The following is a 56476-nucleotide window of genomic DNA, read 5'->3' as shown; positions in this document are numbered from 1 at the left end:
CCGGCGCGAGGGCCTGCTGGATTCGCCTCGAAAAAATCGCTCCTTCGGATAATCGGTCCAACCTGTTTGAATAATCGCCGATTCAAAACCCCGGATTCGAGCCAGAAATAATCCGGGCCGATGAGCGACCTACCCCCCTGATACACCACGCCATGGCGGGCCCTCGTTGCGGATCCACTGCCCGGCTTGCCCTTGGGTCCCACAGCCACGCGGCTGACCCGACCCGCCAACCTTTGGATGCAGCGCTGCACCCATTTGGGGCGTGACTGGTTTATCCTCCCGCCCTTCCATCGGTCAGGGAGGGAATACCCTGGGCCGGGCCCGTCAGGCGCACTGCGCCTTGCGTCTTGGGAGAGAAGCCCGGAATCGCGATCCATTCATCCACGGCAGTGGCCGCCCTGAATGCCCTTCGCGCCGAGGAAACAACATCAATCAGGAGGTTTTCCATGGCAACCCAGGTTTCGCCCGACATTCCGGGCCGGCACGACAGCGACCATCTGCAGCGCAGCCTGTCCAATCGGCACATCCAGCTCATTGCCATCGGCGGGGCCATCGGCACCGGCCTCTTCATGGGCTCTGGCAAGACGATCAGCCTGGCAGGGCCGTCGATCGTGTTCGTCTACATGATGATCGGCTTCATTCTGTTTTTCGTGATGCGGGCCATGGGCGAGCTGCTGCTGTCCAACCTGCAGTACAAATCCTTCATCGATTTCGCGGCCGATCTGCTCGGCCCCTGGGCCGGGTTCTTCACCGGCTGGTCTTACTGGTTCTGCTGGATCATCACGGGCATCGCCGACGTGATCGCCATCTCGGCCTACTCGCAGTTCTGGTTTCCCCACCTGCCGCAGTGGGCGCCGGCACTGGCCTGCGTGGGGCTGCTGCTGTCGCTCAATCTGCTCACGGTGAAGCTCTTCGGCGAGATCGAATTCTGGTTCGCCATGATCAAGATCGTGGCCATCATGGCGCTGGTGGCGACGGGGTTTTATATGGTCTACGCCCATTTCGTCTCGCCCTCGGGCCGCACGGCGAGCGTGGCCAACCTGTGGAACGACGGCGGCATGTTCCCGCACGGTTGGATGGGGTTCTTCGCCGGCTTCCAGATCGCGGTGTTCGCCTTCGCGGGCATCGAGCTGGTGGGCACGACCGCCGCGGAGGCCAAGGACCCGGAGCGCACGCTGCCGCGCGCGATCAACTCCATCCCGCTGCGCATCATCGTGTTCTATGTGTTCTCGCTGGTGGCCATCATGGCCGTCACCCCGTGGCGCGATGTGGTGCCCGGCAAGAGCCCGTTCGTCGAGCTGTTCGTGCTGGCCGGGCTGCCCGCGGCGGCGAGTGTGATCAATTTCGTGGTCCTGACCTCGGCGGCCTCGTCGGCCAACAGCGGGGTGTTTTCCACCAGTCGCATGCTGTTCGGCCTGGCCGAGAAAGGCGTGGCGCCAGGGCGCTTCGCGAAGCTGTCGCGCCGTGGCGTGCCTTCGAGCGGACTGCTGTTTTCGTGCACCTGCCTGCTGGCCGGCGCTTTTCTCATGTGGGTGATTCCGGACCTGGTGGAGGCCTTCACGCTGGTGACCACCGTCTCGGCCATCCTCTACATGTTCGTCTGGTCGATGATCCTGCTGTCCTATATCGCCTACCGCCGCCAGCGGCCGAAGCTGCATGCGGCCTCGCTGTACAAGATGCCGGGCGGCGCCTGGATGTGCGGCGTGTGCCTGGCGTTCTTCGCCGGCATCGTGGTGCTGCTGTCGTTCGAGGCTGATACGCGCCAGGCCCTGCTGGCTACGCCCGCCTGGTTCGTACTGCTGGCGCTGGCGTATCAGTTCGTGCGGCGCCGGCCGCCGGGCGCGCGCGCTTCGCTGCCGGGCAATGCTCCGACCGGAGCACTGGGAGCCCGCGTGTCGCCTGAGCGGGGGTGATTTTCGGATCTTTCAGGCTCCGTCACGCCCCGCTTCTGGGCTGGGCCCCCGAGGGGCCCAGGCGGGGCCCGGTCCTGAACAGTCCATGGGAAGTTAATGGCCTGGAGATCGGGGCTTTTTCGCCGCATTGGAATTTTCGCCAGGGCCTACCCTGCATGGGCCGGGCGAAGGGCGTTTTCTTGTGTGGACTGCTTCGCCACCGACAGGAGTACTTTGGCGATGACACCCCTTATTTCCGGCCTTGCATCGGTCGCATCCCTGCTGTTCAACGCGTCGTCCTCCGGGGCGGCGAAACCCTCGTCTTCCGCGCGGGGCAGCGACGCTTCGCCCGCCGAGCCCTCCACGCAGATCACCTTGAGCAAAGAAGCCGAGGCGCTGTCCGGCGTCGCGGGCCAGAGCGCGGCCGCATCGGCCCGGGGCGTGGCGGCGCGGTTTTCCCTCGCGTCGTCGCAGGGCGGGTCGGTCTCCACGGAGAATTTTGGAGAGCTGCTCACCCAGTTCGGCGCGACCCAGGCGCAGAAAGAGCAGCTGACGGCGGGGTTCGATGCCAACCACGACGGCAAGATCTCCCAGGAAGAATTCATGAAGGGCCTGGGAGACACCTCCGGCGCCAAGACCGCCAACAGCGAACTGTCGCAGGCCATCCTGCAGTTGATGGATCAGGGGGGCAATGCCAACGGCGTGGTGGACGGCAAGGAGTTTGCCCGATTCTCGATGGCATTCATCGCGGCGGAGAAGCGGCCTGCGTGATCAATCGTCTTGGTGGTGGAATGGCGGGCTGCTGCGCTCGCTGGAGCCACTGAGGAGCGGACGAAAAAAAGCGGCCCTGGTAGGCCGCCTTTTTGAAAAATCGACACCGCGGTAGCACGGCGTCGATGGGTCTTATATCCGGCCCATCAGCAGCAGGACCAGCAGGATCACCACCACCAATCCGATACCGCCGCTGGGACCGTATCCCCACGAGCGGCTGTGGCCCCAGGTAGGCAGGGCGCCGACCAGGATCAAGATCAGCACGATAAGCAGAATCAGCGAGAGCGACATGTTGTTTCCTTCTGTGTGGTGGATGCGATGGGTGCATTGTTGAAGTCAGACCTGTTCTGGTTCGCAGGCGGCGGGCCTGCGGCGGCGTCAGGGAATTCCGACGCACTGCGTGGGAGGCGGTTTTTTTGCTTCGCATGGACAGGGACCGGCTTCGCGCCAGGGCCCGGTTGAAAGGGCGCGGGTCTTCACACTGTCACGAACACCGCAATTCCCCAAGGTCCTCCATGAGCTTGCAAAGCCCCCCGACCGGCATTTCCAATCCCAGCATTTCACTGAAGCGCAGTTTCGAATCGGTGGATTCGGCCCCGGCTCAAGCGCCTGCTGCCAAGCGGTCCCGCTCCGAGACCTTCAATAGCCCCGCGGGTTTGAAAGCGCGGGGTGGGGACAGCGGCCCGGTCGGCATGGCACCGCGCAAGGCCTTGCCAGCGCCCGCGGCGCGCCACCATGGCGCTGCCGCGAAGGCTTCGGGGCTGCCGCATCCGTCGGGCATGTTCTCCCATCGCGGTGGGCCGGGCCTGCTTTCCTCCGGCGCACTGCCCGGGCCCGCAGGGCATTCGCATGGCGCATCGCAGGCGTCTGCGCACCCGGCATCGGCAGAGCCCCTGGCATTGATGGATGTGCCTGACCGGGCGGACCGGGACGAGTTGCCCTCGGCAGCGGATGCTTCGTCGGATCTGCCTTACGGCCAGCAACTGGCCCTGACGAATTTCTCGCATTGGGAGAGCCCGGCTGAGCCGCCCGCATCCCAGGCCGACGCGCCCCCGCCGAAGCCGCCTGCTGGCGAGCCCCTGGCGCTGGCTGACGTTCCGCACCAGGAGGAGCCTGCACAGGCCCCAGCGACCTCGGGGGAGGAAGCGGCGGCCCCGCCGGACACATCGCAGGGGCACGAATTGGTGCTGACCCTGGCCCCGCACGAGGAGGGCCCGGCCGAGCCACCGAAAGCCAAGACCGACGTGCCTGAAAAGAAGGTGTCTTCTGGCGAAACGCCGCCGCAGGTGCATGTCTCGCACCAGCAAAGGCCCGCCGTGCCGTCCGAGGCGAAAGCCGAGGTGCCGGCGCAAAGCGCCACATTCGATCCACCGCTGGCACTGACCGACGCACCCGGTCAGGAATCGGCGGCGCAGCAAAAACCATCCGCCGCGCAAGACGAATTGCCTGCGAGGGCCAAGGCCGATGCGCACCCGTCTGCCGTTACGAACCCACCGCATTCTGAACCGGCTGCGGCCTCCAACGAAGCGCCATCGACCCTACCCACGCCGACGCCGCCAAAGACTGCAGGCGCGCAGCACGATTCCGTGCCCGGCGATCCGACTCCGCCAGAAGACCCTCCGGTCAAAGCGTCGGCCGACCCGGGCGCGCCCTTGGTCCATCAGCCCGCCGTGCCTGAGGCGCACGCGCATCCCGGCTCGGCGGCCCCCGGTGCGGCAGACCCGGCTGAACCCGCGCTGCCCGAAGAAGACCTTCCCGAAGCCATCGACATCACCGAAACCATCGACGTCGAAGTGCAGACGCCCGAGCCGATTTCCGGCCCCGATGCCGCCACCCAGGCGCTCATCGACAAGCAGTTGCAGCAGCAGGCCAACGAGAACGCGCTGACCGAAGTGCGGGAAAGGATCGCCGAGAACCGCGCGCGCAACGAAGTGGCTAACGCCCTGGCGGAGGCGCGGGTAGAGATGTGGAAGAAGGCGGCCAAGGCGTTCAAGGACGGCGCGGGCTGAAGCACCAGGCGCGCGCTGGTCTGGAGCCTGAACCGGTCAGCGGACCATCGCCCCGTTCCGGACGCTCTGCCCACCTCGGGGATTGCGGCTCCACCCAGAACGCCATGGCCGGATGGAGCCCTTGGCCCTTTCAGGCCGCGACCGCGGCACCCTCGGCAGGCTGCACCGAGGCGGATGCCGGCGCCTTCCACTCGGCCCGCAGGGCCTGCGTGGCCAGCACCATGTTACGCAGTGCGGCTTCGGTTTCGGGCCAGCCGCGGGTTTTCAGGCCGCAGTCGGGGTTGACCCAGAGGTTTTCCACCGGAACGACCTGCGCGGCCTTCTCCAAAAGCCGCCGCATTTCCTGCACGCCGGGCACTCGGGGCGAGTGGATGTCGTACACGCCGGGCCCAATCTCGTTGGGGTACTGAAACTCCCCGAACCCCCGCAGCAGCTCCATGTCGGAGCGGCTGGTCTCGATGGTGATCACGTCGGCATCCATGGCCGCGATCTCGGGCAGGATGTCGTTGAACTCGCTGTAGCACATGTGGGTGTGGATCTGCGTGGTCGAACGCACGCCCGAGGCGCTGATGCGAAACGCCCGGGTCGCCCATTGCAGGTAGGTCTTCCAGTCCGCGCGGCGCAGCGGCAGGCCTTCGCGGATGGCGGGCTCGTCGATCTGGATGATGCCGATGCCGGCGCCTTCCAGGTCGGTCACCTCGTCGCGGATCGCCCAGGCGATCTGCTCGGCCGTGCGGCTGCGCGGCTGGTCGTCGCGCACGAAGGACCACTGCAGGATGGTGATGGGCCCGGTCAGCATGCCCTTCATGGGGCGCGGGGTGAGGCTTTGCGCGAAGGCGGTCCAGTCCACCGTCATCGGCCGGGGGCGGGCGACGTCGCCGAAGAGGATGGGCGGCTTCACGCAGCGCGATCCGTAGCTTTGCACCCAGCCGTTGGCGGTGAAGGCGAATCCGTCGAGCTGTTCGCCGAAGTATTCGACCATGTCGTTGCGCTCAGCCTCGCCATGCACTAGCACGTCCAGGCCCAGGGCCTCCTGCGTGCGCACGGCCCGTTCGATCTCGGCCTGCATGGCGGCGCGGTAGGTGTCCGGGGCTTGCTGGCCGCGCTTGAAGGCGGCGCGGGCGGCGCGGATCTCGGCGGTCTGCGGGAACGAGCCGATGGTCGTGGTGGGCAGCAGCGGCAGTTGCAGCCGCTGGCGCTGCGCGGCCTGCCGGACAGGGAAGGGCGCGGTGCGCTGGTCAGCGCCGGCCGGGGCGCTGTCCAGGCGCCGCGCCACATCGGGGCGGTGCACGCGCTGGCTGGCGCGGCGGCTGTCGATGGCGGCGCGCGCGCTGGCCAGAGCCGCCGCATCGGGCTGTCCGTTGAGGGCGCTCTGCAGGGTCTGCAGCTCGCCGAGCTTTTCCAGGGCGAAGGCCAGCCAGGATTTCACCTCGGCATCGAGCCGGTCTTCCGACGCCAGACCGAAAGGCACGTGCAGCAGGGAGCACGAAGGCGCGATCCACAGCGGCCCCTGGTGCTTGGCGGCGATGGCGGCCAGGCGCTCCAGCGCGGCGTCCAGGTCGGCCCGCCAGATGTTGCGGCCGTCCACGATGCCGACCGACAGCAGCTTGTGGCTGGGCAGCCAGTCGGTCACGGCCACCAGGTCCTCCGGCGCCCGCACGGCGTCCACGTGCAGGCCGGCCACGGGCAGCTGGCACGCGAGCCGGGTGTTTTCCTGCAGGGGCGAGAAGTAGGTGGCCAGCAGCACCTGGGCGCCGGCGCGGTTGAGCTGCCAGTACGCCGGCTCGAATGCGTGGCGCCAGGCATCGGGCAGGTCCAGGCCCAGGATGGGCTCGTCGATCTGCACCCAGGCCACGCCCTGGCGCTTGAGCCGCGCGAGGATCTGTTCGTACACGTCCAGCAGCGGCTGCAGCAGCGAGAAGCGGTCGAAGCCCTCGGCCTTTTCCTTGCCCAGGTACAGGAAGCTCAGCGGCCCGAGCAGCACCGCCTTGACAGGGTGGCCCAGGGCCTGTGCCTCGGCCACCTCGTTGAACAGGCGCTCGCTGGCCAACCGGAAGGTGGTGGCCGGCGTGAATTCCGGCACGAGGTAGTGGTAGTTGGTGTCGAACCACTTCGTCATCTCCAGCGCGAACTGGCTGGCGTGCGGCGTGGCCGGCGCGTGGCCGCAGGCGCCCCCCTGGCCCGACTCGCCCTGGCAGGGGGCCGCGGTGGCGATGGACTCGCCACGGGCCATCTTGAAGTAGCGGGCCAGCTCGGGCTGGCTGGGCAGGAAGCCGTAGCGCGCGGGCTCGGCGCCCAGCAGCTGGATGTGGTTGGCCACATGGTCGTAGTAGGCGAAGTCGCCCACGGTGACGAAGGCCAGGCCCGCGTCGCGCTGGGCCTGCCAGTGGCGGGCGCGCAGATCGGCGCCCACCGCCTCCAGCGCCTCGGACGTCAGGTCGCCGCGCCAGTGCTTTTCGAGGGCGACCTTGAGTTCCCGGTGCGCGCCCATGCGGGGAAAGCCGAGGGTGTGGGTGGAGATGGGTGATTGGGCCATGGTCGAAATTCCTTTGAATGGGTGGTGCGCTGAGGCAGGCCGCCATGGTCCGGTGATTGCCTTTATTATTCAAACGAAAGTTTTGTGCCTTCATCTTGAGAATATCTAATGAACCAGTCGATTCTGGAAATCCGCCACCTGCGCACCCTGGCCGCCCTGCGCGACAGCGGCAGCCTGGTGCGCGCAGCGCAACTGCTCAATCTCACCCAGTCGGCCCTGTCGCACCAGATCAAGCTGCTGGAAGACCGCTACAACGCGCCCCTGTTCGAGCGCAAGTCCGTGCCGCCCCAGTTCAGCGCCACCGGCACGCGGCTGCTGGCGCTGGCCGACGCCTTGCTGCCCCAGGTGGAGGCGGCCGAGCGCGACGTGGCGCGGCTGTCCATGGCGTCCGCCGGGCAACTGCGCATCGCCGTGGAATGCCACACCTGCTTCGACTGGCTGATGCCCGCGATGGACGCCTTCCGCAGCCGCTGGCCCGAGGTGGAGATGGACATCGTGAGCGGCTTTCACGCCGACCCGGTGGGCTTGCTGCACCAGGACCGGGCCGACCTGGCCATCGTGTCGGAGGTGGACGGCGACGAGGCGGGCGTGGATTACCACCCGCTGTTCGGATTCGAGATCCGCGCGCTCCTGGCCAACGGGCATCCGCTGGCTGAAAAGCCGTGGCTGGCCGCGCAGGACTTCGCCGACCAGACCCTCATCACCTACCCGGTGCCTGACGAGATGCTGGACATCGTGCGCCAGGTGCTGGAGCCCGCAGGCATCCGCCCGCCCCGGCGCACCACGGAACTCACCGTCGCCATGCTGCAGCTCGTGGCCAGCGGTCGCGGCGTGGCGGCCTTGCCGCTCTGGGCGGTGCAAAGCTATCTGGACCGCGGCTACGTCACCGCCCGGCCCGTTGGCGAGCAGGGCCTGATGGGCGAGCTGCACGCGGCCTGCCTGCCGCAGTTGTCGGGCCGGCACTACCTGCAGGACTTCGTGGGCGTGATCCGCGAGACGAGCTTCGTTGCGCTCAAGGCCGTCACGCTGCTGTAGTCGGCGGCGGTGCCGGTGCGTACTTGTCGCCGACCTGTTCGCGCAGGGGATGCGTGTCGTAGACGATCTGCATGGCCCGGATGCGTGGGCTGCCGGGGTCAAAGGTGAAGACATCGACGCAGGTGAAGGTCACCTCGCGGCCGTCGCTCAAGGTCCAGTCGTAGCGGAAGTAGGCCGCGATGCGCACGGCGCCGCCGTCCTGCGGTGCCACCGAGGCGAAGAGGTCCAGCACGGTGATCACGCTGCCATTCGAAGCCTGCGCGAGCCGGTGGAAGAATTCGCGGGCGCCCAGGGTGCCGAGAAAAGGCGAATGCACGAGCCCGTCGTCTTCGAAGCAGGCGATCAGGCCCTCGGTATCGCTGGCGTGGAGGTGGCCCAGGTAGGCCTTGACGGTGTCGAGCGGGTGCGTTGTCATGCGGTGTCCTTGTTGGGTCGCTGGGGAGATCGCCGTAGCTTGGCGGCGCGGGCGCTGCCCGGCAAGCCACAATCGGTGCCAATACATAAAGGGTGCTTATGTATCTGCGCCATCTGCAATACCTTCGGTCGGTCGTCGAGCACGGCTCTTTTGCCCGGGCCGCGCAGGCCTGTGGCGTTTCCCAGCCTGCCATCAGCCAGGGAATGAAGGCGTTGCAGGCGCACTTTCCCGCCCCTTTGCTGGTCCGTGCGGGGCGCCGCTATGTGCCGACCGAGCTGGCGCGATCGGTGGCGGCGCAATCGTCGTCGCTGGGGCAGCGCATGGGGGCGCTGGGGTTGGAGCCGCTGCCTGCGCCCGACCGGAATGTGCTGCGCGTCGGGCTGACGCCATCCGCTGCCCTGGTCTGGGGCCCCGTACTGTATGCGCGCTGGTGCCTTCCCCATCCCCGGCGCTGCCTCGACATGGCGACGGCGGACGAGGGCGCGCTGCTCGCCGGGCTGCTGCAGGGGCGGTTCGATGCGGTCATCGCGCCCAAGCCGCGCCAATTTGCGCACCCGGACCTGTCCGAGCGCCTGCTTTACGAGCTGCAGCCGCAGGTCTATGCCCGCCGCGGCCATCCCCTGGCACGGGCCCGAACGTTGGCACAGCTGCAGGGCGCCGCGTGGGCCTGCGTCGGGCCCAGCGTCAAAGGTCCCGTCGATGTGCTCACCGAGGCGCACCGCGTGCGCCGCATGCCTGTGCCCAAGGTCGCGGTGCGCTGTCCCGATTTCGCCAGCATGCTCCATCTGGTGGGGCAATCCGATCTGTTGGCCGTCGTGCCCCATCCGGCATTGCTCGGCGCCGCAACGCCTTTGGTCAAGGCGCTTCAACTCACCGAGGCCTTGCCGCTGTATGGCATGTGGCTGTTCGAACTGCGGTCCCGGCCATCGCGCATCGATCCGCAGTGGGCCGTACCCGATCCCTCCTTGCAGCAGTCTCGGACTTGAATGGGATGTTGCAAGAAATCAGAGGGTGTGAAGCTTTTGTTGCAGCGGCCCATAATGGCTTTTCTCCCATTCATGCTCACTGGTGCCACCATGCATTCCTCGCAGACCCCTCCATTGTTCGTGCGCGCATTGATCGCACTCCTGTCCCTGGCTTTCGCCGGCACCCTGGCGCAGGCCGCACCAGTGGCCGATGTGCACTCCCTGGCGCAGAAAGAGCAGCAGCCGCTGCTCGACACGCTGCGCGACCTGGTGCACATCGAATCGGGCAGCAAGGACATCGAGGGCCTGAACCAGATCGCCGCGTTGATCGCCGGGCAACTCAAGGCACAGGGCGGCACCGTCGAGATCCTGCAGCCCACCGACATCTACCGCCTGGACGACACGCCCGAGAAGGTGGGCCCGGCGGTGCATGCCGAGTTCAGGGGCACCGGCACGAAGAAGATCCTCTTCATCGCGCACATGGATACGGTGTATCTCAAGGGCATGCTGAAGGATCAGCCCTTTCGCATCGATGGCGGCAAGGCCTACGGCCTGGGCATCGCGGACGACAAGCAGGGCGTGGCCACCATCCTGCACACCGTGGGCCTGCTGCAAAAGCTCGGCTTCAAGGAGTACGGCACGCTCACCGTGCTGATCAACGGCGACGAGGAAATCAGCTCGCCGGGCGCGCGAAGCACCATCACCCGCGTCGCGGCCGACCAGGATGCGGTGTTTTCCTTCGAGGGCGGCGGCACGGACGGCAGCCTGCGCCTGGCCACCAGCGGCATCGGCGCGGCCTACCTGACGGTGCAGGGCCGGGCCTCGCACGCCGGTGCCTCGCCCGAAAAGGGCGTGAATGCGCTCTACGAGCTGTCGCACCAACTGCTGCAGCTCAAGGACCTGTCCAAGCCCGAGCAGGGCCTGAAACTGAACTGGACGGTGGCCCAGGCCGGCACCAACCGCAACGTGATTCCTGCCGAGGCCACGGCCCAGGCCGATGCCCGCGCCCTGCGCGTTTCGGACTTCGACGGGCTGGAAAAAGAACTGCAGGCCAAGGTGCAGACCAGGTTGCTGCCCGAATCCAAGGTGTCGGTGAAGTTCGAAGTGCGCCGCCCGCCGCTGGAGGCCAACGACGCCTCGCGCCGCGTGGCCGGCCACGGCAAGGCCATCTACCAGGAACTGGGCCTGCCCCTGAACGTGCTGGACAAGGCCACCGGCGGCGGCACCGACGCGGCGTTCGCCGCGCTGAAGACCCGAGGCGCCGTGGTGGAGGGCATGGGCCTGTCGGGCTATGGGGCGCATTCCAACAACGCCGAGTACGTGCAGATCGACACCATCGTGCCCCGGCTGTACCTGGCCACGCGCATGGTCATGGACATTTCGCGAGGCGTGCTCAAGTAAGCCGATGGCGTAGCGGGCAAACAAGGTTCCGCTCCGCAATTCACTGTTTTTTGGTAGAAAACTATCCATATTGCATGGCTAAACGGCAGCAATATTGATATATTTCTGTGCATATGCAGCCGCAATGCACGCTCCAGATCCACGCCCAGGGCCGGTGGCACGACGCCGCCAGCGTCCTGCTGCTGGGTGATCCCGCCCAGGGCTGGCGCACACCCAGCTACACCGGGTATGCGGTGGAATGGGCTGTCGAGCACGGGGGCCGGCGCGATGCCTGGGCGCTGGCCAGCGGCTTCGCCACCGGGCTGGAGCCGCTGGAGCTGCGCCAGTGGCCCGGCTTTCTCGCGGACCTGCTGCCCCAGGGCCATGGCCGCGAAGAGCTGCTGCGCCAGCTGGGTCTGCCCGAGGCGTCGGAAGCCGTGGCTGACTGGCCGCTGCTGCTGGCCGGGGCCGGCAACCCCATCGGCCACCTGCGGGTGAAAGAGGCGGCCGACTGGCTGCAGGCGCGCACCGGACCGCGCCGCGGCTTCACCGATGCCGAGGTGGCCGAGCGGTCGTCCGACTTCATGGACTACCTGGGCCGCCACGGGCTTTTCGTGGCCGGATCGTCGGGCGTGCAGGGCGAATGGCCCAAGGTGCTGCTCACGCGCTCGGTCAGCGATGGCCTGCTGCACCTGGACCACTCGCTGCCCGATGGCGAGGCGGCGGCGCATTTCATCGTCAAGTTCGGCCGCGGCACGAACGAGCGGCTCGCGGCCATCCTGCGGCACGAGGCGCCCTACATGGACATCGCCCGGCACCTGGGACTGCGCGTCCACGCGCCGCTGGTGCTGCGCGACCGGGCGCTTTTCATTCCGCGCTTCGACCGCATCCCCGGCGACGCGGCGCGTGGCTCGGGGCAGGGCGGCGGCGTGGTGCGGCTGGCGCAGGAAAGCATCGCCACGCTCACCGGCCGGGCGGGCTTCGGCGCCGTGCCCTCCCACGAGGAAGTGTGCCGCCAACTGGCCCGCGTGTGCACCGATCCCGCTGCCGAAGTGGCGGAGTACCTGCGCCGCGACGTGGCCAACCTGGCGCTGGGCAACAAGGACAACCACGCGCGCAACACGGCCGTGCAGCGCGGTTTTGACGGGCGCATCGCCCTCACGCCGGTGTTCGACTTTGCGCCCATGTACCTGCACCCCGATGGCATCGCGCGGCGCATCCGCTGGGCGGTGGGGGACGACGGCGCGCCGGACTGGCGCCGGGTGCTGGACACCGTCGCCGCCGAATGCGGACTGCCGCGTGCCCCGCTGACCCAGGCCTTGCAGGACCTGGCCGGCCCCCTGGAAGCAGTGGCGCGCGACGGCGGCGGCTTCGGCCTGGAGCCGGAGGTGCACCGTTTTCTGCAGCCCGCCATCGCGGCCCAGGTGCAGGCACTGCAGGCCCTGTGACCTGAACACTTGAAAAGCGGGCACCTTTCGCATGGACAAACGTTACACCCCCCTTCCACTGGCAGAGCAACTGCTGCTGCGCCGCCAGGCCGTGCAGGACCTGCTGGACCACCCGCAATGGACCTTGCGCGAGTCCATCCGCCACCTGCGCAGCACCTTGCGGCTGACCTCGGCCGAGCTGGCGCGACTGGCGGGCATTTCGCACCGCGCGCTGCAGGATATCGAGCAGGGCCGCAGCCCGGGCACGGTGCAGACGATGAACCGCATCCTGGGCGTGCTCGGTCTGCGGCTGGGGGTGGTGCGGGCACCGGTGGAGCCCGTGGCGCCGGACGACGGCGGTGGCCCGTTTGCCTGACGGGTCACAGCGTGCGGCATTCTGTTTGCTATTAATTTAATAGCTATATGCCCTAGTGTTGATTGTGCTGGAGGCCATTTTGGCCTTAACCCCTTCACGGGGTCGCCCGGGCGACCGCCTGCGCCCGCGACGCCTTCACAATGGCCCGATGACCTCACAGAAAGAACACATGCTGGCCGGCCGGCTCTACCACGCCGGCGATCCCGAACTCCAGGCCGACCTGGCCGCCAACAAACGCTGGCTCGTGCGCTACAACGCCGCACTGGCCGCAGACCCCGCCGAGCGGCGCGCGCTGCTGGCCGAGCACCTGGGCTCGGTGGGCGAGGGGGCCGTGGTGCGTCCGCCGTTCCACTGCGACTACGGCTTCAACATCCACCTGGGCACGGGGGTGTTCCTCAACTTCAACTGCGTGATCCTGGATGTGGTCGAGGTGCGCATCGGTGACGGCACGCAGATCGGGCCGGGCGTGCAACTGCTCGCGGCGGACCACCCGCGGTCGCCGCAGGAGCGGGCCCAGGGCCTGGAGTTCGGCCGCCCGGTGACCATCGGCCGCAACGTGTGGATCGGCGCCGGCGCCCTGGTGATGCCCGGCGTGACGGTGGGCGACGACGCGATCATCGGCGCGGGCAGCGTCGTCACGCGCGATGTGCCTGCCGGCGCCACCGTGGTGGGCAACCCGGCCAGGGTGCTGCCGCCACGCCAGGGCTGAAACACCGGCGCGGGGAGACTCCCGCCTCGCATGCCCCTTCGCTTGCCAGATCTTTTTCATGCAACTAATAATGTTGCATGAAACAAGACAGCAAGCTATCCGGCGTTCTCCACGTGCTGCTGCACATGGCCGAGAACGACACCCCGTCCACCTCCGAATCGCTGGCCCAGGCCATGCACACGCATCCCGTCGTCGTGCGGCGGGTGATGGCGGGCCTGCGCGAGGCGGGCTTCGTCGCCTCGGCCAAGGGCCATGGCGGCGGGTGGGTGCTGTCGTGCCCGCTGGAGGAGGTGAGCCTGGCCGACATCCACCGCGCCGTGGGCGAGCCGCCGTTCCTGGCGGTCGGCCACCGCACCGAGCGCCCGGAATGCCTGGTGGAGCAGGCGGTGAACGCCGCGCTCGACGGCACTTATCGAGAGGCTGAGGCGCTGCTGCTGGCGCGCCTTGAGCAGATCACCCTGGCCGATCTGTCGCGCGATTTCCACCGCCGCTTCGCCCAGAGCGGCCTGTCGATGAAGGAGGTGTCCCATGCGGTTTGATGCCTTGGTCATCGGCGGCAGCTTTGCCGGCCTGTCCGCCGCCATGCAGATCGCTCGCGCCCGGCGCAGCGTGTGCGTGGTGGATGCGGGCGCGCCGCGCAACCGCTTCGCGGCGGCGTCGCACGGGTTCTTCGGCCAGGACGGCGAGCGGCCGCAGGACATGATCGCGCTGGCGCGCCGCCAGCTCCTGGCCTATCCGTCCGTCACGTTCAAGGCGGGAACGGCCACGCAGGCCCGGGCCATCGGCCCGGCAGGTGAGGGCGGTGACGGTGGATTCGCCGTGACGCTGGATTCGGGCGAGTCGCTGGCCGCCCGCAAGCTGCTGCTGGCCACCGGCGTGCGCGACGAACTGCCTGCCGTCGACGGCCTGCGCGAGCGCTGGGGTGCCACCGTGCTGCATTGCCCGTATTGCCACGGCTACGAGGTCGGTGGCCGACCGCTGGGCACGCTGTACGCCGCGCCCGCCTCGGTGCACCACGCGCTGCTCGTGGCCGACTGGGGCCCGATGACGCTGTTCCTGAATGGCCATGATGCGCCCGATGCCGAATCGCTGGCGCAACTGGCTGCCCGCGGCATCACCCTTGAGCCGGCGCGCATTGCGGGCCTGGAAGGGGACGCGCCCGCCTTGTCGGGCGTGCGCCTGGAAGATGGCCGCCGGGTGCCTATCGAGGCGTTGTTCGTACCGCCGCGCACGCACATGGCCAGCCCGCTGGCCGAGCAACTGGGCTGCGCCTTCGACGAGGGGCCGGCCGGCCTGGTGATCCGCACCGATGCCACGCAGCAGACCACGGTGCCCGGCGTGTTTGCCGCGGGAGACGCGGCCATGCCGGGCCACAACGCGACGCTGGCATCCGCCAACGGGCTGATGGCGGGCGTGTGGCTGCACAAGGCGCTGGTGTTCGGGACGTGATGCCCGGGCGCCGGAGGACGGCCTGAAAGCGTGGGAGGGTAGACGGGAAGAAGGGAAGGGTGGCGGCGCTGCGGCGGCCGCCTCGCCATGGGCTGCAAGGCCCCGCTGCCGCAGCGCGGGGCCGCCGCGCCGCTCAGAGAATGATCTTGAGCAGCACGAAAACGACGACGCCGGCGCCCACGCACATGAGCACGCGCTTGCCCTGCGGCATGGGGTTTTTCTTGAGCGAAAAATAGGTGCCGACGCCTGCGCCGATCGAGATGCCGAGAATGGATGCAACGGACATGGGATTCCCTCTGAAGAGTGATGAATGGGTAGGAAGGGGAGGGAAGGTGCGGCCTGCGGCGTCAACCGCATTGCGCAAGGAAAGGCGCGAGTCTAAAGAGCACGGCGCCGCAGACCTGTAACCTCCGGTAATGCGCTCGGACATGGTTGCCAGATTGCTATATGAATGATAGCTATCTGCCGGCGTGGAATATGCGCCAGGGCCCTGCCGAGGCCAGGCCCCGGCGCGCCGCGTTCAGTCCTCTTCCGACTCGCCCAGGAATCCGCCGCTCTGGTGGCCCCAGAGCCGGGCATACACACCGCCCTGTGCCAGCAGCTGCGCGTGCGTGCCTTCTTCGATGACCTGCCCCGCATCCAGCACGATGAGGCGGTCCATCGCGGCGATGGTGGACAGGCGGTGGGCGATGGCGATCACCGTCTTGCCCTGCATCAGCCCGTCCAGGCTCTGCTGGATGGCGGCCTCGACCTCGGAGTCCAGCGCGCTGGTGGCTTCGTCCAGCAGCAGGATGGGCGCATCCTTGAGCATCACCCGCGCGATGGCCACGCGCTGGCGCTGGCCGCCCGAGAGCTTCACGCCGCGCTCGCCCACGTGGGCGTCGTAGCCGCGACGGCCCTGCAAGTCGGTCAGCGTGTCGATGAAGTCCGCGGCCTGTGCCCGCAGGGCCGCCGCGTGCAGGTCCTGCTCGCTCGCGTCGGGCCGGCCGTAGAGGATGTTGTCGCGCATCGAGCGGTGCAGCAGGGAGGTGTCCTGCGTGACCATGCCGATCGCCTGGCGCAGGCTGTCCTGCGTCACGTGGGCGATGTCCTGGCCATCGATCAGCACGCGGCCCGTCTGCACGTCGTGAAAGCGCAGCAGCAGGTTCACCAGCGTCGATTTGCCGGCGCCCGAACGGCCGATCAGGCCGATCTTCTCGCCCGGCCGGATGGTGAGGTTCAAGCGGTCGATGACCGGCTTGCCGCCCTGGTAGGCGAAGGTCACGTCGTCGAACCGCACCTCGCCGCGCGGCACGGCCAGGGGGCGCGCATCGGGTGCGTCCACCACCGTGCGTGGCCGGGTGAGGGTATTGATGCCGTCCTGGATGGTGCCCACGCTCTCGAACAGCGTGGTCATCTCCCACATCACCCAGTGGGCGTGGCCCGACACGCGCAGCGCCATCGCGGTGACGGCCGCCACCGCGCCCGCGCCCACCTGGCCCAGCGACCACAGCCACAGGGCCGTGCCGCAGGCGCCCATCATCATGGCCACCACCAGAATGTGGTTCACGATCTCGAACCGGCTCACCAGGCGCATCTGCGCGTAGCCCGTGTGCTTGAACGCATCCATGGCCGCGCGGGCGAACTCGGCCTCGCGCCGGGTGTGGGAGAACAGCTTGACGGTGGCGATGTTGGTGTAGGCGTCGGTGATTCGCCCGGTCATCACCGACCGCGCATCGGCCTGCGCCTTGCCCACCTGGCCCAGGCGCGGCACGAAGTACCAGCACGCCAGGCCGTAGCAGACGATCCACAGCAGAAAGGGCACCAGCAGCCGCAGGTCGAAGCCGGCGGCCAGCAGCAGGATGGTGAACAGGTACACCCCCATGCCGATCACCACGTCGGTCGTGGTGAAGATCATGTCGCGCACGGCCAGGGCCGTCTGCATGATCTTGGTGGTGATGCGGCCCGCGAACTCGTCGGCATAGAAGGCCATGCTCTGGCCCAGCATCAGCCGGTGGAAGTTCCAGCGCAGGCGCAGCGGGAAATTGATGGCCAGCGTCTGGTGCTTGACGCTGGTCTGCACCGCCACCAGCACGATGCTGCCCAGCAGCATGCCGATCACCAGCGCCAGCGTGCCCCGGCGCTCGGCCCACAGCGCCGCGGGGCTGACCTGGGTGAGCCAGTCCACCACATGGCCCAGCACGGCGAACAGCAGGGCCTCGTACACCGCGATGGCGGCCGACAGGCCCGCCATCATCACCACGTAGCGGCGCAGCCCGCGTGTGCCGGACCACACGAAGGCCATGAAATCCTTGGGGGGCAGGGTGGGTTCGTTGCCGGGGTAGGGGGGCAGTCGCTTTTCGAAAAACTCAAACACAGGCTCAACTCCTTGGGCCGCCATCGTAAGGGGCCGCGGCCCGCCGTGTGCCCGCGGGGTCTTGGCGCGGCCGCTTCGTCATCCCGATCCTTCGCTCGTGTCCGACGTGGTGCGCTTCGGGCCGCTGAATAGAATCCCCCCGCAGGGCGGCCGGGGCGAACGGCAGGCGCGCCGCCCGTGTCCTGGGCGCTCTTTCTTTTGCCCTCTTTCCTGCCGTCGATCAATCTTTTGGAAAAAAGGCTTTCATGCTTGCACCGCAGCAGTGGATTTGGGGCGTGGTCGCCGTGGCGACCAGTGCGGTCATCCTTCGTCCCTGGCGCCTGCCCGAAGCGGTCTGGGCCGTGGCGGGTGCCCTGGCGCTGGTGGGTTTCGGGCTGCTGCCGGCCAGCCAGGCCTGGAAGGGCGTGCTGCGCGGCGAAGACGTGTACCTGTTCCTGGCGGGGATGATGCTGCTGTCCGAGATGGCGCGCCGCGAAGGCGTGTTCGACTGGCTGGCGGCGCTGGCGGCGCGCCGTGCCGGCGGCTCGGGCAGCCGGCTTTTCACCTGGGTCTATCTGGTGGGGACGCTGGTCACGGTGTTCCTGTCCAACGACGCCACCGCGGTGGTGCTGACCCCCGCGGTGTTCGCCGTGGCCCGCGCGGTGGGCGCTTCTCCGCTGCCCTACCTGTTCATCTGCGCCTTCGTCGCCAATGCGGCGAGCTTCGTGCTGCCCATCTCCAACCCGGCCAATCTGGTGCTCTGGGGCGGGCACATGCCGCCGCTGCCGCAGTGGCTGGCGCTGTTCGCGCTGCCTTCGCTGGCGTCCATCGCCGCGACCTTCCTGGCGCTGCGGTTCGCGCTGCGCCACCGCATCGACGCCACCATCCGCACCGAAGTGCCTCCCAGTCCCTTGAGCCGCGGCGGCGCCTTGGCGGCCGCCGGTCTGGCCGTGTCGGTGGTGGTGTTGGTGGCCTGCGCGTGGCTGCGGGTGCCGCTGGGCTGGCCCACGCTGGGGGCGGCCCTGGTGACCTTGGCGCTGCTGCGCATCGGGTGCGGCAGCGCTGTCTGGCCCACGGTGCGCTCGGTGTCCTGGAGCGTGCTGCCGCTGGTGGCGGGGCTGTTCGTGTTCGTGCAGGCCCTGGAGTACACCGGCGTGGTGGGGCTGCTGGCTGATGCCTTGCGCAAGGCGGCCACGGCCTGGCCGGGCGGCGCGGACGTGGGGGTGGGCGCCTTGCTGGGCATCGCCGCCAATCTCGTCAACAACCTGCCCGCCGGCCTGCTGGCGGGGGCGGCGCTGGATGCCGCGAACGCCTCGCCGTCGATGCGGGCCGCGGCGCTGATGGGCATCGACATCGGGCCCAACCTGTCGATCACGGGTTCGCTGGCCACGCTGCTGTGGCTGGCCGCATTGCGGCGCGAAGGCCAATCGGTGAGCGGCTGGCAGTTTCTGCGGCTGGGCGCCTGGGTGATGCCCCTGGGGCTGGGCGCGGCGCTGTTCACCCTGTGGATCACGCAGGTCGCGCTGCGCTGATCGATTGGCTGTGTCAACGCGGCCCTTCGGCCGATGCCCGAAGGCCTATCGGTACACCACCGTGATGCGCGGCACGGCCTTGACCCCGGGCTGGCGCGAGAGGAAATCCGACAGGAACGCGATCAGACTCTTTTCGCACAGCGCCATCACGGCCGGGTCCGACGCCATGGCCGCGCCTTGCTTGGCCGCGCGCTGCGACGCCTCCTGCGTGAGGCGGATGACCGCGCCCTTGTTGTCGGTCAGCAGGCCGCCCGACAGCACGCGGTGGCGCAGCTGGCTGATGGCCGGGGTCGCCACCAGCGTCGGCTTGGCCAGGTGGATCTCGATGCCGGCCGGGGTGCTGCGCAGCTCGTAGCTCTGGGGCCGCAGGTCGTAGCCGAACGAGTATTCGGCCGAGTACCAGATCGCCACCACGCCCGTGGAGGCCAGGCCCAGCACGGACTTTTCGACGATCTGGGTGGTGCCTTCCTCGCGCACCACGGTGGCCGCCATGAGCTTCATCTGCTCCGACAGCGATTGCTTGCCCACCGTGAGGTAGTCGGTGTAGCGCGTGTAGCCCAGCAGTTGCTCGGTCTTCTGGCTCACCTCCTGCTGCAACTGCGCGACCTGGGCGCGTGCGGCGCGCATGCGGCCCTGCGCCACCCACCAGGCCGTGGCGGCGATGGCGGCCAGCATGGCCAGCAGCAGGGTCAGGAGGGTGAGGCGGGCACGTGACATAAGCAAGGAAGAGGCGAAGAAGGTGCGAAGAAGGCCGGGCAGGGCAAGGCGCAGAGCATAGCCGGCTGGCGCGACAGTCCGGTCCGGCAGGGCGGGCCCATGCCGCGCATGGGTTTTCGGGGAAAACATCCGCAGGCATAATTGAGAACTAATCGCATTTTGAAATCAAGGCAAACGATGGCTGGCAGCACTGCAGCGTCCCGCCTGCATGTGGTCTCGCGCATCGCGGCCGGCATGCTGGGCGGCTACGCGTTCACCTGGGGGTTCATCGCGCTGTGCGTGGGCCTGGCATTCGCGGCAGGCATGCCGTTCCACGATGCCGAGGCCATGGGCTACATCGTGGGCTTCATCGTGTTTCTCGTGGCCTTCCTGTGGGCCTTTTCGGATTCCCGGCTCGGCCGCGTCTGGCTGGTGCTGGCGGGGGGCGGCGCCCTGATGGCCGGCACCGCGTCGCTGGTGCAGATGGCCCTGATCTGACCGGCCCCTGTGCCGGCGGTTTTTGTGTCCGTCCCGTTGCCGTGTCGGTCCTGTCTGTGCTGTCTTTAGCGGAAAGGCATTTGTCCCGTGTTCCAGAACTTTCGGCTCACCATGGCCTGGCTGCACACCTGGTTCGGCCTGGTGCTGGGCTTCGTGCTCATGGTCGTTTTCTTCTTCGGCTCGCTGTCGGTGTTCGACCGCGAGATCGACCGCTGGGCCATTCCTGAAACCCGGTTCGCCCCGCAGCCCATGCCGTCGTTCGACCGCGTGCTGCAGCCGGCCTTCCGAACCATGACGCGGCCCGATGCCGCCAACCTCGAGGCGGCGTGCAGCCGGGTGAACGGCCCGCTGGCCGACACCTTTCCCGTGGTGAACAGCTGGGGCGCCTACACCACCCACCGCGATCCGGTGCTCGGCATGTTCGCCAGCTTCGCCCTGCCCAACGCCAAGGACGCGGACGATCAGGTCTGGGGCACGCGCACCATCGACCCGCGCAACGGCCAGCCGCTGCCGGACGACCACCTCAAGATCGGCAGCCGGTTCTTCTACCCGCTGCACTACAGCCTGCACCTGGAATGGAAGAGCCTGGGCTATTGGATCGTGGGCTTCGCCGCGCTGATGATGCTGGTGGCGCTGGTCAGCGGCGTGGTCATGCACCGCAAGATCTTCCGCGAGATGTTCACCTTCCGGCCGCGCAAGCACACCCAGCGCAGCGCCCTCGATCTGCACAACCTGACCGGCGTGGTGGCGCTGCCGTTCCATTTCATCTTCGCGCTTTCGGGCCTGGTGATCTTCGGCGGCATCTACTTTCCCGTCACCGAAACCCAGCTGCATCCGCTGCACGAACTGCATGAGCAGCACGAAGCGCTGGAGACCGGCCTGCCGGCCAAGCGCGCGGGCACGCCCGGCACCCTCGCCTCGGTGGACGCCATGGTGGCCGAGGCCCAGCGCCGCTGGGCCGCCAAGGGCATGGCGGGCGAGGTCGGCTACCTGAACGTGCAGCACGTGGGCGATGCCAATGCCTACGTGAGCGTGTTCCGCGCCGGCACCGACCGTGTCACGCTCACGGGCGAGGGCATCCACTTCAAGGGCGCCACCGGCGAGGTGCTGCGCGAAGACCCGCCGCCCACGGCGGTCGCGGGCATCAACAACTTCCTCACCGGCCTGCACCTGCAGCATTTCCGGCACTGGCTGCTGCGCTGGCTGTACGTGCTGGGCGGCCTGTCGGGCTGCGTGTGCATCGCCACCGGCTTTATCTTCTTCGTGGAAAAGCGCAAGCGCCAGCACGCCAGGCAAGGCCTCTCCGGCGCGCGTTGGGTGGACGCCTTCGCGGTGACCACCGTGACCGGCATGCTCATCGCCACCTTCGCCATGCTGATCGGCAACCGGGTGCTGCCGACCGATCTGCCGGGCCGGGGCACCTGGGAGCAAGCCGTGTTCTGGGGCGCCTGGGTGCTGGCCTTCCTGCATGGCGTGTGGCGCACGGCTCCGGTGGCGCAGGCCCGCATGGCGCCGGCCTGGAGCGAGCAGTGCTGGGCCGCTGCTGCGCTGGCGGTGGCGGCGGTGCTGCTGAACTGGGCGACGACCGGGGACCACCTGCTGCGCACCATCGCCAACGGCTACTGGCCCGTGGCCGGCATGGACCTGGCCCTGCTCGCCAGCGCGGCCCTCGCCGTGGTGGCCGCGCGCAGGCTTCGCCGCCGCGCGCTGGGCGCCGCCGCGCCGCAGGCCCGCGCCGCGCAGGGCGTGCCGGAGGCCAACCGTGCTTGACGCGCTGCTGTTGCTGGCTGCGCTGGCCGCCAATGGGGCCGGTCTGGGCTGGCTGGCCCTGGCCATGGAGGTGCACTGGGCACAGGCGCTGGGCGATGGCGTGCCGCAGCCCCGGCGCACCGTGACGCGGCTGCGCTGGGCCGGTGCCGCCGCACTGGCGGGATCGCTGGCCTTGTGCCTGAGCGTGGACCACGGCTCGATGGCCTCGCTGGTCTGGGTGATGGCGCTGGCGGGCGCGGCGCTGTGCGTCGCCTTCACGCTGGCCTGGCGCCCGCGCGTGCTGGGTCTTCTGGTTCCGTGGGTGCGAACCCGCGGGGCAGACGCCGCCAGGGGCTGACCAGGGGGCGCAGGCTTCCTGCCTGTTTCACGCTCGCACGCGAGCGCCGTGCAAAAAAGAAAACCCGCCGAAGCGGGTTGGAAAAGACAGCCCAGGAGGGAGGAGGAGATCAATCAAAGCGGGCTGCCTGGGTGCCATGATTGGGGCGCCAACTTAGGCGTGGCTTAAATCCTCAGGGGCTTTTCTTTCTTTCTTTCTTTTGCCTGCCGGCATGCCACGCTATTCGGCGATTTCCCTGAACTGCACTATGTTCCCTTCCGGATCGTACCCGTCGCAGGCCCGGAAGCCGCGGGCTTCCCACTCGCGCTGCGCGGGGCTCAGCCCGCCACCCAGTGCCACCGCGGCGTCGCGGGTGGCGGCCAGGCTGTCAACGGCAAAGAACAGCTTGACGGGCACTTCGGTTCTGCGGGCCGGGGGGGTGGACGCCGAGGCTGCCCCCGCAGCGGACCGCGCCGCCGCGGGCATGCTGTGCACCACCAGCTGGACATCGTCCGACTCCAGCACGATGTGGCCGGGCTGCCGCTCGACCAGCCGCATGGACAGCAGCACCTCGTAGAAACGGGCGACCTTGGGCAAGTCCCTGGCGAAAATCACGGCGCCGGATTTGGGTCTGCTCATTCTTTCCTCTCTTGTTTGCAACGGGTTGAAGGCCAGACGGTGGCACCGACCAGCCTGGTTTTTTCGCAGAGGTCTTCACTGCTTCGGTTGGATTGAAGAGATGCATCGGACCCATGTCGATCATTGGCGCTATCCAAGGATCTATGTGTCATGACACCATCTTCTCTTTCCGGATTGCGTGGACGCTCTTCGCAATCTTCTCCAGCACAGGAATCTACCCCAACCTCATCGCATGCCCTCGGTGGCAGCACCTCCACCAGTGCCCACCATGAACTGGGCAATCTCGCGCGGCGCAGGCATCGACATGACTCCCCCGAAAGTCTTCGGCCCCAGACTGCCAGGGCAAGCCTTCCAGAATCTCCCAGCAGCGATGAGGACGATGAATTGATGGACAGCAGTGCCTGGCTGGCCATGGCATTGAGTGAGCCGGTGCACAAAGTCGAGAAGAGCCCGGAGCAGAAAACGCTGGTTCCGGCCAGCACCATCGGCGGCTTTTACGCGTCATGTGCCAACGTCGTTGGGCTGGTGGATCACTCCAAATCCAAACTGCCTTCACAAGGTCCTGCGCAGTGGTTCGCAGAGGCTTACATTCGGGCCAAAGATGGAATGGTCCGTCGCTTTCCCGAAATTCGCGGACAGTTCGGGCATTTCGGCGAGCAGATCAAAGACGGCATCATTTATGACGCTCCTGCCCATCTGACGACAAAGCGATTTGCGGGGCTGGAAGTCTCTGGCAACGGCAAAACGCCCGCATTTGTCATGAATGGTGCTTCCATTCCAGCCATTAAATTCAGGAATTTCGACGTCTATCCGATGCCGGGAAACCGGTTCATGGTTCCCCAGCCAGGTTTCAAGGACTGCGCTGCAGCCTGTGAGCTGATGCTGCTGTTGGAGCATGGGAAGGTCGATCTGGCGGATGCGGACTCTTCCACGGTCTATGCTGCCAATGCGGCCAGGGACACGCCCGCCGTCATCCACTCGATCGCGGCAGCGACTGGTGTAGAGCCCTTTCAGGTGACGCACCAGCTGAAATACAAAAGCAGTTTATTTGGCCAAGACAAAAGCAGAAAAGTGGCTTGGCGGGATCTCGGGGAGAAAATCCAGCAGCATGGCCCCTGCATTCTCGCCAAGGGCGGCCATATGCTCATGCTGGATAACGTCCGTGAGAGCAAGGGGAAATTCTTCCTCAGCATCCGCGATCCCTTTCATGGCACCAGCCTCGAAATTCAGGAATCGGCGGAATTTTTCAGCAATGGCAAGAAAGCCCCGGACCATGGGCAAGTCGAAGCCATTTTCCTGCCTCGCACCGAATCGGGATCATCGTCATCGACGCGGTGATAGGGTCTCCTGCCTTCTGGAGCGTCAGCGATACCCCTGCTGATTTGCGAGCGCTGCGTGTACTCACTGCACCAGGAACACCACCACCACCACGATCACCCCCAGCGCCAGATTGACTCCCACCCAGGTGCGGATGGAAGCCAGCGCCTTGCCGCCGGCGGCCCAGTCGCTCGCCGCCACCGCGCGCTGCAGGCGCTTGAACAGCGCGAACCGCACGTGGCCGAACAGGGCCATCATCACGATGCCCAGCGTGGCCATGATCGTCCACGACAGCGGCATGGAAAATCGGCCGCCCGACTGCGCCGCGGCGCGGGCGACGTTGCCGATCATCCACAGCCCGCTGGACAGCACCAGCACGACGGCTACCAGCACCGCCCCCAGAAAACGCTGCAGCACGCCGTGCATCAGCGCCACGCGCTGGGCAGGCTCCAGCGCCTGGGCCGCCGGGCGCAGGAAGAAATGGGCGAAGGCCATGCCCCCCAGCCAAACGATGATCGCCAGGACATGGATCAATTGGAGTGCGTTGTACAGCATGGGGCAACTTTCTGAGGGGTTCGGGAGCCGGGACGGGCGCCCAGGCACGGCACCAGGGCGAGAGGATAGGGCGCCAACACCGGTGCGCGCACGGCAATGGCTATGGAAAACGGCCAAGCCATTGTTACAAAAAAGAACATCAAGGCTATTGACGTCAAAACCGACGTCGATTGTGGCTATCCTCGTGGGTTATCGTGGACGGATTCCCCGCGCCGCGCCCGGGATTTCCTCCATCTGCCCATGACGCTTCCGAAAGCACTGCAATTGCAACGCTGGCCCTGGCTGCCAGGGCTGCTCTGCGCGCTGGTCGGCACCGCCGCCAGCTGGGCGCTGTGGCAGCAGCAGAGCGATTCGGTGGCGCGCATCGCACGCGAGCGGTTCACCCAGGAGGCGCGTTCGTTCACCACGGCGCTGGAGAGCCGCATCGCCTCGCACACCGAACTGGTGGTGGGCCTGCGCAGCCTGTTCCTGGTCAACCCGCGCCTGGGGCGCGCCGATTTCGAGCACGCGGCGCGAGAGTTGCGCCTTGCCCAGCACTATCCCGGCGTGAAGAACGTGGCCTTCACCCGCTTTGTGCCGCATGCCGACAAGGAGGCCTACGAGGCCCGGGTGCGGGCCGATGACCTCGCGCGAACGGGCGCTCCGTCCACGTTCGCCATCCGCCCGCCCGGCGACCGGCCGGAATACCACGTGGCCGACTACATCTGGCCCATCGCGGGCAACGAGTACGTCGTGGGCCTGGATGTCGGCTCGCTGCCAGCCACCATGGCATCCATCCGCTACAGCCGCGACACCGGGCAGATCGTGGCCTCGGAGCCGTTCGATCTGCTGCAGGAGCGCGACAACCGCGCCGGCTTCGTGATCCGGCTGCCCGTGTTCGACGACAGCGCGGGCGGCGTTCGCCGCTACGTCGGCTCGGTGGCCGCCACGATCCGGTTCTACGACATGGTGAAGGCCCTGCAGTCCGAGGGCCAGTTGCGGGGCGTGGGCATGTCGGTGCGGGACATCGGCTCGGTGCGCGATGCCTCTGCGTCCTCCGAGCGGCCGCTGCTGGCGCTGGAGAGCGGCGTGCGGCCCGCCGTGGAGCGCTACGAACGCGAGCTGCGCGTGCACGACCGGCGCTGGCGGCTCACCTTCCAGCCCCTGCAGCCCTTCCTGTCGCGCTCGGAGGCGCAGCTGCCGGCGATCATGGGCGGTGGCGGGCTGCTGGTGACGGCCCTGCTGTCCGCGCTCATCACGCTGCTGGTGCGCCGTCGCACCCAGGCCGTGAGTTTTGCCACCGCTGCCGGCTCGGCCCTGCGCGAGAGCGAAGAGCGCTTTCGCGCGCTGTTCAACCAGGCCGCCGTAGGTGTGGCGCAGGTCGAGGCCACCAGCCGCCGCTTCGTGCGGGCCAACAGCAAGTTCTGCGACATCCTGGGCTACACCGAGGCCGAGCTGTCGGCCAAGACGGTGGGCGACATCACGCACCCCGACGATCTGGTCGCCAGCGAGTCGCTGATGCAGCAGATCGCCGCGGGGCTGATCGAGGAGTTCCGCTACGAAAAGCGCTACTTCCACAAGGACGGGCGCGTCATCTGGGCCGACCTCACGGTGTCGCCCATGCGCATGCCTGGCAACCCCGCCAACCATTCCATCGCCGTGGTGCAGGACATCACCGAGCGCAAGCAGATGGAAGAGAGCCAGCGCGACAGCGAGCTGCGCCTGCGCGGCATCCTGTACCGCCTGCCCGTGGGTGTGTGCCTGGTGCGCAAGGACGGCGGGGTGAGCTTTCGCAACGAGCGCTTCGTGCAGATCTGCGGCTACACCGCCGAGGACGCCCCCACGGTGGACGACTGGTGGCGCCTGGCGTTTCCCGATGCGGCGCAGCGCGAGCAGGCCATCGCCGACTGGCTGGCCGTGTGCGCCGAGCCGCCCGGCAAGGAGGCCGTCGCGCCGCGCGAGCACGCCATCACCTGCAAGGGTGGGCAACTGCGCACGGTGGACCTGGCCGGCGTGGCGCTGGGCGACGACCGCCTCATCACCGTGGTGGACATGAGCCAGCACAAGGCGGCCGAGGAAGAGATCCGCTACCTCGCCTACTACGACCCGCTCACCCAGCTGCCCAATCGCCGGCTGCTGCTCGACCGGCTGCAGCAGGCCCTGGCCGCCAGCACGCGCAGCCAGCGCTGCGGCGCGGTGCTGATGCTCGACCTGGACAACTTCAAGACCCTGAACGAAACCCAGGGCCACGAGCGCGGCGACATGCTGCTGCGCCAGGTGGCGCTGCGGCTGCGCGACTGCGTGCGGACCGAAGACACCGTGGCGCGCCATGGCGGCGACGAGTTCGTCGTGGTGCTGGAAGACCTGGGCGACAGCCCCGAAGACGCTGCCGCGCGCGCGGAAGAGATGGGCCAGAAGATCCTGGCGGCCCTGCGCCGCCCGTTCCTGCTGGAGGGCGAGGCCCACCACAGCACGCTCAGCATGGGCGTGACCATCTTCCAGGGTGTGCGCGAGACGGTGGACGAACTGCTGCAGCGCGCCGATCTGGCCATGTACCAGGCCAAGGCCGGCGGGCGCAACAGCCTGCAGTTCTACGACCCGCGGATGCAGGCGTCGGTGGCGGCCCGCGCGGCCCTCGAATCGGATCTGCGCGAGGGCATCGCGCTCCAGCAGTTCGAGCTGTTCTACCAGCCGCAGATGGACAACGGCCGCATCACCGGCGCCGAGGCGCTGCTGCGCTGGCGCCACCCGGTGCGCGGCTTCGTCTCGCCGGCCGATTTCATTCCCCTGACCGAAGAGACCGGACTCATCCTGCCGCTGGGCGAATGGGTGCTGCAGGCGGCGTGCGCGCAGCTGGCACGGTGGGCGCAGCGGCCGGCGCTTTCGCACCTGGGCCTGTCGGTCAACGTGAGCGCGCGCCAGTTCCACCAGAGCGGCTTCGTGGGCCAGGTGCTGGCGGCGCTGGCGAGCACCGGCGCCGATGGCCGCCGGCTCAAACTGGAAATGACCGAAAGCCTGCTGCTGCAGGACGTGGAGGACACCATCGACAAGATGGCCCAACTGCGCGCCTATGGCGTGGGTTTTTCGCTCGACGATTTCGGCACGGGCTATTCCTCGCTCGCCTACCTCAAGCGCCTGCCGCTGGACGAGCTGAAGATCGACCAGAGCTTCGTGCGCGACGTGCTCACCGACCCCAACGACGCCGCCATCGCGCGCACCATCGTCGCCTTGGGCACCAGCCTGGGCCTGCGCGTGATCGCCGAGGGCGTGGAGACCGAGGCGCAGCGCGCCTTCCTGGCGCGCAACCAGTGCTACGTGTGGCAGGGCTACCTGCTCAGCCCGCCGCTGCCTGTGGACGGATTCGAACGCCTGGTGATCGACCACGCCGCGGGCCAGAGCCCGCTGATCGTGTGAGGGGCACCGGCCGGCGCCCGCCACGCCGCAACGCATGCGGGCCCGCCGGCCCCTGCCGATCGCTCCGAGCCCTCCCATGTCCGAGCTGAAAACCCTGGCGCTGTACGCCGTCACCGCGCTGGCGGAGATCGTGGGCTGCTACCTGCCGTGGCTGTGGCTGCGCCAGGGCGCGAGCCCCTGGCTGCTGGTGCCGGCCGCCGCCTGCCTGGCGCTGTTCGCCGGGCTGCTCACCCTGCATCCGGCCGCGGCCGGGCGGGTGTATGCGGCCTATGGCGGCGTCTACGTGGCGGTGGCCATCGGCTGGCTCTGGGCGGTGGACGGCGTGCGTCCCACCGCGTGGGACCTGGCGGGCGTGGCGGTCACCCTGGCCGGCATGGCGATCATCGCCTTCGCGCCCCGTGCTGGTTGATGCTACTTTTTTGATAGCTATATGCCCTAGTGTTGATTGCGCTGGGGGCCTTTTTGGCTTGAAGCGGCGGCGGCTGTGGGAGCGGGCCGTTTCCCTGGCAGTCGCGCCACCCCGGCACGGTATCATCCGGGGCTTGGCCACGCTGGCCCGCCCGGCGGCGCGGCCGCGCCGTTTTGAGCGCTCCAACGCCCCCAGCCCGCCCACAGACCCGTGCGTCTTAACTCCATCAAACTCGCCGGCTTCAAGTCGTTCGCAGAACCCACCAACTTCATGCTGCCGGGCCAACTGGTGGGCGTGGTGGGCCCGAACGGCTGCGGCAAGTCCAACATCATGGATGCGGTGCGCTGGGTGCTGGGGGAGTCCAAGGCCAGCGAACTGCGCGGCGAGTCCATGCAGGACGTGATCTTCAGCGGCACCACCAGCCGCAAGCAGGCCAGCCGCGCCAGCGTGGAGCTGGTCTTCGACAACGCCGACCACCGCGCCGGCGGTCAGTGGAACCAGTACGGCGAGATCGCCGTCAAGCGCGTGCTCACCCGCGACGGCAACAGCAGCTACTTCATCAACAACCAGCCCGTGCGCCGGCGCGACGTGCAGGACGTGTTCCTGGGCACGGGCCTGGGGCCGCGCGCCTACGCCATCATCGGCCAGGGCACCATCAGCCGCATCATCGAGTCGCGCCCCGAAGAGCTGCGCCTGTTCCTGGAAGAGGCCGCGGGCGTCTCCAAATACAAGGAACGCCGCCGCGAGACCGAAAACCGCCTGTCGGACACGCGCGAAAACCTCACGCGGGTCGAAGACATCCTGCGCGAGCTGAACGCCAACCTGGAGCGCCTGGAAAAGCAGGCCGAGGTGGCCGCCCGCTACAACGCGCTGCAGGCCGACGTCACCCTCAAGCAGCACCAGCTGTGGTTTTTGAAGCGCGCCGATGCCGAGGCCGAGCAGGCCAAGGTGCGCGCCGACGGCCTGCAGGCCGTGAACGACCTCGAATCGCGCATGGCCGACCTGCGCTCGGTCGAATCCGACCTCGAAACCATCCGCCAGGCGCACTATGCCGCGGGCGACCACGTCAACCAGGCCCAGGGCAAGCTCTACGAGGCCACGGCCGAAGTGGGCCGCCTGGAGGCCGAGATCCGCTACGTGGTCGAGGGCCGCCAGCGCGTGGAGCTGCGCCTTGCCCAGCTTGCCGAGCAGATCGCGCAGTGGTCGGCCCGCAAGGAAGAGGCCGAACACGAGATGGAGAACCTCGCCGGTGCCGGCGTGGACGCCGACGAGCGTGCCGAACTGCTGGCCGCCCAGGTCGAGGAACAGGCCCTGCAACTGCCCGACCTCGAAGAGGCGCTGCGCCAGGGCCAGCAGCGCGCCAACGAGCAGCGCGGCGCCGTGGTGCAGGTGCAGCAGCAGATCGGCGTGCTGGCCGCCGAGCAGCGCAGCATCGACGAGCAAAGCCGCCAGCTCGATGCCCGCCATGAACGCCTGCGCACCGACCGCAACGCGCTGGCAGCGCCCGACGAGGCGCGGCTGGTCAACCTGCGCGGCCAGCTCGATGCCGCCCAGGAGGGCGCCGAAATGGCAGAGGCCCGGCTCGCCGAGCTGCAGGAATCCGTGCCGCAGCTGGACGAAGACCGCCGCACCCGCCAGCAGGCCGTGAACGTGGAAAGCGCCCGCCAGGCCGACCTTTCGGCGCGCATGGAGGCGCTGAAGGCGCTGCAGGAAAAGGTCAAGACCGATGGCAAGCTGCAGCCCTGGCTGGCGCGCCACGGCCTCGACGGCCTGCAGGGCCTGTGGAGCCGCATCCACATCGAGCCCGGATGGGAGAACGCGCTGGAGGCCGCCCTGCGCGAGCGCCTGGGCGCCCTCGAAGTCAGCCGGCTGGACAGCGTGCGCGGCTTTCTCGGCGCGGGCGGCAACGATGCGCCCCCGGCCCGCCTGGCCTTCTACACCGCGCCGCCCGCCGGCATCCCCGAGCCCACCGGCGCCGCCACCCGCCTGTCCGACCTGCTGCGCCTGGGCGATGCCGGCCTGCGCGCCGTGCTCACCGACTGGCTGCAGGGCTGCTACACCGCGCAGACGCTCGACGAGGCCCTGAACCGACGCCCCACGCTGCAGCCCGGCGAGGTGGTCTACGTGCCCACGGGCCATGCGGTCAGCGCGCACAGCGTGAGCTTTTATGCCCAGGACTCAGAGCAGTCCGGCCTGCTGGCCCGCGCGCAGGAGATCGAGCACCTCGAAAAGGAACTGCGCGCCCAGGCCCTCATCAGCGACGAGTCGCGCACGGCCCTGGTGCGCGCCGAATCGGCCTACGCGGACGCCTCGCAGCGCCTCGTGGCCGCGCGCCGCGAAGCCAGCGAGGCGCAAAGCCGCGCCCACGAACTGCAGGTGGAAACGCTGCGCCTGACCCAGCTGGCCGACCAGGCCCGCGCGCGCAGCGAGCAGATCGGCGCCGATCTGGCCGAGGTCGAGGCGCAGCTGGCCGACCTGCAGGAGCGCCGCGTGACGGCCGAGGCGCGCTTCGAAGAGCTGGACATGCAGCTGGCCGACAGCCAGGAGCGCCACGCGCAACTGGACGAGCGCGTGATCGCCGCCGAGCGCAAGCTCGCCGAATGCCGCGAGCAGCAGCGCAGCCTGGAGCGGCAGGCGCAGGAGGCCACGTTCTCCCGCCGCAGCCTGGAGGCGCGCCGGGCCGAACTCGCCCGCACGCTGGACACGGCGGGCAGCCAGACCCGCGCGCTGGCCGACGAGCAGCAGCGCGCCCGCGACGAGATGGCGCGGCTGTCCGACGCCGCGGCGCAGGGCGGTCTGCAGCAGGCGCTGGACCTCAAGATGGAGCGCGAGAAAGCCCTGGGCGCCCAGCGCAGCGAATACGACGACCTCACCGCCAAGCTGCGCGCGAGCGACGAGCGCCGCATGCAGCTGGAACGCGCGCTCGATCCGCTGCGCGCCCGCATCACCGAATTCCAGCTCAAGGAGCAGGCCGCGCGCCTGGGCCTGGAGCAATACACCACGCTGCTGGCCGACGCGCAGGCCGACCTGGAGGCGGTGGCGCAGTCCATCGAGGCCGGCGGCGTGCGCTCGGCCGGCCTGCAAAGCGAGATCGACCGCCTGCACCGCGAGATCGCGGCGCTGGGCGCGGTCAACCTCGCCGCGCTGGAGGAGCTGAATCTCGCGCGCGAGCGCAAGACCTTCCTCGACTCGCAGACCGCCGACCTGACCGAGGCCATGAACACGCTGGAGGACGCGATCCGCAAGATCGACGCCGAAACCCGCGAACTGCTCTCGGGCACCTTCGAGACGGTGAACGGCCATTTCGGGCGCATGTTCCCCGAACTGTTCGGCGGCGGCAATGCGCGCCTCATCATCACCGGCGACGAAATCCTCGACTCCGGCGTGCAGGTGATGGCGCAGCCGCCGGGCAAGAAGAACCAGACCATCCACCTGCTGTCCGGCGGCGAGAAGGCCCTGACCGCCATCGCGCTCGTCTTCGCCATCTTCCAGCTCAACCCCGCACCGTTCTGCCTGCTGGACGAGGTGGACGCGCCGCTGGACGATGCCAACACCGAACGCTATGCCAAGCTCGTGTCCAGCATGAGCAGCGGCACGCAGTTCCTTTTCATCAGCCACAACAAGATCGCCATGGAAATGGCCGAACAACTGATCGGCGTGACCATGCAGGAGCAGGGCGTCTCGCGTATCGTGGCCGTGGACATGGAGTCCGCGCTGTCCATGGCCGATGCCTGAACCCCCAGAAGCCGCACGTTTTTTCACCATGAGCAACTTCCAACTCGGCCTCATCATCGCGGGCGGTGTCGTTCTGGCGGCCATCGTCGCCTTCAACGCCTGGTCCGCCCACCGCAACGCCCCCAAGCGCGCGAAACCGCCCGAGCCTGACGGTGCGGCCGAGCCCGCGCTGCGCCAGGAGCCCGCCTTCGATGCCGGCGGTGCCCCGGTGGAGGACGCCGATGTGCCCGGCGCAGGCACGGACCCGTCCTTCGACGGCCACACCGTGGACCTGCGCGATGCGATGCAGCTGCCCGTGCCGCCGTCCGAGCGCCGCGGCGGGCTGGACCCGCTGATCGACGCCATCGCCCCGCTGGTGGCCGAGCAGATCGTCTCGGGCGACGCGGCCCTGGCTGCCCTGCCGCCCACGCGCCGCGCAGGCAGCAAGGCCTTCGCCATCGAGGGCTTCAACGAATCCACACAGCAGTGGGAGACGCCCGTGGCCGGCCAGCGCTACAGCCACTTCCAGGCCGGCGTGCAACTGGCCAACCGCGTGGGCGCGCTCAACGAGATCGAGTTCTCGGAGTTCGTCGTCAAGGCCCAGGGCTTCGCCGACGCCATCAATGCCGCGGCCGACTTCCCCGACATGCTGCACGAGGTGGCCCGTGCCCGCGAGCTGGACCAGTTCGCGGGCGACCACGACGCGCAGCTGGCCTTCGTGCTGCGCGCGCGCCATGCGGCCTGGAGCCCCGGCTACGTGCAGCAGAACGCCGTGCGCCTGGGGTTCACGCCGGGCGCCATTCCCGGCCGGCTGGTACTGCCCGCGAGCGGCCCGGGCCTGCCGCCGGTGCTCACCCTGGCCTACGACACGCAGTTCGCCCTGTCCGACGACCCCGAGCAGTCGGCCATCCGCGACATCACGCTGAGCCTGGACGTGGCCCAGGTGCACCGCTCCGAGCAGCCGTTCGCGCGCCTGCGCGAGGTGGCCGCCGCCCTGGGCGAGGCCATGGACGGCGCGCTGTGCGACCAGAACGGCACGCCGCTGCCCGCCATGACCATGGACCCCATCGCCGCCGACCTGGAGCTGCTGTACGACAAGCTCGACAGCCGCGAGCTGTCGGCCGGCTCGCTGCTGGCGCGCCGCCTTTTCAGCTGAGTGGCCGGTCATTTCGGCCGAAAGGACACCCCATGCGCTGGTGGCACGTGCTGTTTCCCCCGGTGGTGGAAACACCCCAGGGGCTGTTTCGCCCCTCGAACGCCGTCCTGGACCGCTGGTTGCCAGCCATCGGGTGCCTGGTGGTCGCGGGTGTTGCGCTGTGGCAGTACCGGACGATCGGCAGGTTCAACTACTTTGGCCTGCTCTACCTGGGGTTTTTCATCGCCCCCGCCATCGCCGGTTGGCGTGCCCGGCGCCAATTCGGCCGCATGGGCAAGCCCCTGGTGCGCATCGACGGTTCGGAAGTCTTCCTGAGCCTGCCCCAGAACGTGCGCCCCGCCCACGTGCAGGTGCCGCTGGCAGACGTACGGGCCATCGTGGTCAAGGGCATGCCGGGCCAGCGCAGCTACGTGTTCGAGCGCCACGCGGGCGAGCCCATCGAGGTGCGCCCCGGGTTCGGTCGGCTCGATGCGCGGGTCGTGGATTTCCTGCAGCGCGCCATGCCCGCTGCCATTCCTGTGAACGTGCAGGAGCCTCCTACTTTTCTGGGTTCCATCCGTGGTGACTGATTCCAAACCTTCCGCAGCCGGCGCGCTGCCCCTGCAACCCGCCGAGGCGATTGCGGCGCTGCGCACCCAGCTCAACCGCTGGGCCCACCAGTACTACGTGCTCGACGAGCCCACGGTGCCCGATGCCGAGTACGACCGGGTGTTCCGTGAACTGCAAGCGCTGGAAGAGGCCCACCCGGACCTCGTCACCCCCGACTCGCCCACCCAGCGCGTGATCGGCGCGGTGATGGAGGGCCTGTCGCCCGTGCGCCACCGCGTGGCCATGCTCAGCATCCGCACCGAGACCGACACCGAAGCCAGCGGCGCCCGCACCTTCGATGCCCGCGTGCGGCGCGAGCTGAAGCTGGCCGAGGGCGATGCCCCCGTTGAATACGTGGCCGAGCCCAAATTCGACGGCCTGGCCATGAGCCTGCGCTACGAAAACGGCCGCCTGGTGCAGGCCGCCACGCGCGGCGACGGCGAGGTCGGCGAGGACGTGACGCACAACGTGCGCGCCATCCGCCAGATTCCCTTGACGCTGCCCACGGGCGGCAAGAACGGCGCCCCCCCGGTGCTGGAGGTGCGCGGCGAGGTCTACATGCGCCGCGCCGATTTCGACCAGCTCAACGAACGCCAGCGCGAGGCCGGCGGCAAGACCTTCGTCAATCCGCGCAACGCGGCGGCGGGGGCGGTGCGGCAGCTCGATTCGGGCATCTCGGCGCAGCGGCCCCTGAGCTTTTTCGCCTATGGCCTGGGCGACGTCACGCCGGCCGGCGAGGGCGGGCCCGACTTCGGCACGCACTACGACATGCTGCAGGCCCTGAAAAGCTGGGGTTTTCCGGTGGCGGCGCAGGTGCGCGTGGCGCACGGTGCTCAGGAGCTGATCGCCTTCCACCAGGAGATCGGCGCCTCGCGCGACCGCCTGCCCTACGACATCGACGGCGTGGTCTACAAGGTCAACCGCCTGGACCTGCAGCGCCAGCTGGGCTTCGTCACGCGCGAGCCGCGCTGGGCCGTGGCGCACAAGTACCCCGCGCAGGAGATGGTCACGCGCATGGACGGCATCGATGTGCAGGTGGGCCGCACCGGCAAGCTCACGCCCGTGGCGCGGCTGGCGCCGGTGTTCGTGGGCGGGGTGACCGTCACCAACGCCACGCTGCACAACCTGTTCGAGCTGCGCCGCAAGAAGGCCCGCGTGGGCGACCAGGTGATCGTGCGGCGCGCGGGCGACGTGATTCCCGAGGTCGTGGCCGTGGTGCCGCCGGCGCTGGGCGCGGCCATGCCGGCGCCCGAGCCCATCCGTGAAGACGCCGCCGCCGCGGCGGCCACCGATGCGCTGGTGGACCTGGTCGATCTGGCCGATGCCGCCGGCAGCGACGCGCCCGTCAGCCTGCCCGCACCGCCGCGCCAGCCCTACGTGCCCAATTTCCGCATGCCCCGGCAGTGCCCCATCTGCGGCAGCGCCGTGGTGCGCGAAAAGGGCGAGGTCAACCACCGCTGCTCGGGCGGGCTGTTCTGCGCCGCCCAGCGCAAGGAAGCCATCCTGCACTTCGCCGCGCGGCGCGCCATGGACATCGAGGGCCTGGGCGACAAGCTGGTGGACCAATTGGTCGAGGGCCAGGTCATCCGCACCTTGCCCGACCTGTACCGCCTGGGCCTCACCGCCCTCAGCAGCCTGGAGCGCATGGCGGAAAAGTCGGCCCAGAACGTGCTCGCCGCGCTGGAGAAATCCAAGCAGACCACCTTGCCGCGCTTTCTGTTCGGCCTTGGCATCCGCCACATCGGCGAGGCTACCGCCAAGGACCTGGCGCGCCACTTCGGTGGCCTGGACGCGATCATGGACGCGAGCGTGGAGCAGTTGCTGGAGGTGAACGATGTCGGCCCCATCGTGGCCGAGTCCCTTCGCACCTTCTTCGACCAGCCGCACAACCGCGAGGTCGTCGAGCAACTGCGCGCCTGCGGCGTCACCTGGCCCGAGGGCGCGCCGGCCGAGCGGGCCGTGCTGCCCCTGGCCGGCCAGACCATCGTGCTCACCGGCACCTTGCCCACCCTGAGCCGCGACGAGGCCAAGGACCTGTTGGAGGCGGCCGGCGCCAAGGTGGCGGGCTCGGTCAGCAAGAAGACCAGCTACGTCGTCGCCGGCGAGGAGGCCGGCAGCAAGCTGGTGAAGGCGCAGGAGCTGGGCGTTCCCGTGCTCGACGAGGCCGGCATGCTGGCCTTGCTGGGCCGCGAGAGCGCGTGAGCATGCGCGGTCGCTACCGTGCATTTGCTATGTATTTGATAGCTATCAAGGCATATAAATCTAGGGCATGAGCCCTTTTCGACCATTGAGCCCCCGATGCCCCCTGTGCTTGCTTCCCTGCGCGCGCGCCTGACGGCCGCGTGGCGGGGCCACGCCGCGCCGCTGCTGGCGCGCGCCTGGGCCTTCGCCGCCCGCCACCTGCGGTCCCGCCGCGCGGTGCTCTGGGCGTTGCTGGCCGTGCCCCTGGCCCTGCTGCTGTACGTGCTGGCCCTGGTCCCGTTCACCCCGGCCATCAGCGACATCCGCAAGGCCAAGACCGAACAGCCCGCGCAACTCGTCTCGGCCGATGGCCGCCTGCTGGCCGAATACAAATGGGTCAACCGCGAATGGGTGGCGCTGGAGGACATCGCCCCTTCCGTGAAGGACGCGCTCATCGCCACCGAGGACCACCGCTTCTACGACCACTTCGGCCTCGACTGGCGGCGCACCGGCTCGGCGCTGATCCGCACCCTGGGCGGCGACAAGCAGGGCGGCTCCACCATCACGCAGCAGCTCGCGCGCAACCTCTACCCCGAGGACATCGGCCGCGCGCCCACGCTCACGCGCAAGCTGAAGGAGGCCATCACCGCGCTCAAGATCGAGGTGCTGTACTCCAAGGACGAGATCCTGGAGACCTACCTGAACACCGTGCCGTTCCTGTACAACGCCTACGGCATCGAGATGGCCGCGCGCACGTACTTCGACAAGTCGGCCGACAAGCTCACCGTGCTGGAGAGCGCCACCCTGATCGGCATGCTCAAGGGCACGAGCTACTACAACCCCGTGCTCAACCCCGAGCGCGCGCAGGAGCGGCGCAACACCGTGCTGTCGCAGATGAAAAAGCGCGGCAAGCTGTCCGCCGCCGAGTACGACGCCTTGTCCAAGCGGCCGCTGCGCATCCGCTTCGAGCGCCAGATCGAAACCGCCGGCCCCGCGCCGCACCTGGCGCAGCAGTTGCGCAAGCAGCTCATCGACTGGGCCGACCGCAACGGCTACAGCCTGTATGCCGACGGACTGGTGGTCCGCACCACCATCGATTCTCGCCTGCAGACCCTCGCCAACCAGGCGGTCGCCCGCCAGGGCCGCCAGTTGCAGGGCGTGGCCGACGGCGCCTGGGCCTCGCGCAGCGCCTGGAACCCCAAGGGCCCGCTGGTGCAGGCGCTGGTGCGCGAATCGGCGCAGTACGAGGCCGCCGTGGCCAAGGGCGCCACGCCCGACGAAGCCCTGCAGGGCCTGCTGGACGACGCCGCTTTCATGCGCCAGCTGCGGCAGCAAAAGACGCGCGTGCAGGCCGGCTTCCTGGCGCTGGACCCGCGCAGCGGCGAGGTGCGGGCCTGGGTGGGCAGCCGCGATTTCGCCACCGACCCCTTCGACCACGTGCAGGCCGCACGCCGCCAGCCGGGCTCGACCTTCAAGCCGTTCGTGTACGGTGCGGCCTTCGCCAACGGGATGCTGCCCTCCGACACGCTGATGGACGAGGCGGTGGAGATTCCCCTGGGCGGCCGCCAGGTCTGGCGTCCCACGGATGAAGGCCCGCCCAGCAACGCGCCCATGACGCTGGCCGACGGCCTGGCTTACTCCAAGAACACCATCACCGCGCAGGTCATGCAGAAGGTCGGCCCCGAGCGCGTGGCGCGGTGGGCGCAGGCCATGGGCGTGCGCGAGTCGCGCCTGGATGTGGTGCCCTCGCTGGCGCTGGGCACCAGCCCCGTCACGCTCAAGGAAATGGTGGCCGCCTACGGCACCATCGCCAACGGCGGCCAGTACCGCGCGCCCATCGTCATCACGCGCATCGAAGACAAGAACGGCAAGGTGCTGGAAGACTTCGCCCCCGCCGACCCGGAGCGGGCCGCGGGCCTTTCGGCCGTGCAGACCCTGCGCGACGCCATGCGCGGCGTGATCGACAAGGGCACGGGCGCCGCGATCCGCACCCGCTACGGCATCACCGCCGACGTGGCGGGCAAGACCGGCACCACGCAGGACAACACCGACGGCTGGTTCATCCTGATGCACCCGCAACTGGTGGCGGGGGCCTGGGCCGGCTTCAACGACGGCCGCATCACCTTGCGCAGCGATTACTGGGGGCAGGGCGCCCACAGCGCGCTGCCGATGGTGGGCGAGGTGTTCCAGCAGGCCCTGCGCACCAAGGTGATCGATGCGCGCGAGCGGTTCATCGACGAGGAGGAAAAGAGCGGCTGGGTGGACAACGCCGTGGGCGGCGTGCGCACCTGGGTCTACGACCTCTTCGGCCGCCGCACCGGTCCGGCCGCCGGCACGCCACCGCCCGCGCAGGGCATGGCCCCGGTCGAGCCCGCGATGCGCCCGTCCTCCGAGGCATCGGCGCCTCAGAACCTGCCCGAGGCCCCGGACATTTCCGAGGCGCCGCTCAAGCCGCTGCAGGATGCCACGCCCGACGCGCCGCCCGTGGCCACGCCGATCGAGGGGGGCGGCGGCCTGCCGGGCGCGAGCTTCGGCGGGCAGCCGACCGTGCCGGCGGTGCCGCAGTCACCGGGGCAGCCTGCGACGCCGTCAGCGGCCTCTCCCCAGAATGGCGGCACCGGCGATGCCGCCGCGCCCATGGCGCCGGCCTCGGCGGGCGGCGGGCTGCCGTTCTTCATCGAATCCAAGCCTTGAGGCGCCGGCCTGGACTCAGGCGATGGTGGGGGCGCGGATGGGGCAAGGGGAGGGCGCGATGCGCGGGGCCAGGCGCGGCCCGCCGCCTGCGGCGCGCGGTGTTGCGCTTTGCCCGCTTTCCGCATGCCATGCACCGCAGCGCGACCGCTCTCCGCTATGCTTGCCGGCGGTGCGTTCGCGGCCGGTGCCATGGCCGCCGCGCCGTTGCGATCCTCCCCCTCAACCTCTGGATACCCTTGCCATGATTGCTCGAAAAATGCGTTCCCTGGTCGCCGCTGGCGCCGTGATCTGCCTGTCGCTCGTGACCGCTGCCCACGCCGGCCCCCGGCTGGACAAGATCATGGAAAGCAAGGTCCTGCGCGTGGGCACGCCCGGCGACTACCGCCCCTTCGCCATCAAGACCGATGCCGGCTACAGCGGCCACGACATCGACGTGATCGAGCTCATGGCCAAGGAACTGGGCGTGAAGGTCGAATACGTGGCCACGAGCTGGCCCAACCTCATGAAGGACCTGCAGGGCGACAAGTTCGACGTGGCCGTGGGCGGCATCACCCGCAACGTCACGCGCATCCGCCAGATCGAGATGCTCCCCGGCTACGCGCCGTTCGGCAAGGTGGCGCTGGTGCGCACGGCCGACAAGGCCCAGTACCAGACGCTGCAGGACCTGAACAAATCGTCCGTGCGCGTCATCAAGAACCCCGGCGGCACCAACGAAACCTTCGTGCTGCAGAACCTGACCGCCGCGCAGGTCAGCACGCACGACAAGAACGCCGAAATCCCCGCGCTGATCGCGGAAGGCAAGGGCGACGTGATGATCACCGAAACCTACGAAGCCCTGCACTATGCCAAGGCCGACCCGCGCCTGACCGCCGCGTTCATCGACGCGCCGCTCACGCCCACCAACACCCTGGGCTTCATGCTGCCCAAGGACGATGCCGACTATTCGCGCGTGATGGAGTTCGTCTGGGGCCTGCTGGACGCCCGCGGCACGCTCAAACAGTCGGCCGACAAGTGGCTCAAGTGATCGGCTGAGGCCATCTTCGGGCGACCGCGTCGGTAGCGGCCCCCCGAAAAGCCAAAGGGCGCAGGCACGGTGACGTGGCTGCGCCCTTTTTCCATGGAGCCGGCGGCAGGGCCCGGCCCGCGAAGGCAGGCGGGTCAGTCGATGTCCACGCAGTGCAGCCCGAAGTTGCCTGCCTTGCGGTCGGCGAAATAGCGCTCCAGCGTGGTCTTCACGGTGCGAAAGGCGATCTCGTCCCAGGGCACCTCGTCCTCGGTGAACAGGCGCGCCTCCAGGGTTTCGTAGCCCGGATCGAACGCGTCGCTGAGCAGCTGGGCCAGGTAGAAGAAATGCACCTGTCCCACGTGCTGTACGTTCAGCAGGCTGAACAGCGGCCCCATCTGGATCTGCGCGCCGGCTTCCTCGTCGGTCTCGCGCTCCGCGCCCTGCGCGGTGGTTTCGTTCAGTTCCATGAACCCCGCGGGCAGGGTCCACTTGCCCCGGCGCGGTTCGATGGCGCGACGGCACAGCAGCACCTGGTCGTGCCACACGGGCACGGTGCCCACCACGTTCAGCGGGTTCTCGTAGTGGATGGTGTGGCAGGCCGGGCAGACGGCGCGGTGCTTGGTGTCGCCATCGTCGGGAACGCGGTACACCACGGCCGTTCCACATTCGCGGCAGTGCTTGATGGGGCTGCGGGAGGTCATTCGTTTTTCTGAAAATGAAGCGTCGTGGGGCGGCGGAGCGGGAATGGCCGCGAGGCCAGGGCGGGGCCCGAGGGGGCTGTCAGGCCACGGCCAGGCGCAGCGTGCCCAGGCCGTCCACGCCGCCTTCGAGCGTGTCGCCGCGCACCACGGCGCCCACGCCCTGCGGCGTGCCCGTGAAGATCAGGTCGCCGGGCTGCAGCTCCCATGCGGCCGACAGGTGCTCGATCGTTTCGGCGATGTTCCAGATCAGCTGCGACACGGTGCTGCGCTGGCGGTCGGCGCCGTTCACCTGCAGCCAGATCGCGGCCTGCGCCACGTTGCCTGCCTGCGCGGCCGGCGTGATGGGGCCGATGGGCGCGCTGTGCTCGAAGGCCTTGCCGATCTCCCAGGGGCGGCCCTGCTTCTTCATGTCGTTTTGCAGGTCACGGCGCGTCATGTCCAGGCCCACGGCATAGCCATACACGTGCTGCAGCGCGTCGGCCGCGGTGATGCCCTTGCCGCCCTTGCCGATGGCCACCACCAGTTCGATCTCGTGGTGCAGGTTGGCGGTGAGCGTGGGGTAGGGCAGCGTGCCCGTCTGGCCGGCATCGACCACGACCAGGGCGTCGGCGGGCTTCATGAAGAAGAAGGGCGGCTCGCGGCCGGTGAAGCCCATTTCCTTGGCGTGTTCTTCGTAGTTGCGGCCCACGCAGTAGATGCGGTGCACGGGGAACCGGTCGCCGGTGCCGATGACGGGCACGCTGGCCACGGCCGCGGGAGGAATCACATAGCTCATGTCTGCCTTTCTTCGAAAAGGGACGGCGCGGGGCTGGCCGCGCCGGGTGCTGGGAGGGCCGCGCGGCGGCATCGTGCCGGCGGGGGCGCAAACCGGCAGTGTGCCACGGGGCCGGCGTGGTCGCTGTCCCCGGCGGGGCGGCGTTATGCTCGTCGCACCATGAAGCTGTTCAACTACTTCCGTTCATCGTCCTCGTACCGCGTGCGCATCGCCCTGGGGATCAAGGGCCTGCCCTACGACTATGTGCCGGTGCACCTGGTGCGTGCCGAACATCGCCTTCCCGCCTATGCCGACCGGCTGGGCGATCCGCTCGTGCCGGCGCTGGTCACCGACGACGGCCACACCCTGGCGCAGTCGCTGGCCATCATCGAGTACCTCGACGAGACGCACCCCGAGCCGCCCCTGCTGCCCGCCGACCCGCTCGGCCGCGCCCAGGTGCGGGCGCTGGCGCAGATGATCGCCTGCGAGATCCACCCCATCAACAACCTGCGCGTGCTCAAGTACCTCACGCAGGAGCTGCAGCAGAGCGAAGACACCAAGACCGCCTGGTACCACCACTGGACGCGCAACGGCCTGGCGGCCTTCGAACGCCAGCTGGGCCTGCTGGCGCGGGAGCGGCAGGCCGCCGGACTGGCCCCCTCACAGTTCTGCTGGGGCGACGTGCCCACGCTGGCCGACTGCTGCCTGGTGCCGCAGATCTTCAATGCCCAGCGCTTTCGCGTGAACCTGGACGGCCTGCCGCTCACCATGGCCGCGTGGGAAGCCGCCATGGCGCTGCCCGCCTTCCAGGGCGCGCACCCGTCCGCTTGCCCGGACCACGAAGCCTGACCGCGCCGATGTCCATGCCACCACCGGGCCACGATTGGCTGGTGCCCGACTGGCCGGCGCCCGCCCATGTGCGCGCGCTGTGCACCACGCGCGCGGGCGGCGTGAGCGCCGCGCCCTACGGCGCCCTCAACCTGGGCGACCACGTGGGGGACGATCCGCAGGCGGTGCAGGCCAACCGGCGCATCCTGGGCGACGCGCTGCGCTGGGGCGACGGCCAGGCGGCCCGGCCCGTCTTCCTGCGCCAGGTGCATGGCTGGCAGGTGGCCGTGCTCGGCCCCGACACCCCGGACGGCACCGAGGCCGATGCCTGCACGTCCACCGGGCCGGGCGTGGCCTGCACGATCATGGTGGCCGATTGCCTGCCGGTGCTGCTGACCGATGCGCGGGGCACCCGCGTGGCGGCCGCGCATGCGGGCTGGCGCGGGCTGGCAGGGCAGGACGGCCGCGGCGTGCTGGAAGCGGCTTTGGAGTGTTTTAGGCCTCCAGCGCAATCAGAACTAGGGCATATTGCTATAAAAAAAGTAGCATCTGCCTCGCAGGCGCTGGAATCCGTGGCGGAGCCTGCGGCGGATTCCTGGGGAGATTGCATCGCCTGGCTGGGCCCGTGCATCGGCCCGACGGCGTTCGAAGTGGGCCCGGAAGTGCGCGCCGCGTTCTGCGACGCGCTGCCTGCGGCCGACCGGCATTTCAGCCCGCAGGGCGGAGGCAAATACCTCGCCGATCTGGCCGGCCTGGCGCGGCAGCGGCTGCAATCCCTGGGCGTGGACCGCGTCTACGGCAACGACGGCAGCGCCGCGTGGTGCACTGTGGGCCAGCCTTCACGGTTCTTTTCGCACCGGTACGGCAGCGCCTTCGGCGGCAGCGGGCGCTTCGCTGCCTGCATCTGGCTCGACCGCGCCGCCGGCGGCTGATGGCGGCGATGGCGTGGGGGCGGGCGTCTGCCCTGCGGCTGCCGCCTGTGCGGCGTCGCGCTCGGCCAGCTGCCGCGCATGGATCGCGCGTTTGCGGCCCGGCGTGCCCAGGATGTACACCACGATGGACATGGGCAGCAGCCCGTAGAGGGCGAAGGTGATGATGGCGCCGAGCACCGTGCCGTTCGGGGCCATGGCTTCGGCCACCGCCATCAGCAGCGTGACATACAGCCATCCAATGACAACGAGATACATGTGAGGGCCTGGGTTGGAAGGCAGTTGGTGAAAAAAGGCAAGCGGCGTTGCCACGGTGCTCGCCGCTCGGCAACAATGGCCGCAATGGTCCGCCCCTGACGCGGCCATGCATATTCTTGTGGAGGAGACGAACATGGCGGATTCTGAAGCACCCTGGGGAGCGGACACCCAGGCATTCCAGCAGTTCCAGCAAATGCTGGGCAAGGGCTGGACCCAGGCGATGCAGGCTTTCCAGCAGGCCGCCCCGGCGGGCGCTGCAGGCGCCTTCGCCAAGGCGCCTACTGCTTCGGTGCAGTTCACCCCCGAAAAGCTCGCGGCCCTGCAGCAGCAGTATGTGAAGGAGGCCACCGCGCTGTGGACGCAGGGCGCACAGGCCAACGCCAGCGCGGACCGCCGTTTCAGCGGCGAGGCCTGGGCCCAGAACCCCGTGGCGGCCTTCTCGGCGGCGGCCTATCTGCTCAACGCGCGCACCCTCATGGGCCTGGTCGATGCGGTCGAAGCCGATGCCAAGACCCGCGCGCGCATCCGGTTCGGCGTGGAGCAATGGATGGCCGCCATGGCACCCAGCAACTTCCTCGCCTTCAATGCCGAGGCCCAGAAGAAAGCCATCGAAACGCAAGGCGAGAGCATCGCCAAGGGCGTGGCCAACCTGCTGCACGACCTGCGCCAGGGCCACGTCTCGATGACCGACGAAAGCCTGTTCGAGGTCGGCCGCAACGTGGCCACCACCGAGGGGGCGGTCGTGTTCGAGAACGCGTTGTTCCAGCTCATCGAATACAAGCCGCTCACGGACAAGGTGCATGAACGGCCCTTCCTCATGGTGCCGCCGTGCATCAACAAGTTCTACATCCTCGACCTGCAGCCCGAGAACTCGCTGATCCGCCATGCCGTGAGCGAGGGGCACCGCACCTTCGTCGTGAGCTGGCGCAATCCCGACGATTCGCTGGCCCATCAAACGTGGGACGATTATGTGGAAGAGGGCGCGCTGGCCGCCATCGGCACGGTGCAGGACATCACCGGCGCGGCGCAGATCAACGCCCTGGGTTTCTGCGTGGGCGGCACCATCCTGAGCAATGCGCTGGCCGTGCTGGCCGCGCGCGGCGAAGAGCCGGTGGCGAGCGCCACCTTCCTCACCACGCTCATCGACTTTTCCAACACCGGCATCCTGGACGTGTTCATCGACGAGGCGTTCGTGCAGTTCCGCGAGCTGCAGATGGGGAAGGGCGGCATGATGAAGGGGCAGGACCTGGCCTCCACGTTCAGCTTCCTGCGGCCCAACGACCTGGTGTGGAACTACGTGGTGGGCAACTACCTCAAGGGCGAGACCCCGCCGCCGTTCGACCTGCTCTACTGGAACAGCGACAGCACCAATCTGCCCGGGCCCTTCTATGCCTGGTACCTGCGCAACTTCTACCTCGAGAACAACCTGGTGCGCCCCGGCCGGCTCACGGTGTGCGGCGAGGCCATCGACCTGAACCTCGTGGATCTGCCGGTGTACATCTACGGCTCGCGCGAGGACCACATCGTGCCCATCGACGCGGCCTACGCCTCCACCCAGGTGCTGCCGGGCAAGAAGCGCTTCGCCATGGGGGCGTCCGGCCACATCGCCGGCGTGATCAACCCGCCCGCCAAGAAAAAGCGCAGCCACTGGCTGCGCGAGGATGGCCAGCTGCCCGGCACGCTCGACGAATGGCTCAAGGGCGCCACCGAGCATCCCGGCAGTTGGTGGACCGACTGGTCGCGCTGGCTCAAGGGCCATGCGGGCAAGCTGGTCGCGGCGCCCAAGGCCTATGGCCGTGGCACGCGTTTCAAGGCCACCGAGCCGGCGCCGGGGCGCTACGTCAAGCAAAAAGCCTGACGCCGCGGTGCGTGTGCCGTGCGGCTGACACAATCGGCCGCACGGCCGCACGGGCGCGCCGCGGCCCGCAGGGCTCGCCGATTTCAAGATTCCCGTTTCTGCACAAAAAGGACTGATATGGAAGACATCGTCATCGTTTCCGCCGTTCGCACGGCCGTGGGCAAGTTCGGCGGCGTGCTCGCCAAGACCCCCGCCACCGAACTGGGCGCCATCGTCATCAAGGAGGCCCTGGCCCGCGCCAAGGTGCCGCTGGACCAGGTCGGCGAAGTCATCATGGGCCAGGTGCTGACGGCCGGCGTCGGCCAGAACCCCGCGCGCCAGGCCATGATGAAGGCCGGCGTGGCCAAGGAAACCCCCGCCCTCACCATCAACGCGGTCTGCGGCTCGGGCCTGAAGGCCGTCATGCTGGCCGCCCAGGCCATCGCCACGGGCGACAGCGAGATCGTGGTGGCCGGCGGCCAGGAAAACATGAGCCTGTCGCCCCACGTGCTCAACGGCTCGCGCGAAGGCCAGCGCATGGGCGACTGGAAGATGACCGACACCATGATCGTCGACGGCCTGTGGGACGTGTACAACCAGTACCACATGGGCATCACCGCCGAGAACGTGGCCAAGGAACACGGCATCACCCGCGAGCAGCAGGACGCGCTGGCCCTGGGCAGCCAGCAGAAGGCCGCCGCGGCGCAGGACGCCGGCAAGTTCGCCGATGAGATCGTGACCGTCAGCCTGGCGCAGAAGAAGGGCGACCCCGTGCTCTTCAACGCCGACGAGTACCTCAACCGCAAGACCAATGCGGAAGCCCTGTCGGGCCTGCGCCCGGCCTTCGACAAGGCCGGCTCCGTCACCGCGGGCAATGCGTCGGGCCTGAACGACGGCGCCGCCGCCGTGGTGGTGATGAGCGCCAAGAAGGCCGCCGAACTGGGCCTGGAGCCGCTGGCACGCATCGTGTCCTACGGCACCAGCGGCCTGGACCCCGCCACGATGGGCATGGGCCCGGTGTCTGCCACCCGCAAGGCCCTGAAGCGCGCCGGCTGGACGGCGGACGACGTGGACCTGTTCGAGCTGAACGAGGCCTTCGCCGCCCAGGCCTGCGCGGTGAACCAGGCTTTGGGCCTGGATGCCGCCAAGGTGAACGTGAACGGCGGCGCCATCGCCATTGGCCACCCCATCGGGGCGTCCGGCTGCCGCGTGCTCGTCACGCTGCTGCACGAGATGAAGCGCCGCGGCGCCAAGAAGGGCGTGGCCGCCCTGTGCATCGGCGGCGGCATGGGTGTGTCGCTGGCGGTCGAGCGGGCCTGAACGGCGCGCGGTGCTTCGACCGCCGCTCTTCTGCTGCTTCAAGCCAAAAGCCGCACTTCGGTGCGGCTTTTTTTCGCCCGCTGCGTGGCTGCTGCGGTTCTGATAGCACCCGGGGCCCGCATGGCTTTGTCAAAATTTGTGTGGCTCGGTGTTTTCCTCAGCGGCCGGGCGTGGAATCTTGGTTAGAGTGCTCGCGTGAATCGTTGATAAGGAGAACTCACATGAACCAGAAAGTAGCGTATGTCACAGGGGGCATGGGTGGCATCGGAACGGCCATCTGCCAGCGTTTGCACAAGGATGGTTTCAAGGTCATCGCGGGCTGCGGGCCCACGCGCGACCACGCCAAGTGGCTGGCCGAGCAAAAGGCGCTGGGCTACACCTTCCATGCCTCGGTGGGCAATGTCGGCGACTGGGATTCCACCGTGGATGCCTTCACGGCCACGAAGGCCGATCACGGCACCATCGACGTGCTGGTGAACAACGCGGGCATCACGCGCGACCGCATGTTCCTCAAGATGTCGCGCGAAGACTGGGATGCGGTCATCGAAACCAACCTCAACAGCATGTTCAATGTGACCAAGCAGGTCGTGGGCGACATGGTGGAAAAAGGCTGGGGCCGCATCATCAACATCAGCAGCGTGAACGGCGAGAAGGGCCAGGCCGGCCAGACCAACTATTCCGCCGCCAAGGCCGGCATGCACGGCTTCTCGATGGCGCTGGCACAGGAACTGGCGACCAAGGGCGTGACGGTGAATACCGTGAGCCCGGGCTACATCGGCACCGACATGGTGAAAGCCATCCGTCCCGACGTGCTGGAAAAGATCGTGGCCACCGTTCCGGTCAAACGCCTGGGCGAACCGAGCGAGATTGCATCGATCATCGCCTGGCTGGCCTCGGAAGAGGGCGGCTACGCCACGGGGGCCGATTTCTCGGTCAACGGCGGCTTGCACATGGGCTGAACGGCGGATGCCGCTTTTCGCGGCACCCGTCAAGGCAACAAAAACCCCGCCGAGGCGGGGTTTTTTCAATTGGGGGAGAAGGGAAGGAGGCGCTGGCGGAGGCTGTGGTGTCGAGGTGACCTGAGCCTTCTGGGCCGGAGCGCCAGCCCTCAGAGGCGGGCCGGTGCGCGCTTGCGGTCGCGTTCGTCTTCGGGCCAGGCGGACATGATAGCGGTGGTAGTCATACGGTTATCTCCTGTGATGGATGAACAACGCCCCGCCCGGAAGGCCCGTTGACAGAAGAATGCAAAAAAACGCAACCAGTTGACGGCGATTTTTTTGCTCCTAAAAACGTAGCTAATCAATGAGTCCCCATTTGCCACTGGATCGGAATTCAGTGGCAATGGTTACATGGTTTTACGCTTCGCCGACTTGAGATTCGAGAGCTTCCACCTCGGATGAAATTTCCAGCCAGCGCTCTTCGAGCTGGTCGGTTTCATCGGCACAGGCTTTCAGCCGGCGCCCGTTTTCCGCGATTTCGGCCGGCGGCAGTGGCTGGGTCAGGCGTTCCTCGATCTCGGTTTTCTCGGAGGTGAGCGCGGCCAACCGCTGGTTGACCTTCTCCAGCTCGCGCTTCAAGGGGCGGGTTTTCTCGGCCAGCTGCTGCCGGGCCTGGGCACCCAGCTTGCGTTGCTCCCGGGCATCGCGCGCCACGAGCGCAGCGGCCACTGGCGCGGGCGTCACCGAAGGCGCAGGGGCAACGGGGGCTGCCACCGGCGCAGCGGCCACCACCGGCGCCACGGGCGCCGACGAAGCCGCGGACTCGGCCGCCTTGGCCTGCTCGCGCAGGCGTTTGGATTCTTCCAGCAGGTAGCGCTGGTAATCGTCCAGATCGCCGTCGAACGGGCCGACTACGCCCCGTCCCACCAGCCAGAATTCATCGCACACCGCCCGCAGCAACGCCCGGTCATGGCTGACCAGCATCACGGTGCCTTCGAACTCGTTGAGCGCCATGGACAGCGCCTCGCGGGTGGCCAGGTCCAGGTGGTTGGTGGGCTCGTCCAGCAGCAGCAGGTTGGGGCGCTGCCAGACGATCATCGCCAGCACCAGGCGGGCCTTTTCGCCGCCGCTCATCGTGCCGACCGACTGCTTGACCATGTCGCCGGAGAAGTTGAAGCTGCCCAGGTAGCTGCGCAGGTCCTGCTCGCGGCTGGGCTCGCGGGCGTTGGGGCCCAGTTCCTTGGCCAGGCGGATCATGTGCTCCAGCGGATTGTCGGAAGGTCGGAGCACGTCCAGTTCCTGCTGCGCGAAATAGCCGATCGACAAGCCCTTGCCCTCGATGATCGAGCCGGCCAGGGGCTTCATCTCGCGCGCGATGGTCTTGACCAGCGTGGACTTGCCCTGGCCGTTCGCGCCCAGGATGCCGATGCGCTGGCCTGCCAGCACGGAGCGGCTCACGTGCCGCAGGATGGTCGTCGGCTCGCCTTCCTCGGGCGTGTACCCGAACGACGCGTCGCTGATCGCCAGCATGGGGTTGGGCAGGTTGACCGGCTCCTTGAATTCGAACGTGAATTCCGCCTCGGCCAGCAGGGGGGCGATCTTTTCCATGCGCTCCAGCGCCTTGACCCGGCTCTGTGCCTGTTTGGCCTTGCTGGCCTTGGCCTTGAAGCGGTCGATGAACTTCTGCAGGTGGGCGATCTTGTCCTGCTGCTTGGCGAACGAGGCTTGCTGCAGTTCGATCTGCTGGGCACGCAGTTCCTCGAAGCGGCTGTAGTTGCCGCCGTAACGGTTCAGCTGGGCGTTCTCGATCTGCAGCGTGACGTTGGTGATGGCATCGAGGAATTCGCGGTCATGGCTGATCACGATCAGCGTGCCGGCGTAGCGCTTGAGCCAGGCTTCCAGCCACACCAGGGCGTCCAGGTCCAAGTGGTTGGTGGGTTCATCGAGCAGCAGCAGGTCGCTGGGGCTCATCAGCGCCCGCGCCAGTTGCAGGCGCATGCGCCAGCCGCCCGAGAAGCTGTTCACGGGGTGTTCCAGCTCGGACACGCGGAACCCCAGGCCCAGGATCAGCGCCTGGGCGCGCGGCACGGCGTCGTGGTCGCCGGCATCGGCCAGGTCGGAATAGGCATGCGCGATGGCCATGCCGTCCTCGTCCTTTTCGGCCTGAACCAGGGCCTGGCGCAGTTCGGCCAGGCGCGTGTCGCCGTTCAGCACGAATTCGGTGGCCGACTCCGAGGTCTCCGGCATGTTCTGCGCGACCTGGGCCATGCGCCACTGCGGCGGAATGAAGAAGTCGCCGCCATCCTCGTGCAGCGTGCGGTTGAGCAGTGCGAACAGGCTGGATTTGCCCGCGCCGTTGCGCCCGACCAGGCCCACGTTCTCTCCGGGGTTGATGGTGACGGAGACGCGGTCGAGCAGGACCTTGGCGCTGCGGCGCAAGGTGACATTTTTGAGTGTGATCATCGATAAGAACCAGCAAGGGCGTTCAAAAAACGCCCGAAGAAAAAACGGGGGCTGGATGGCAAGCACCAGCCCGGCGCGCGCCGCAAACGGCGGCCCGCGCGAAGGGAGCAGGGCGCCTGGGCGCCCCCGGTCGGCGGCGCGAAATCAGGTCGGGTGTGCCACCAGTGCCTCACGGGTGATCAGCAGCACCTGGTCCTCACCGGCGCTCGTGTCGAGCCAGAACACAGGCAGGTCCGGAAAGGCGGCCTCGAAATGGCTGCGCTCGTTGCCGATCTCCAGCACCAACACGCCGTCTTCGCTCATGCAGCCGGGCGCCTGCGCCAGCAGGCGGCGGACGAAGTCCATGCCGTCCTGACCACCGGCCAGGGCCAACGCGGGCTCGGCACGGTATTCCTGGGGCAGCGCCGCCATGCTCTGGGCATTCACGTAGGGGGGGTTGCAGAGGATCAGATCCCACGGGCCCGGCACAGCGTCCAGTCCGTCGGACTGTTGCAAGGCCACGCGGTCCTGCAGGCCGTGCTTGTCCACATTGATGCGGGCCACGGCCAGCGCTTCGGGCGAGATGTCGGCCCCGGTGATCTGCACGTCCGGATAGACCATGGCCGCCAGGATGGCCAGACTGCCGTTGCCGGTGCACAGGTCCAGCACGGCCCGCGTCTGCTCGCCCAAAAATCCGTCGATGCCGCCGTCCGGTAGCGGGTTCACCAGCAGTTCGGCGATGAAGCTGCGCGGCACGATGGCCCGTTCGTCCACATAGAACGGAACGCCCTGCAGCCACGCCTCGCGCGTCAGGTAGGCCGCGGGTTTGCGGGTGGCGATGCGCTCTTCGAACAGCGCGGCCACGCGGGCTTGATCGGCCGCAGCCACGGGGCGGGCGGAGACGGGCTCCAGGCCATCGTCCAGCGGCTCGTCCAGGGCAATGCCCAGGCGCCACAGCACCAGCCACACGGCCTCGTCGCGCGCATTGGCGGTGCCGTGCCCGAAGGCCACGCCCGAGGCCTCCAGCCGCGCGGTGCCCGAGGCGATCAGGGCGCCGACCGTGTCGCCATGCACCTGAGCCCCGGTGGTTTGCGCCGTTTCGCTCATGCGGCCGCCTGTGCGTTCAGATGCTCGAGCGTGCGGCGGTAGATGTTCTTCAGCGGCTCGATGTCGGCCACGACCACGTGCTCGTCGATCTTGTGGATGGTGGCGTTGGGCGGGCCCAGTTCGATCACCTGCGGGCAGATCTGCGCGATGAAGCGGCCGTCGCTGGTGCCGCCGGTCGTGGACAGCTCGGTGTCCAGGCCCGTTTCATCCAGCACCGCCTGCTGCACGGCCCGCACCAGTTCGCCCGGCTCCGTGAGAAAGGGCTGCCCGCCCAGGGTCCAGGACAGGCCGTATTCGAGGCCATGGCGGTCCAGCAGCGCATGCACGCGCTGCTTCAGGCCCTCGGCCGTCGATTCGGTGGAAAAGCGGAAGTTGAAGTCGATCACCACCGCGCCCGGGATGACATTGGTCGCGCCCGTGCCGCCGTGCATGTTGCTGATCTGCCAGCTGGTGGGCGGAAAGAAGGCGTTGCCCTCGTCCCAGCGGATGGCGGCCAGTTCGGCCAGCGCCGGCAGGGCCTGGTGGATGGGGTTGCGCGCCAGTTGCGGGTAGGCGATGTGGCCCTGCACGCCCCGCACGGTGAGCCGCCCGCTGAGGGTGCCGCGGCGGCCGTTCTTGATCATGTCGCCGGTCTTCTCGACCGACGTGGGTTCGCCCACGATGCAGTAATGCAGCGCCTCGCCACGCTCGCGCAGCCGATCGACCACGACCTTGGTGCCGGCCACCGAGGGGCCTTCTTCGTCGCTGGTGAGCAGGAACGCGATCTGCAGGTCCGGCTCGGGCGTGGCCGCCAGGAACTCTTCCACGGCGACGACGAAGGCGGCGATCGAGGTCTTCATGTCGCTCGCGCCGCGGCCATATAGCTTGCCGCCGCGGTGCATGGGCGTGAAGGGATCGCTGCCCCATTGCTCGACGGGGCCGGTCGGCACCACATCGGTGTGGCCGGCGAATACTACAGTTTTGATAGCGCCATGCCCTAGTGCTGATTGTGCTGCGGGCCGTTTTGCCCAAAGGTTGCTGACGCGGAAATCGTCCGGCCCGCTGTCCATGCGTTCGCAGTCGAAGCCGAGCGGCCGCAGGCGGTCGGCCAGCAGATCCAGGCAGCCCGCGTCGTTCGGGGTGATGGAGGGGCGGGCAATGAGCTGTTCGGCCAGGTGCAGGGTTCGGGACATCGTGTGGGCAGGCGGTTCGGGCGAAGGAGGGCGGGGCGGGTCAGGACGGCTTGACGTCCAGCACGATCTCGGTGAAGGACGGCAGGTCTTCCTCTTCCCGCGCGGCCTCGCTCTGCGCTTTGGCGTTCTTGGAGGCCAGGGAGAAATCGTTTTGCAGCCGCCACATCAGATTGGTGGGCGAGTCGGCATAGGCCATGCCTTCCTTGCGGTCGATGCGGCCTTCGAGGATGAGCTGGGCCAGCGCCTCCTCGAACGTCTGCGAGCCTTCGGCCATGGACTTTTCCATGGCTTCGCGCACGCCCGAGAAGTCGCCCTTCTCGATCAGGTCGCCCACCAGCTTGGTGTTGAGCATGACCTCGACGGCGGGTACGCGATCGCCGGCCGGGGTGCGCACCAGGCGCTGCGAGACGATGGCCTTGAGCGCCGAGCCCAGGTCGCCCAGCATGGTGGGGCGCACCTCGACGGGGTAGAAGCTCAAAATCCGGTTGAGCGCGTGGTAGCTGTTGTTGCCGTGCAGGGTGGCCAGGCACAGGTGCCCCGACTGCGCATAGGCGATGGCTGCAGACATGGTCTCGCGGTCGCGGATTTCGCCGATCAGGATCACGTCGGGCGCCTGGCGCAGGGCGTTTTTCAGGGCGGTCTGCAGCGACTGCGTGTCGGCGCCGATCTCGCGCTGGTTCACGATCGACTTCTTGTTGCGGAACTGGTATTCCACCGGGTCTTCCACGGTGAGGATGTGGCCGGTGAGCTGCTCGTTGCGGCTGTCGATCATCGAGGCGAGCGTGGTGCTCTTGCCCGAGCCCGTGGCCCCCACGACGAGCAGCAGCCCTCGCTTTTCCAGGATGAGGTCGCTCAGCACCGGCGGCAGGTTCAGCGAGGCGAGCGGCGGAATGTGCTGCGCGATGAAGCGGATCACCACCGCGTAGCTGCCGCGCTGGCGCATGGCGCTCACGCGAAATCGCCCGACGCCGGTGAGCGGCACGCCCATGTTGAGTTCGCCGGTTTCCTCCAGCTCCTCGATACGGTCGGGCGAGACGATCTCGGCCAGCAGGTTCTTCGGCGCGTCGGCCGGAAGCACCTGGCTGTTGATCGGCACGCACTCGCCGTTGATCTTGATCAGCGCCGGCGCGTTGGCCGACAGGTACACGTCCGACGCCCGCTTTTCGGCCATCAGTCGAAGAATCCGTTCCATCGTGCTCATGGGGATTGCTCTTTCGTTCGTCGGGGTGCGGGTCGCGGGTGGACGGGCGGATCGGATCCGGGGCGGTGCGGCGTGCGGTGCGATCAGTCGCGCAGCAGGTCGTTCAGGCTGGTGGTGGAGCGGGTCTTGGCATCCACCTTCTTGACGATGATGGCGGCGTACATGCTGTAGCGGCCATTGTCCTTGGGCAGGTTGCCGCTCACCACGACCGAGCCGGCCGGCACGCGGCCGAAGCTGGTCTCGCCGGTGGCGCGGTCGTAGATGGGGGTGCTCTGGCCGATGTACACGCCCATCGAGATGACGGAGTTCTCTTCCACGATCACGCCTTCGACGATCTCCGAACGCGCGCCAATGAAGCAGTTGTCCTCGATGATGGTCGGGTTGGCCTGCAGCGGCTCCAGCACGCCGCCCAGCCCCACGCCGCCGGACAGGTGGACGTTCTTGCCCACCTGGGCGCAGCTGCCCACGGTGGCCCAGGTATCGACCATGGTGCCTTCGTCCACATAGGCGCCGATGTTCACGTAGCTGGGCATCAGGATGGCGCCCTTGGCGATGTAGCTGCCGCGCCGCGCCACGGCGGGGGGCACCACGCGCACGCCGGTGGCGGCCATTTCCTGGGCCGACAGGTGGCCGAACTTCGTGGGCACCTTGTCGTAGAAGCCCAGTTCGCCGGCCTTCATGATTTCGTTGTCCTTGAGGCGGAACGACAGCAGCACGGCCTTCTTGATCCACTGGTGCACCGTCCACTGGCCCACGCCTTCGCGCGTGGCCACGCGCAGCTTGCCGTTGTTCAGCTCGGCGATCACGTGTTCCACGGCATCCTGCACCTCTTTGGGGGCCGCGGCGGGCGAGAGGCTGGCGCGGTTGTCCCAGGCGTTGTCGATGAGAGTCTGAAGTTGTTGGGTCATGGGTCGGTTCAGGGATGGGATTGGATGAATTGCACGATGCGCTGGGCTGCCTCCACGCATTCTTCGGCTTCGGCCACCAGGGCCATGCGGATGCGTTGCGCGCCGGGGTTGACGCCGCCGGCCTCGCGGGCGAGGTAGCTGCCGGGCAGCACCGTCACATTGTATTGAGCGAGCAGTTCGCGGGCGAACTGCGCATCGGTCAGGCCCAGGGCGTCGGGCACGCGGGCCCAGAGGTAGAAGCCCGCGTCGGGCAGCGCCACGTCCATCACTCGGGCCAGCAGCGGCGTGACTTCTTCGAACTTGCGGCGGTAGAGCGCGCGGTTCTCGTCCACGTGCTGCTCGTCGTTCCAGGCTGCGATGCTCGCGCCCTGCACGGCCGGGCCCATGGCGCTGCCATGGTAGGTGCGGTAGAGCAGGAAGGCCTGGATCAGCCGGGCATCGCCCGCCACGAAGCCGCTGCGCAGGCCGGGCACGTTGCTGCGCTTGGACAGGCTGGTGAAGGCGATCAGGTTGCGGAAGTCGGCGCGGCCGAGCTGGGCCGCGGCCTCCAGCCCGCCCAGCGGCGGTTCGCCCCGGAAGTAGATCTCGCTGTAGCACTCGTCCGAGGCGATGACGAAGCCGTAGCGGTCGCTCAGCTCGAAGAGCTTTTGCCATTCGGCCAGCGGCATGACCGCGCCCGTGGGGTTGCCGGGGGAACACACGAAGAGCAACTGCGTGTTCTGCCAGACGCTCTCGGGCACGCTGCCCCAGTCCACGGCGAAGTTGCGGGCCGGGTCGCTGGGCGCGTAGTAGGGCGTGGCGCCCGACAGCAGCGCCGCGCCTTCGTAGATTTGATAGAAGGGATTGGGGCAAACCACCGTTGCGCCCGCGCGCGTTGGGTCGATGATGGTCTGCGCGAAGGCGAACAGCGCCTCGCGCGATCCGTTGATGGGCAGCACCTGGGTGGCGGCGTCCACCGCCAGGCCGTAGCGCCGCTGCATCCAGTCGGCGAAGGCCTGGCGAAGGCGCGGCTCGCCGGCCGTGGCGGGGTAGCTGGCCAGGCCCGACAGGCTTTGGGTGAGCGCTTCCTTGATGAAGGCGGGCGTGGGGTGTCGGGGTTCCCCCATGCCGAGGCTGATGGCGCGGTGCGACGCCGGGGGCGTGACCCCCGCGAAGAGCTGTCGCAGCTGCTCGAATGGGTAGGGCTGCAGGTGGGAGAGCAGGGGATTCATGGGCCGCCATTATGGTGGATGGAGCGCGGTCTTCCGCCGGGCACGCGCCCACCGGCAGTGGCCCGGGGACGGCTCGGGCAGGGCGGTGGTGGCGGGCCGGCGCGCACCGTGTTCGTCGCCGTAAGCACCGTTTCGCGCCTGGCGTGTGTCAATCGTGCGTAAGTCGCAGCCTCTAGCATTCGCGCACTAAAAGCGCTTGGGGAGACATCGGAATGGGTTCATTTTCGCCAATGGGGCCGGGCGTGCGGCTGATGCGCCGCCTGGCGTTGCCCGCCAAGATGGCGCTGCTGTCGGGCACCGCGTTGGCATCGATGCTGGCCGTGGCGCTGGCCACACAGGGCCGGTGGTGGTGGTTCGCTGCCGGAAGCGTCCTGGTCGCCTACCTGGCGGCGGCGATGCACCGCGGCATGGCGGACGACCTCGCGGTGCTGGCCCATGCCATGGACAGCGCGGCGCGCGGCGACCTGGGGGCGCGGCCGCGCATCGCGGGGCAGGACGAAATGGCCCGACTGGGTGGCCTGCTGGAGCGCATGGTGCTCATGCTGTCGTCGATGGTGGCCGACATCCGCAGCAATGCCGCGCTGGTCGCCCATGCCGGCGAGAGCCTAGCCGCGGACAACCGGGCGCTGGCCGAGCGCACCGAGCAGCAGGCCGCCAATCTGGAGCAGACCGCCGCGAGCGTCGAACAACTGTCCTCCGCCGTGCAGCAGAACGCCGAAACCGCCCGCTCGGCGGACCAGCAGGCGGCCCAGGTGCGCACCTCGGCCGATGCGGGAGCGCAGGCCATGGACCGGGCGGTGCAGTCGGTCGAGGCCATCCAGCAGGGGGCCAGCCGCATGGCCGAGATCACGGCGGTGATCGACGGTATTGCCTTTCAGACCAACATCCTGGCGCTGAACGCGGCGGTGGAGGCGGCCCGCGCGGGTGAGCAGGGCCGGGGATTCGCCGTGGTGGCGTCCGAAGTGCGCTCGCTGGCCGGGCGATCGGGCGCGGCGGCACGCGAGATCCGCGACCTCATCGGCGACTCGGTGCGCCAGGTGGAGACCAGCGCGCAGCTGATTCGGGCGGCGGGCTCGGGCATCGCCGAGATGGCGGGCGGCGTGCGCA

General features: G+C 68.4%; 48 protein-coding genes (1 of these 48 cut by a window edge). 30 read left to right on the top strand and 18 right to left on the bottom strand.

Features of this window, described 5'->3' with window-relative positions; translation table 11 throughout:
- Positions 1 to 271: 271 nt before the first annotated feature.
- A complete protein-coding gene (locus AVTE2539_RS23395; RefSeq protein WP_284414374.1) occupies positions 272 to 448 on the bottom strand; it encodes a hypothetical protein in 177 nt (58 codons plus the stop codon).
- Here AVTE2539_RS23395 and cycA point away from each other — a divergent pair.
- Both cycA and AVTE2539_RS23385 read left to right on the top strand, forming a co-directional pair.
- Complete coding sequence (gene cycA, locus AVTE2539_RS23390) at positions 447 to 1913, top strand: D-serine/D-alanine/glycine transporter (RefSeq protein WP_284414372.1); 1467 nt, start codon at positions 447 to 449, stop codon at positions 1911 to 1913. The genes AVTE2539_RS23395 and cycA overlap by 2 nt on opposite strands.
- Positions 1914 to 2132: 219 nt before the next feature.
- Positions 2133 to 2663: an EF-hand domain-containing protein gene (locus tag AVTE2539_RS23385; protein ID WP_284414370.1), complete on the top strand. Its 531-nt coding sequence runs from the start codon at positions 2133 to 2135 to the stop codon at positions 2661 to 2663.
- Positions 2664 to 2795: 132 nt separating this feature from the next.
- Here AVTE2539_RS23385 and AVTE2539_RS23380 read toward each other — a convergent pair whose 3' ends face one another.
- The gene (locus AVTE2539_RS23380; RefSeq protein WP_284399845.1) at positions 2796 to 2954 is read right to left on the bottom strand and encodes a DUF3309 family protein; all 159 of its coding nucleotides are present in this window, start codon (positions 2952 to 2954) and stop codon (positions 2796 to 2798) included.
- A gap of 224 nt (positions 2955 to 3178) precedes the next feature.
- Between AVTE2539_RS23380 and AVTE2539_RS23375 the strand changes: the two genes are divergently transcribed.
- Positions 3179 to 4672: a hypothetical protein gene (locus tag AVTE2539_RS23375; RefSeq protein ID WP_284414367.1), complete on the top strand. Its 1494-nt coding sequence runs from the start codon at positions 3179 to 3181 to the stop codon at positions 4670 to 4672.
- A gap of 130 nt (positions 4673 to 4802) precedes the next feature.
- On the opposite strand, the gene metE is transcribed toward AVTE2539_RS23375, so the two are convergent.
- Positions 4803 to 7208, bottom strand: a complete 2406-nt coding sequence (gene metE, locus AVTE2539_RS23370; RefSeq protein WP_284414365.1) for a 5-methyltetrahydropteroyltriglutamate--homocysteine S-methyltransferase — start codon at positions 7206 to 7208, stop codon at positions 4803 to 4805.
- 108 nt (positions 7209 to 7316) lie between these two features.
- Here metE and AVTE2539_RS23365 point away from each other — a divergent pair, with 108 nt between their 5' ends.
- Positions 7317 to 8243 carry a LysR family transcriptional regulator gene (locus AVTE2539_RS23365; protein WP_284399837.1) on the top strand — a complete coding sequence of 309 codons (927 nt, stop codon included), beginning with the start codon at positions 7317 to 7319 and terminating at the stop codon, positions 8241 to 8243.
- Here AVTE2539_RS23365 and AVTE2539_RS23360 read toward each other — a convergent pair.
- Complete coding sequence (locus AVTE2539_RS23360) at positions 8230 to 8658, bottom strand: nuclear transport factor 2 family protein (RefSeq protein WP_284414363.1); 429 nt, start codon at positions 8656 to 8658, stop codon at positions 8230 to 8232. The two genes, AVTE2539_RS23365 and AVTE2539_RS23360, sit on opposite strands and share 14 nt — an antisense overlap.
- 98 nt (positions 8659 to 8756) lie before the next feature.
- Between AVTE2539_RS23360 and AVTE2539_RS23355 the strand changes: the two genes are divergently transcribed.
- From AVTE2539_RS23355 to AVTE2539_RS23325, 7 genes are all read left to right on the top strand, one after another.
- Complete coding sequence (locus AVTE2539_RS23355) at positions 8757 to 9644, top strand: LysR family transcriptional regulator (protein ID WP_284414361.1); 888 nt, start codon at positions 8757 to 8759, stop codon at positions 9642 to 9644.
- A 90-nt stretch (positions 9645 to 9734) separates the two neighbouring features.
- Complete coding sequence (locus AVTE2539_RS23350; RefSeq protein ID WP_284414359.1) at positions 9735 to 11024, top strand: M20/M25/M40 family metallo-hydrolase; 1290 nt, start codon at positions 9735 to 9737, stop codon at positions 11022 to 11024.
- A gap of 113 nt (positions 11025 to 11137) precedes the next feature.
- Positions 11138 to 12451, top strand: a complete 1314-nt coding sequence (locus AVTE2539_RS23345) for a type II toxin-antitoxin system HipA family toxin (RefSeq protein ID WP_284414357.1) — start codon at positions 11138 to 11140, stop codon at positions 12449 to 12451.
- Positions 12452 to 12482: 31 nt separating this feature from the next.
- Complete coding sequence (locus AVTE2539_RS23340; protein WP_284414355.1) at positions 12483 to 12806, top strand: helix-turn-helix domain-containing protein; 324 nt, start codon at positions 12483 to 12485, stop codon at positions 12804 to 12806.
- A 148-nt stretch (positions 12807 to 12954) separates the two neighbouring features.
- The gene (locus AVTE2539_RS23335; protein WP_284414353.1) at positions 12955 to 13515 is read left to right on the top strand and encodes a sugar O-acetyltransferase; all 561 of its coding nucleotides are present in this window, start codon (positions 12955 to 12957) and stop codon (positions 13513 to 13515) included.
- Positions 13516 to 13592: 77 nt separating this feature from the next.
- Entirely contained in the window at positions 13593 to 14054 is a 462-nt protein-coding gene (locus AVTE2539_RS23330) for an Rrf2 family transcriptional regulator (RefSeq protein ID WP_272569551.1), read from the top strand.
- Complete coding sequence (locus AVTE2539_RS23325) at positions 14044 to 14964, top strand: NAD(P)/FAD-dependent oxidoreductase (protein WP_284414344.1); 921 nt, start codon at positions 14044 to 14046, stop codon at positions 14962 to 14964. Before AVTE2539_RS23330 ends, AVTE2539_RS23325 begins: the two co-directional genes overlap by 11 nt.
- A 133-nt stretch (positions 14965 to 15097) precedes the next feature.
- On the opposite strand, the gene AVTE2539_RS23320 is transcribed toward AVTE2539_RS23325, so the two are convergent.
- Positions 15098 to 15250 (bottom strand): hypothetical protein, encoded by a 153-nt coding sequence (locus AVTE2539_RS23320; RefSeq protein WP_272569550.1) that lies wholly within the window; start codon positions 15248 to 15250, stop codon positions 15098 to 15100.
- 234 nt (positions 15251 to 15484) lie between these two features.
- Positions 15485 to 17320, bottom strand: a complete 1836-nt coding sequence (locus tag AVTE2539_RS23315; protein ID WP_284414342.1) for an ABC transporter ATP-binding protein — start codon at positions 17318 to 17320, stop codon at positions 15485 to 15487.
- Between the two features lie 245 nt (positions 17321 to 17565).
- Here AVTE2539_RS23315 and AVTE2539_RS23310 point away from each other — a divergent pair, with 245 nt between their 5' ends.
- The gene (locus AVTE2539_RS23310) at positions 17566 to 18831 is read left to right on the top strand and encodes an SLC13 family permease (RefSeq protein ID WP_284399810.1); all 1266 of its coding nucleotides are present in this window, start codon (positions 17566 to 17568) and stop codon (positions 18829 to 18831) included.
- A gap of 45 nt (positions 18832 to 18876) precedes the next feature.
- On the opposite strand, the gene AVTE2539_RS23305 is transcribed toward AVTE2539_RS23310, so the two are convergent.
- Positions 18877 to 19548 carry a hypothetical protein gene (locus AVTE2539_RS23305; RefSeq protein WP_284404359.1) on the bottom strand — a complete coding sequence of 224 codons (672 nt, stop codon included), beginning with the start codon at positions 19546 to 19548 and terminating at the stop codon, positions 18877 to 18879.
- A 177-nt stretch (positions 19549 to 19725) separates the two neighbouring features.
- Here AVTE2539_RS23305 and AVTE2539_RS23300 point away from each other — a divergent pair, with 177 nt between their 5' ends.
- The 3 genes from AVTE2539_RS23300 to AVTE2539_RS23290 all read left to right on the top strand — a co-directional run bounded on the left by AVTE2539_RS23300 (position 19726) and on the right by AVTE2539_RS23290 (position 22132).
- On the top strand, positions 19726 to 20025 hold the full coding sequence (locus AVTE2539_RS23300; protein WP_272569545.1) for an iron uptake protein: 300 nt from the start codon (positions 19726 to 19728) through the stop codon (positions 20023 to 20025).
- 87 nt (positions 20026 to 20112) lie between these two features.
- Positions 20113 to 21795, top strand: coding sequence for a PepSY-associated TM helix domain-containing protein (locus tag AVTE2539_RS23295; RefSeq protein WP_284414340.1), 1683 nt, complete (start codon positions 20113 to 20115; stop codon positions 21793 to 21795).
- Positions 21788 to 22132 (top strand): DUF3325 family protein, encoded by a 345-nt coding sequence (locus AVTE2539_RS23290; protein WP_284414338.1) that lies wholly within the window; start codon positions 21788 to 21790, stop codon positions 22130 to 22132. Before AVTE2539_RS23295 ends, AVTE2539_RS23290 begins: the two co-directional genes overlap by 8 nt.
- A 219-nt stretch (positions 22133 to 22351) precedes the next feature.
- Here the strand turns inward: AVTE2539_RS23290 and AVTE2539_RS23285 are convergent, their stop codons facing one another.
- Entirely contained in the window at positions 22352 to 22750 is a 399-nt protein-coding gene (locus AVTE2539_RS23285) for a VOC family protein (protein WP_284414336.1), read from the bottom strand.
- Positions 22751 to 22900: 150 nt separating this feature from the next.
- On the opposite strand from AVTE2539_RS23285, the gene AVTE2539_RS23280 reads away from it, so the two are divergent.
- Complete coding sequence (locus tag AVTE2539_RS23280) at positions 22901 to 24088, top strand: hypothetical protein (protein WP_284414334.1); 1188 nt, start codon at positions 22901 to 22903, stop codon at positions 24086 to 24088.
- A 63-nt stretch (positions 24089 to 24151) separates the two neighbouring features.
- Here AVTE2539_RS23280 and AVTE2539_RS23275 read toward each other — a convergent pair whose 3' ends face one another.
- Positions 24152 to 24622 (bottom strand): CopD family protein, encoded by a 471-nt coding sequence (locus tag AVTE2539_RS23275; protein WP_284414332.1) that lies wholly within the window; start codon positions 24620 to 24622, stop codon positions 24152 to 24154.
- Positions 24623 to 24862: 240 nt separating this feature from the next.
- On the opposite strand from AVTE2539_RS23275, the gene AVTE2539_RS23270 reads away from it, so the two are divergent.
- The 8 genes from AVTE2539_RS23270 to AVTE2539_RS23235 all read left to right on the top strand — a co-directional run bounded on the left by AVTE2539_RS23270 (position 24863) and on the right by AVTE2539_RS23235 (position 39781).
- Positions 24863 to 28015: a bifunctional diguanylate cyclase/phosphodiesterase gene (locus AVTE2539_RS23270; RefSeq protein ID WP_284414330.1), complete on the top strand. Its 3153-nt coding sequence runs from the start codon at positions 24863 to 24865 to the stop codon at positions 28013 to 28015.
- Positions 28016 to 28091: 76 nt separating this feature from the next.
- Positions 28092 to 28424 carry a YnfA family protein gene (locus tag AVTE2539_RS23265; protein WP_284414328.1) on the top strand — a complete coding sequence of 111 codons (333 nt, stop codon included), beginning with the start codon at positions 28092 to 28094 and terminating at the stop codon, positions 28422 to 28424.
- A 210-nt stretch (positions 28425 to 28634) separates the two neighbouring features.
- Complete coding sequence (gene smc, locus AVTE2539_RS23260; RefSeq protein WP_272569535.1) at positions 28635 to 32159, top strand: chromosome segregation protein SMC; 3525 nt, start codon at positions 28635 to 28637, stop codon at positions 32157 to 32159.
- 28 nt (positions 32160 to 32187) lie between these two features.
- The gene (locus AVTE2539_RS23255; protein ID WP_284414325.1) at positions 32188 to 33294 is read left to right on the top strand and encodes a cell division protein FtsZ; all 1107 of its coding nucleotides are present in this window, start codon (positions 32188 to 32190) and stop codon (positions 33292 to 33294) included.
- Positions 33295 to 33326: 32 nt separating this feature from the next.
- Complete coding sequence (locus AVTE2539_RS23250; protein ID WP_284414323.1) at positions 33327 to 33863, top strand: hypothetical protein; 537 nt, start codon at positions 33327 to 33329, stop codon at positions 33861 to 33863.
- Entirely contained in the window at positions 33856 to 36084 is a 2229-nt protein-coding gene (ligA, locus tag AVTE2539_RS23245; RefSeq protein WP_502868974.1) for an NAD-dependent DNA ligase LigA, read from the top strand. The genes AVTE2539_RS23250 and ligA overlap by 8 nt, the downstream gene beginning before the upstream one ends.
- 96 nt (positions 36085 to 36180) lie before the next feature.
- Positions 36181 to 38757 (top strand): penicillin-binding protein 1A, encoded by a 2577-nt coding sequence (locus tag AVTE2539_RS23240; protein WP_284414321.1) that lies wholly within the window; start codon positions 36181 to 36183, stop codon positions 38755 to 38757.
- 241 nt (positions 38758 to 38998) lie between these two features.
- Complete coding sequence (locus AVTE2539_RS23235) at positions 38999 to 39781, top strand: transporter substrate-binding domain-containing protein (protein WP_442867380.1); 783 nt, start codon at positions 38999 to 39001, stop codon at positions 39779 to 39781.
- Between the two features lie 134 nt (positions 39782 to 39915).
- Here AVTE2539_RS23235 and AVTE2539_RS23230 read toward each other — a convergent pair whose 3' ends face one another.
- Both AVTE2539_RS23230 and AVTE2539_RS23225 read right to left on the bottom strand, forming a co-directional pair.
- Positions 39916 to 40464, bottom strand: a complete 549-nt coding sequence (locus AVTE2539_RS23230; RefSeq protein WP_272569524.1) for an NUDIX hydrolase — start codon at positions 40462 to 40464, stop codon at positions 39916 to 39918.
- A 79-nt stretch (positions 40465 to 40543) separates the two neighbouring features.
- Positions 40544 to 41239, bottom strand: a complete 696-nt coding sequence (locus AVTE2539_RS23225) for a fumarylacetoacetate hydrolase family protein (RefSeq protein ID WP_284414319.1) — start codon at positions 41237 to 41239, stop codon at positions 40544 to 40546.
- A 159-nt stretch (positions 41240 to 41398) separates the two neighbouring features.
- Between AVTE2539_RS23225 and maiA the strand changes: the two genes are divergently transcribed.
- Both maiA and AVTE2539_RS23215 read left to right on the top strand, forming a co-directional pair.
- A complete protein-coding gene (gene maiA / locus AVTE2539_RS23220) occupies positions 41399 to 42067 on the top strand; it encodes a maleylacetoacetate isomerase (RefSeq protein WP_284414317.1) in 669 nt (222 codons plus the stop codon).
- Between the two features lie 8 nt (positions 42068 to 42075).
- Positions 42076 to 42978, top strand: a complete 903-nt coding sequence (locus AVTE2539_RS23215; protein ID WP_502868970.1) for a purine nucleoside phosphorylase YfiH/LACC1 family protein — start codon at positions 42076 to 42078, stop codon at positions 42976 to 42978.
- On the opposite strand, the gene AVTE2539_RS23210 is transcribed toward AVTE2539_RS23215, so the two are convergent.
- Entirely contained in the window at positions 42886 to 43233 is a 348-nt protein-coding gene (locus tag AVTE2539_RS23210) for a hypothetical protein (protein ID WP_284399784.1), read from the bottom strand. The two genes, AVTE2539_RS23215 and AVTE2539_RS23210, sit on opposite strands and share 93 nt — an antisense overlap.
- A gap of 133 nt (positions 43234 to 43366) precedes the next feature.
- On the opposite strand from AVTE2539_RS23210, the gene AVTE2539_RS23205 reads away from it, so the two are divergent.
- The 3 genes from AVTE2539_RS23205 (at position 43367) to phbB (ending at position 47349) form a co-directional block, all read left to right on the top strand.
- Entirely contained in the window at positions 43367 to 45091 is a 1725-nt protein-coding gene (locus AVTE2539_RS23205) for a PHA/PHB synthase family protein (protein ID WP_284414315.1), read from the top strand.
- Positions 45092 to 45208: 117 nt separating this feature from the next.
- Positions 45209 to 46390: an acetyl-CoA C-acetyltransferase gene (locus tag AVTE2539_RS23200; RefSeq protein WP_284414312.1), complete on the top strand. Its 1182-nt coding sequence runs from the start codon at positions 45209 to 45211 to the stop codon at positions 46388 to 46390.
- 221 nt (positions 46391 to 46611) lie between these two features.
- Positions 46612 to 47349, top strand: coding sequence for an acetoacetyl-CoA reductase (gene phbB, locus AVTE2539_RS23195; RefSeq protein ID WP_272569516.1), 738 nt, complete (start codon positions 46612 to 46614; stop codon positions 47347 to 47349).
- A gap of 396 nt (positions 47350 to 47745) precedes the next feature.
- On the opposite strand, the gene AVTE2539_RS23190 is transcribed toward phbB, so the two are convergent.
- The 6 genes from AVTE2539_RS23190 to dapC form a co-directional block, all read right to left on the bottom strand.
- On the bottom strand, positions 47746 to 49791 hold the full coding sequence (locus AVTE2539_RS23190; RefSeq protein WP_284414310.1) for an ABC-F family ATP-binding cassette domain-containing protein: 2046 nt from the start codon (positions 49789 to 49791) through the stop codon (positions 47746 to 47748).
- Positions 49792 to 49935: 144 nt separating this feature from the next.
- On the bottom strand, positions 49936 to 50877 hold the full coding sequence (gene prmB / locus AVTE2539_RS23185; RefSeq protein WP_284414308.1) for a 50S ribosomal protein L3 N(5)-glutamine methyltransferase: 942 nt from the start codon (positions 50875 to 50877) through the stop codon (positions 49936 to 49938).
- A complete protein-coding gene (gene dapE / locus AVTE2539_RS23180) occupies positions 50874 to 52049 on the bottom strand; it encodes a succinyl-diaminopimelate desuccinylase (RefSeq protein WP_284414306.1) in 1176 nt (391 codons plus the stop codon). The genes prmB and dapE overlap by 4 nt, the downstream gene beginning before the upstream one ends.
- A gap of 40 nt (positions 52050 to 52089) precedes the next feature.
- Positions 52090 to 53250 (bottom strand): PilT/PilU family type 4a pilus ATPase, encoded by a 1161-nt coding sequence (locus AVTE2539_RS23175; protein WP_284414304.1) that lies wholly within the window; start codon positions 53248 to 53250, stop codon positions 52090 to 52092.
- Between the two features lie 83 nt (positions 53251 to 53333).
- Positions 53334 to 54158 carry a 2,3,4,5-tetrahydropyridine-2,6-dicarboxylate N-succinyltransferase gene (dapD, locus tag AVTE2539_RS23170; RefSeq protein WP_272569511.1) on the bottom strand — a complete coding sequence of 275 codons (825 nt, stop codon included), beginning with the start codon at positions 54156 to 54158 and terminating at the stop codon, positions 53334 to 53336.
- An 8-nt stretch (positions 54159 to 54166) separates the two neighbouring features.
- Entirely contained in the window at positions 54167 to 55369 is a 1203-nt protein-coding gene (dapC, locus tag AVTE2539_RS23165) for a succinyldiaminopimelate transaminase (protein ID WP_284414302.1), read from the bottom strand.
- Positions 55370 to 55581: 212 nt separating this feature from the next.
- Between dapC and AVTE2539_RS23160 the strand changes: the two genes are divergently transcribed.
- Positions 55582 to 56476, top strand: partial view of a methyl-accepting chemotaxis protein gene (locus AVTE2539_RS23160; RefSeq protein ID WP_284414299.1) — the 5' portion only. It continues 602 nt past the right edge of the window; the window shows 895 of its 1497 coding nt (coding positions 1–895); the start codon lies at positions 55582 to 55584; its stop codon lies beyond the right edge, outside the window.

Source organism: Acidovorax sp. SUPP2539 (assembly GCF_030158975.1).
In the GTDB taxonomy this organism is placed as follows: Bacteria; Pseudomonadota; Gammaproteobacteria; order Burkholderiales; family Burkholderiaceae_C; genus Paracidovorax.
The sequence above is the reverse complement of the archived record's forward strand: the minus strand, read 5'-3'. Positions and strand labels throughout refer to the sequence as shown.

Excerpts from the sequence above, each read along its gene's own strand:
- cycA (WP_284414372.1), top strand. The coding sequence starts at position 447 with ATGGCAACCCAGGTTTCGCCCGACATTCCGGGCCGGCACGACAGCGAC.
- AVTE2539_RS23395 (WP_284414374.1), bottom strand. The coding sequence starts at position 448 with ATGGAAAACCTCCTGATTGATGTTGTTTCCTCGGCGCGAAGGGCATTC.
- AVTE2539_RS23385 (WP_284414370.1), top strand. The coding sequence starts at position 2,133 with ATGACACCCCTTATTTCCGGCCTTGCATCGGTCGCATCCCTGCTGTTC.
- AVTE2539_RS23380 (WP_284399845.1), bottom strand. The coding sequence starts at position 2,954 with ATGTCGCTCTCGCTGATTCTGCTTATCGTGCTGATCTTGATCCTGGTC.
- AVTE2539_RS23375 (WP_284414367.1), top strand. The coding sequence starts at position 3,179 with ATGAGCTTGCAAAGCCCCCCGACCGGCATTTCCAATCCCAGCATTTCA.
- metE (WP_284414365.1), bottom strand. The coding sequence starts at position 7,208 with ATGGCCCAATCACCCATCTCCACCCACACCCTCGGCTTTCCCCGCATG.
- AVTE2539_RS23365 (WP_284399837.1), top strand. The coding sequence starts at position 7,317 with ATGAACCAGTCGATTCTGGAAATCCGCCACCTGCGCACCCTGGCCGCC.
- AVTE2539_RS23360 (WP_284414363.1), bottom strand. The coding sequence starts at position 8,658 with ATGACAACGCACCCGCTCGACACCGTCAAGGCCTACCTGGGCCACCTC.
- AVTE2539_RS23355 (WP_284414361.1), top strand. The coding sequence starts at position 8,757 with ATGTATCTGCGCCATCTGCAATACCTTCGGTCGGTCGTCGAGCACGGC.
- AVTE2539_RS23350 (WP_284414359.1), top strand. The coding sequence starts at position 9,735 with ATGCATTCCTCGCAGACCCCTCCATTGTTCGTGCGCGCATTGATCGCA.
- AVTE2539_RS23345 (WP_284414357.1), top strand. The coding sequence starts at position 11,138 with ATGCAGCCGCAATGCACGCTCCAGATCCACGCCCAGGGCCGGTGGCAC.
- AVTE2539_RS23340 (WP_284414355.1), top strand. The coding sequence starts at position 12,483 with ATGGACAAACGTTACACCCCCCTTCCACTGGCAGAGCAACTGCTGCTG.
- AVTE2539_RS23335 (WP_284414353.1), top strand. The coding sequence starts at position 12,955 with ATGACCTCACAGAAAGAACACATGCTGGCCGGCCGGCTCTACCACGCC.
- AVTE2539_RS23330 (WP_272569551.1), top strand. The coding sequence starts at position 13,593 with ATGAAACAAGACAGCAAGCTATCCGGCGTTCTCCACGTGCTGCTGCAC.
- AVTE2539_RS23325 (WP_284414344.1), top strand. The coding sequence starts at position 14,044 with ATGCGGTTTGATGCCTTGGTCATCGGCGGCAGCTTTGCCGGCCTGTCC.
- AVTE2539_RS23320 (WP_272569550.1), bottom strand. The coding sequence starts at position 15,250 with ATGTCCGTTGCATCCATTCTCGGCATCTCGATCGGCGCAGGCGTCGGC.
- AVTE2539_RS23310 (WP_284399810.1), top strand. The coding sequence starts at position 17,566 with ATGCTTGCACCGCAGCAGTGGATTTGGGGCGTGGTCGCCGTGGCGACC.
- AVTE2539_RS23305 (WP_284404359.1), bottom strand. The coding sequence starts at position 19,548 with ATGTCACGTGCCCGCCTCACCCTCCTGACCCTGCTGCTGGCCATGCTG.
- AVTE2539_RS23300 (WP_272569545.1), top strand. The coding sequence starts at position 19,726 with ATGGCTGGCAGCACTGCAGCGTCCCGCCTGCATGTGGTCTCGCGCATC.
- AVTE2539_RS23285 (WP_284414336.1), bottom strand. The coding sequence starts at position 22,750 with ATGAGCAGACCCAAATCCGGCGCCGTGATTTTCGCCAGGGACTTGCCC.
- AVTE2539_RS23280 (WP_284414334.1), top strand. The coding sequence starts at position 22,901 with ATGACACCATCTTCTCTTTCCGGATTGCGTGGACGCTCTTCGCAATCT.
- AVTE2539_RS23275 (WP_284414332.1), bottom strand. The coding sequence starts at position 24,622 with ATGCTGTACAACGCACTCCAATTGATCCATGTCCTGGCGATCATCGTT.
- AVTE2539_RS23270 (WP_284414330.1), top strand. The coding sequence starts at position 24,863 with ATGACGCTTCCGAAAGCACTGCAATTGCAACGCTGGCCCTGGCTGCCA.
- AVTE2539_RS23265 (WP_284414328.1), top strand. The coding sequence starts at position 28,092 with ATGTCCGAGCTGAAAACCCTGGCGCTGTACGCCGTCACCGCGCTGGCG.
- AVTE2539_RS23255 (WP_284414325.1), top strand. The coding sequence starts at position 32,188 with ATGAGCAACTTCCAACTCGGCCTCATCATCGCGGGCGGTGTCGTTCTG.
- AVTE2539_RS23250 (WP_284414323.1), top strand. The coding sequence starts at position 33,327 with ATGCGCTGGTGGCACGTGCTGTTTCCCCCGGTGGTGGAAACACCCCAG.
- AVTE2539_RS23240 (WP_284414321.1), top strand. The coding sequence starts at position 36,181 with ATGCCCCCTGTGCTTGCTTCCCTGCGCGCGCGCCTGACGGCCGCGTGG.
- AVTE2539_RS23235 (WP_442867380.1), top strand. The coding sequence starts at position 38,999 with ATGATTGCTCGAAAAATGCGTTCCCTGGTCGCCGCTGGCGCCGTGATC.
- AVTE2539_RS23230 (WP_272569524.1), bottom strand. The coding sequence starts at position 40,464 with ATGACCTCCCGCAGCCCCATCAAGCACTGCCGCGAATGTGGAACGGCC.
- AVTE2539_RS23225 (WP_284414319.1), bottom strand. The coding sequence starts at position 41,239 with ATGAGCTATGTGATTCCTCCCGCGGCCGTGGCCAGCGTGCCCGTCATC.
- maiA (WP_284414317.1), top strand. The coding sequence starts at position 41,399 with ATGAAGCTGTTCAACTACTTCCGTTCATCGTCCTCGTACCGCGTGCGC.
- AVTE2539_RS23215 (WP_502868970.1), top strand. The coding sequence starts at position 42,076 with ATGTCCATGCCACCACCGGGCCACGATTGGCTGGTGCCCGACTGGCCG.
- AVTE2539_RS23210 (WP_284399784.1), bottom strand. The coding sequence starts at position 43,233 with ATGTATCTCGTTGTCATTGGATGGCTGTATGTCACGCTGCTGATGGCG.
- AVTE2539_RS23205 (WP_284414315.1), top strand. The coding sequence starts at position 43,367 with ATGGCGGATTCTGAAGCACCCTGGGGAGCGGACACCCAGGCATTCCAG.
- AVTE2539_RS23200 (WP_284414312.1), top strand. The coding sequence starts at position 45,209 with ATGGAAGACATCGTCATCGTTTCCGCCGTTCGCACGGCCGTGGGCAAG.
- phbB (WP_272569516.1), top strand. The coding sequence starts at position 46,612 with ATGAACCAGAAAGTAGCGTATGTCACAGGGGGCATGGGTGGCATCGGA.
- AVTE2539_RS23190 (WP_284414310.1), bottom strand. The coding sequence starts at position 49,791 with ATGATCACACTCAAAAATGTCACCTTGCGCCGCAGCGCCAAGGTCCTG.
- prmB (WP_284414308.1), bottom strand. The coding sequence starts at position 50,877 with ATGAGCGAAACGGCGCAAACCACCGGGGCTCAGGTGCATGGCGACACG.
- dapE (WP_284414306.1), bottom strand. The coding sequence starts at position 52,049 with ATGTCCCGAACCCTGCACCTGGCCGAACAGCTCATTGCCCGCCCCTCC.
- AVTE2539_RS23175 (WP_284414304.1), bottom strand. The coding sequence starts at position 53,250 with ATGAGCACGATGGAACGGATTCTTCGACTGATGGCCGAAAAGCGGGCG.
- dapD (WP_272569511.1), bottom strand. The coding sequence starts at position 54,158 with ATGACCCAACAACTTCAGACTCTCATCGACAACGCCTGGGACAACCGC.
- dapC (WP_284414302.1), bottom strand. The coding sequence starts at position 55,369 with ATGAATCCCCTGCTCTCCCACCTGCAGCCCTACCCATTCGAGCAGCTG.